This window comes from Citrobacter amalonaticus Y19, assembly GCF_000981805.1.
Classification (GTDB): Bacteria; Pseudomonadota; Gammaproteobacteria; order Enterobacterales; family Enterobacteriaceae; genus Citrobacter_A; species Citrobacter_A amalonaticus_C.
In genome coordinates, this window is sequence record NZ_CP011132.1 from 1,667,950 (window position 1) to 1,725,620 (window position 57,671).

Below are 57,671 nucleotides of genomic sequence, written 5' to 3' on the forward strand. Positions count from 1 at the left end.
TGCCCAGGAGATCCAGAAACGCTACGGCATGGTCGGCGATCCGGTCATTATCGGCGTGGTGCTCGGTCTTATCTTTGGTCTCGCAGCGGGTGAAGGCTTTAAAGGCTGCGCCAGCCTGATGATTACCGTCGCGGCGATTATGGTGTTGTTCCCGCGCATGATCCGCCTGATTGTTGAAGGGTTACTGCCCATCTCCGACGGCGCACGGAAATTTTTCCAGAAGCATTTCAAGGGGCGCGAGGTGTACATCGGTCTGGATACCGCCGTTACGCTGGGTCACCCCACCACCATTGCGGTGGGTCTGCTGCTGATCCCCATCATGTTAATTCTCGCCAGCATTTTACCTGGCAACAAAGTGCTGCCGCTTGCCGATCTGCCCGTTGCACCGTTCTTTATCTGTATGGCGACGGTTATCCATCGCGGCGACCTGATTCGCACCTTAATCAGCGGTGTGATTGTGATGGTCACCGTCCTGCTGATCGCCACCCAGTTTGCCCCCTACTTCACCGAAATGGCGCTTAAGGGCGGTTTCAGCTTTGCCGGTGAAAACGCGCAAATCTCTGCGTTGTCCGTGGGCAACATGTTTGGCTGGTCAATCTCGGAGCTGATGTCGCTTGGCATCATTGGCGTCGTCGTGGCGGTGGGTATCGTCGCCAGCGTCGTGCTGTTCTTACGTAAACGTGAACTATCGGAATAAGGAGTACCTTCAATGAGTTGGCTGAAAGAGGTTATTGGTACGGAAAAAGCCGTCATTGCCATGTGCCATTTGCGCGCATTGCCCGGCGACCCGAGCTTTGATGCGCAGAAAGGGATGAACTGGGTGATTGACCGCGCCCGGGACGATCTGCTGGCGCTACAGAATGGCGGCGTGGATGCCGTGATGTTCTCCAACGAGTTTAGCCTTCCCTATCTCACGAAGGTTCGCCCGGAAACCACCGCGGCAATGGCGAGGATTATTGGGCAGTTGATGAGCGAAGTTCGCATCCCGTTTGGCGTCAATGTGTTGTGGGATCCGGTCGCGTCGTTCGATCTGGCCATGGCGACGGGCGCAAAATTCATTCGCGAGATTTTTACCGGTGCCTACGCCAGCGACTTTGGCGTCTGGGACACCAACGTCGGCGAGACCATTCGTCATCAGCATCGCATCGGCGCGGGTGAGGTCAAAACCCTGTTCAATATTGTGCCTGAAGCGGCGGTTTATCTGGGCAATCGCGATATTTGTTCCATTGCGAAATCCACCGTCTTTAACAACCATCCGGACGCCCTCTGCGTCTCTGGCCTGACGGCGGGCGCGCGCACCGACAGTGCTGTGCTTAAGCGAGTTAAAGAGACGGTGCCTGATACCGTGGTGCTGGCGAATACCGGCGTGTGTCTGGAAAACGTTGAGGAACAGCTCAGTATTGCCGACGGTTGCGTAACGGCCACCACCTTTAAAAAGGACGGCGTTTTCGCCAACTTTGTCGATCAGGCACGGGTCAGTCGGTTTATGGAAAAAGTGCATCACATACGGCAATAAAAAAGGGGATAAGCAGAGCGCTTACCCCCGGTAGAACAGCGATCCCTGCCGCCTTCGTCAAAAGTCTCGACGGGGATCGCTATCAGAGTAACCCTAACCGGCAAGGAGTCAACGACTGATGATAAACGATGTTAAGTGGGTACAGGCGCAGCGCAAGGCCAAAGACTGGCGTCAGGCCGTCGAAATCGCCGCTCGCCCGCTGATTACCTTTGGCGCGGCGCAACCGGAGTACGTAGATGGCATTATCGACAACACGCTGAACTGGGGCCCATACTATTTAATTGCCCCTGGTATCGCCTTACCCCATGCGCGCCCCGAACAAGGCGCTTGCCATAATCAGGTCAGCATCACGACGCTTAAAACGCCCGTCGCGTTTGGTCATGAGGAGTGCGATCCGGTCTGGCTGCTGCTGTGCGTCAGCGCGACGGATGCCAATGCGCATATCCTCACCATCCAGCGCATCAGTCAGTTTATTGATTCACCCGAACGACTCGCGGCGGTCCGGGATGCGCAAACCGACGCCGCGCTGTTCGCGCAGATTTGCGGATAACGGAGGCGATGATGATTCTGCACCCTTCTCTTGCGTCGGCAGATCCGCTGCACTACGGGACAACGCTGGCTGCACTCGCCGATGCCGATATTGGCTCCCTGCATCTGGATATCGAAGACAGCAGCTTTATTAACAACATCACTTTTGGCCTCAAAACCGTGCAGGCCGTCGCCCGACAGACGGCGCATCCCCTCTCGTTTCATTTTATGATTTCCCGTCCGCAGACCTGGTTTGCCGCACTGGCCGCGCTCAAACCGGCGTGGATCTTTGTTCATGCCGAGACGCTGGCATACCCTTCTGAAACGTTGGCCGAAATACGGCTTATCGGCGCGAAAGCCGGGCTGGCGTTTAATCCAGCCACGCCCATTGACGCGTATCGCTATCTGGCACCCCACCTGGATGCGGTGATGGTCATGACCAGCGAACCCGATGGAGCAGATCAACAGTTCATTCCCGCCCTGTGTGAGAAGGTCCGTCACGTACGCGAATATTTCCCACAAGCGGCGTGCTGGGCCGACGGGGGTATTACGTTTACCGCTGCACAACATCTGGCGACAGCGGGCGCACAGCATCTTGTCGTGGGACGCGCCCTGTTCTCATCAAATAATTATCACGCCACGTTATCCCGGTTTGCCGGACTGTAAGAGGAGATTGCTTCGATGAGCCAACAGCGCCCTGACCGTATCAAACAGATGCTGCACTATCTGTGGCAACATCGCCATCTCTCTACCCAGCAGGCTATGGAACTGTTTGGTTATGCGGAGGCTACCGTGCGTCGTGATTTCCAGTATATCGCCAGCCAGTATCCCGGCATGATTCGCGGTCACGGCAGCCTGGATTTTGACGACAGCATGGATGACAAAGAGTATGTTTTTGACGTTAAACGGACATTGCAGGCGGAGGCAAAAAAAGAGATTGCCGCCCTTGCCCGCACGATGATCAAAGACGGCGACTGTTTCTTTCTCGATTCCGGCTCTACCTGCCTGGAACTGGCGAAGTGTCTGGCCGATGCGCGGGTGAAAGTCATCTGCAACGACATCAAAATCGCCAACGAGCTGGGCTGTTTTCCGCACGTCGAGAGCTATATCATCGGCGGGCTTATTCGTCCGGGTTATTTTTCGGTGGGTGAGAGCCTGGCGCTGGAGATGATCAATGCGTTTTCAGTAGAACGGGCCTTTATCTCTTGCGATGCGCTGTCGCTGGCGACGGGGATCACCAACGCCACGATGTTCGAAGTCGGCGTTAAAACGCGGATTATTCAACGCGCCCGCGACGTGGTACTGATGGCCGATCATTCAAAGTTTGATGCCGTCGAACCTCACGCGGTGGCCACGCTCTCTTGCATTAAAACGATTATCAGCGACAGTGCGCTCGCGGATGACATTGTGCAGCGATACACCCACGCGGGATGCCACCTGGTATTGCCACATCGCTGAATGACAGGCACAAAAAAGCCGCCAGGACTGGCGGCTCTTAAACGCGGGTTACCCCGCATCAACACTTTCTTTCTGCAGTATTTTGAGCATATCGTCCTTAAGCTGGAGTTTCTGTTTTTTCAGACGAACGACTTCGAGATTGTATCCCCGACCATCGGAACCTTCCAGCCTGGCAATTTCATGATCAAGGTTGTTGTGCTTTTCGAAAAGAGACGAAAAACGAGGATTCTCGGATTTCAGTCGGGAAATCAGATCTCTGTATTCTGGAAACATACGCTCTCCCTGTTAGTGGTAAACCATGTGTATAAGAAATACACACCTTCAGCTTACCCATTTGACTTAGGGAAAAATGCGAACGGGATCGTGTTTAATTCCTGTACAGATATTTCACACGCCTCTCTGTTGACGCCCTTCGCATGACGAAGGGCGTTGGCGCAGATTAACGCATCACGCGATCGTCGACGTAGGTGCGTTTATCCGGTGCAGGCGGGAAATACTGATACAGCCAGGTTTCACTGATCGCTTCTCCCTGGCAGCGCAGGAACATGCGCATATCCACCGGATCGGTCGAGTCAGATGTCGGATACCAGTCAAACTGGATGCGATAGCCGTCAAATGGTTCAACGTAGAGGATCTCAATCTGTTTCGCTTCACCGCTGGAGAGCGTAATCACCGGCTCAATGCCTTTCGGTGCGGCCGCTTTCAGATCGCCACCGACGAAATCAACCGCAAAACGTCGCGCCCATTTCTCCGGAAAGTGCTCACCCGGTGCCCAGCCTTCCGGGAATCCTCCCATACCGGTGCGGGTCGCCATCACGCGCGCCAGCGGCGAACGGACTGGCGGCTGCGCGCTCCAGTACAGACGGTATTTGTATTCCAGCTCATCACCCGCTTTGATGGCTTTTTCCGGCTGCCAGAAACAGACCACGTTATCCAGCGTTTCGCCAGTCGTCGGGATCTCCATCAGGCCGATAGTGCCTTTGCCCCACCGGTTACGCGGTTCAACCCACAGGCTTGGACGTTTGTTGTACCAGCCCATGATGTCCTGATAGTGGGTAAAATCGCGATCCAGTTGCAGCAGGCCGAACCCTTTCGGGTTGTTATCGGTATAGGCGTTGAATTGCAGCTTCTGCGGATTGTTCAGCGGGCGGCAGATCCACTCGCCGTTACCCCGCCACATCGCCAGACGATCGGAGTCGTGGATCTGCGGGTGGATGGTGTCGCACATGCGGCGTTCGTTATTGCCGCAGCTGAACATACTGGTCATCGGCGCGATGCCCAACTGTTTGATGTCTTTGCGGGCATAGAGACGGTTTTCGACATCCATGATCACCTGGCTCTTTTCGCAGTGAATCACGAACTTATAGGCACCGGTGATGCTCGGACTGTCCAGCAGCGCGTACACGGTAAACGTGGTGGCACCGGGTTTCACCGTATCGAACCAGAAGGCGGTGAAGTCCGGGAACTCTTCTTTGGTGTCGGCGTAAGTGTCTATCGCCAGACCGCGCGCGGAGAGCCCGTACTGGTAGGTATCATCAACCGCGCGGAAATAGCTTGCGCCGAGGAAGGAGACGACGTCGCGACGCGCCAGTTCAGGCGCTTTGAAGACGCGAAAACCGGCAAAGCCGAGATCGGTTTGTCCTTCCAGTTGCCGGGTATCAACACCGGCATCATTGTATTTAAACAGTTCCGGGCGGAAGTGGATCTCACGCGCCAGATGGGTGCTGGAATCCACGGAGAACATGCGCACGCGGCGACGAAAGCCCATCCCGACGTGGAAGAACTGCGCATCCAGTTGGCGGTCTTCGACGTTGTTCCACAGCGATTGCGCGGCATCGTACTGAATGCTGTTGTAGGCCTGCGGCGTCAGATTCGCCAGCGTATTGGGCAACGCGCGCGGCGCACCGCCCCACGGCTTCTGCGCGAGATCGTGCGCCATGGATTGCAGTACGGAAAAATCAAAGCGGACGGTTTGCCCGTCCGCAATGTCGGATTCCGCCGCATAAGCTGCGCGGGTGAAGAGTGAAGCAAACCCGCTGGTACCGCACACGGCGGCCATTGCCATTGAACCTTTAATAAATCGTCTGCGATTCATACCTGAAAGTAAATCCTTCTGGTCTCATGTGAAGGGTCCCGCGCTGGCGCTCGACAGCGGCAAGAAGATGCATAATTCTGACCGCTCACTCTAGACAAAATTCATTAAGAATCCAATTGTTGGCCGCTGATTATCGCCACAAAACGGAAAATATTTCGTGTCGATGGGAACAGACTGATTCCCACGTAAATTTTCCCGCCCCCTCTTTCAACGTATGCAAAGCTAGTCGAGACTGACGTGATGGGCCATCACTCGTTTAAAGAGCGAAAGCCGCGCCCGCATAAACCGGTTCTCAACTTTAAACCCGGCGAACTTATTCAGCCCAATGCGTAACAGACGATCGCGGCCCTGAATACAGGCAGGCCAGCGAACCGGTCCGTGAAGCACATCGCAGGTCCGGCTGGCATGACGGGCGAAATTGACCCAGTAATCTGCAACGTGGGCGGCAAAGTCGAGATCGTTAGCATTCACGTAATTGCGCGAGGGTTCAGCGAGCATCAAGGTATCAAAAACATAGGGCACTTCATTGCCATGCCAGGCGCCGTTGGCGTAAGTGTGATGCTCCGATTCCGCGACGTAATCGAACCAGTAACGCCAGCACGGCTCGCCGACCCGCTGCTGCGCCTGCATCACCACATAACCCAGTGCCGTAAACGCCATATCCCGACACACCTGCCGCCCCAGTTCCTCATCGCCCTTCACACCCGGATACAGCAGTTTAATCAGGCCGAGCCCCAGTCGACGTTCACGGCGCAGTTTCTGAATTTGCCCGGCAAGGTCAACGCCGAAGACCGCCATCACGCTGGCTTCATCGCTGTTAGAACCAATCATGATGGGCATCGGGTGTTGTCTGGCGGCAAAAAAGACGTCAAGCATCGGTTCCGGCAGGATTGCATCGCCGGAAATGGGCGTCGGCGCAATTTTATACGGCGCACCCAGCGGCCAGAATACCTCCGCCGGAATAGCGCGAAGCTGTTCCGCCGTCGCGTTCTGCAAGCCAAAGTGCTCTGCCAGCGCAACGCCGTTTTCCAGGGCAATTTCGCGAGGCGTGTCCGGCAGCGTATAACCACTCTGCACAATCGCTTTATGAAACAGCCCTTTTCCGCGCGGCGAAGCGAGCAGCGAGAGTACGCTGCGCGCCCCGGCTGACTCACCAAACAGAGTAACATTTTGCGGATCGCCGCCGAACGCGGCAATGTTTTCCTGTACCCAGCGCAGCGCGGCAATCTGGTCGAGCAGCGCAAAGTTATTGAGGCGCTCGCCCTCTTCGCCTTCCAGCGCCGGATGGGCGAAAAAGCCGAGATGACCGAGGCGATAGTTGACGGTAACGATAACCACGCCACGCCTCGCCAGCGCAGCGCCGTCATAAGGCGGCAGATTACCGGCACCAATGGTGTAACCGCCGCCGTGCAGCCAGACCATCACCGGAAGCGGCTGATGACGTTCCGCCGGGGACCAGACGTTAAGATAGAGACAATCTTCAGAAAAAGCGCCGGGATCGCCGCCGCCCAACTCTTTGCAGTACTCAATGTCCTGCCAGCTTGCGCTGGAGAAGGTACTGGCGTCACGAATCCCGGACCAGGGGCTGACCGGTTGAGGGGCCCGCCAGCGTCGTTCGCCCGTCGGCGGCGCGGCGTAAGGAATACCGCGCCAGAGGTGGATGTCATCCTGTACGACACCCATCAACTGGCCCTGCACCGTTTCAATCAGTGGAATAGTGGGATTGACCATGTCCATGTTTACCCGTTAATCGCAGATCCCTACAGGATACCTGGATTAAAGCAGGCCGCAACGCCGTTTGCTGCGTTCTTCCGCCTCCTGATACAGCACAAACTCGTCAAAGACCGGACAACCCAGCGCCTGCTCAAAGGCCTCGCGACTGGCATTGCCATGGCTGCGCGCCTGAGTTTCATTGCCCAGATTTGACTGGAAAATCCCCGCCGCGCTGACCGGCAGGAAATCTTCATAGGTAATGGGCTGCGCCTGTACCCAGCCGCGTTCAATGTGCGGTTGCGGATCGTCGCCGGGATGAATCGCCTTGCGGTGCGCTTCGCCTGACGGTGTCAGACGATAGCGGAACCAGGCCAGTCCCTGCTGGCGTAACAGAAATTCGCTGTCCGGAAACGTGCGAAACACCTCCTGCAGGTGCAACTGGTGCGTCAGATTATCTTTACCTGTACCGGCGTTACGTAATAATTCATCGTACAGCTGACGCCCTTTCACCGTCAGCGCCACGCCGCGCTGTTCTATCTCACCGAAGCGGGCTGTGTGCGTCCCCTGCATTTCGCCGGCAAACAGCACTGGTTCTTCCAGCGCTTTGAAGCTGGTCTGGCGCAGCAGAATGGGCACGTCGCGGCGCGGTGGACCTTCGATAAGAATTTTCGGTTCAATGCCGCATTCCGGCATCATCGATTGCACCCGATCGATATCCAGCGTTCTGGGCGTCAGATGGTTAATGTGGCAGCCGGGGAAACAGACCACATCGGCGATCAGCCGATGTTCGTTATGTAACGCATGATAGGTTTGTTCATCCACGGTGGCATGGCGATGCCAGCGGAAGGTTTCCAGCGCTTCTTTCACAAACTCGCGCGTCTGTGCCGCGTTAAACCCATTCTGACTGTCCCAGACGTCGAGCAGTTCACGACAGCGTGGCGTAAAGATATCGCGTTGCGCGAGGATCGCCGCCGCGCGCTGGCGTAGCGCAGCATTTTCAATCAGTTCAAGACGCAGCAACGAGGTAAAGACGCGAAACGGATTTCGCGACAGCGAAGCATCGTCAACGGGACGAAATGCCGTTGAGTGCACCGGCACCCCGGCCTGAGAGAGATCGTAATAGCTGACCGGGAACATCCCCATGATGGCAAACATGCGGCGCAGCGTGGACAGTTCCTCTGGGGTACCAACGCGAATAGCGCCATGACGTTCCACATTGAGGCGCGCCAGTTCATCCGCATTGGCCAGTTTTTCATGCAGCGTAGGGTTATTTTCGAGGACCGCCAGATTCACATCCGCCACCAGTTCCAGCAGCGTGCCGTACTGCGGAACTTCCTGCTGGTACATGGCTGACATTGCCTGCGAAAAGTGTTCCCGAATCTCATCTGCCGTGATGGTGTTCGCCATAATGTCATGCCTCCAGTGAATGTTACCTGGAGTGTAGGAAACACCATTCACTCTGGGGGGAAGAATTTACAAAGTGTGATCTCACCTGAATTCGCTCTGCGTCAGTCTCCGCGCCCTTATATAGCCTTTCGTTATGTAATAAACGGCATAAATTCACTTTTAATTAACAATGCATTTACACACACTGCGTCTGGCGACCAAAAAAACAATCATTCTCTTCCCTGTACCGGAGTCCGCTATGCGTGAAAAAGTAACCTCTCGCGAGGTGATCCATCGCGACTATAACAGCCATCCGCCGGCCTTTGCCCCCGGCTATAAGACCAGCGTTCTGCGTTCGCCGCGTAACGCGCTGATCTCCTTGCAAAACTCATTGTCTGAAATCACCGGACCGGTATTCAGCGATAACGATCTTGGTCCGCTGGATAATGACCTGATCATGAATTACGCCAAAGACGGCCTGCCGATTGGCGAGCGGATTATCGTCCACGGCTATGTGCGCGATGGCTTTGGCCGCCCGTTGAAAAATACGCTGGTCGAAGTCTGGCAGGCCAATGCCGGTGGACGTTATCGTCACAAGAAGGACCAGTATCTTGCGCCAATCGATCCTAACTTTGGCGGCTGTGGACGGGTGTTAACCGATGAGAACGGCTATTACTTTTTCCGTACCATCAAGCCCGGTCCCTACCCGTGGCGCAATCAGGTTAGCGACTGGCGTCCTTCGCACATTCACTTTTCACTCTCCGGTGAGGCCTTTGCCCAGCGTTTAATTACGCAAATGTATTTTGAAGGCGATCCGCTGATCAAACAGTGTCCGATTGTGAAAACCATCAATAACGATGACGCCATCCGCACGCTGATTGCCGAACTGGATACCCACGCCGCCGTGCCGCTCGACTGCCTGGCGTATCGTTTTGACCTCGTGCTCCGTGGACAGCGCGCCACCTTATTTGAAAACCGCACTCAGGGAGGCTCGCGATGAAAGACTATTTACAGGAAACCGCCTCGCAAACGGCGGGACCGTATGTGCACATTGGTCTTGCACCTGACGCCGCCGGGTTTCACATCTTCGAGAAGAATTTCAGCTCCACGCTGACCAACAGCCATACCGAAGGCGAGCGTATCGTGATTGAAGGCCGGGTGATTGACGGTTCCGGCACGCCGCTGCGCGATGTGCTGCTGGAGATTTGGCAGGCTAACGCCCACGGACGCTATAACCATCCGGCTGACCGTCAGGAAGAAAAGCCTCTCGACGCGGATTTTCGCGGCTGGGGACGCACCTGTTCAGACTTCGACAGCGGCGTGTGGCGTTTCGACACCATCAAACCGGGCTGCGTGGTGGGACGCGATGGCCGCACGATGGCGCCGCACGTCAATCTGTGGATTGTTGCGCGCGGCATCAACATTGGCCTGAATACGCGCCTCTATTTTGCGGATGAGCAAGAAGCCAATCAGCGCGATCCGGTGCTCAATCTGATCGAATGGGAAGTTCGCCGTCAGACCCTGATTGCCCGCCGCGAGCAGCGCGGTAGCGAAACTGTCTATATCTTCGATATTCACCTGCAGGGCGAAAACGAAACCGTCTTTTTTGACGTCTGATACACAAAAGAGAACGGGCTGAATCTGTCAGCCCGTTTTGTCTAGTTTATCTGCGCGACATGACTTTCCAGCCACGGCAACATCTGCTTCTTACGGCTCAACATCCCTTCCACCGTCACCGGCTGCGCCAGTTCAGGCTGATGCGGACCGGCAAACCAGAGCTGTGAATTGCCCGCGTTGATATCGGTCAGCATCAGCACAACCAGATCCGCTCCGCTACGGGCCGCATAATCGGTCATCTCCTCACGCAGGGCATCCATCACGTCGGCGACCTGACTCAGCGCGTACAGCTCAATCTGTGCAACGCTCACCTGCTGACCGTTGATGGTGAAACGCTTGATATCCTTTTGCAGCAACTCACTGACGCGCAATCCTTCGACGCTGGTTTTCGCACTCAGCAAGTCGGCGCTGAACGTGGTCAGATCAATCCCGGCACGCGTGGTCAGCTCTTCGACGGCCAGGCGGTCATCCGCCGTGGTGGTGGGTGAACGAAGCGTGACAGTGTCACTCAGCACCGCACCCAACAGCAATAGCGCCTGCGCAGGCGTTATCTGCGCCCTGTTTTCCGGACTCATTAGCTGCCACAACAGCGTGGCACTGCTGCCAACCGGCTTTATCCACACCTCTGGCGGCAGGCGGGTAACCAGCCCGCCCAGGCGATGATGATCGATAATACCGACGATATTGCTCGCCTGAAGGGTTTCCGGCCCCTGCGTCGGCTCAGTGAAATCCACCAGCCAGACGTCGAGGTCCGTCAGCGGCATCGCCAGCAACGGCGGCATATCCAGCCCGGCGCGCTCGAACAGAAACCGGGTTTCGCGATTGGGTTCGCCCAACCGCCAGGAGGTGGCCTGAAGTCCGCGCATATTCAACCAGCGCGCAGCCATAAACGCGGTGCAAATGGCGTCGCTGTCCGGATTAAGGTGACCTGTGACATGGATCATTATCGCCTCCGAAGAGAAAGTGCTGTTACTTAAATAAGTTAAATGTTAATAATATTTTGCAATCAAGTTATCAAAAACAAACAACTTTACTTGTCACCGGCACCGCTCTGTCCTTAACATCGCTTATGGAAAAAAATAGTCTGTTCAGTCAGCGCATCCGATTGCGCCATCTTCATACATTTGTCGCTGTCGCTCAACAAGGAACCCTGGGGCGCGCAGCCGAAACCCTTAACCTTAGCCAGCCTGCGCTTTCCAAGACGCTTAACGAACTGGAGCAACTGACCGGGACTCGCCTCTTCGAGCGCGGACGGCTTGGCGCGCAACTGACGCTACCTGGCGAGCAGTTCTTAACACACGCGGTGAAAGTGCTTGATGCGCTCAACACCGCCGGACAGGCGCTGAATCGTAAAGAAGGTCTTAACAATGATATTGTAAGAATAGGCGCTCTGCCGACCGCCGCGCTGGGTATTCTTCCGTCAGTCATCGGGCAGTTTCATCAGCAGCAAAAGGAGACCACGCTGCAGGTGGCGACGATGAACAACACCATGCTGCTGGCGGGTTTGAAATCCGGCGAGATCGATATCGGCATTGGCCGGATGTCCGACCCGGAATTGATGAGCGGCCTTAATTATGAGCTGCTGTTTCTCGAGTCGTTAAAGCTGGTCGTGCGCCCCAACCACCCGTTATTACAGGAAAATGTGACACTGAGCCGGGTGATGGACTGGCCCGTGGTTGTCTCGCCAAAAGGCACGGTACCGCGGCAGAATGCCGAGACTCTGTTGCAAAGTCAGGGCTGTAAGATGCCAACCGGCTGCATTGAAACGCTCTCCGCGTCGCTGTCGCGCCAGTTAACGGTTGATTATAACTACGTCTGGTTTGTGCCGTCAGGCGCGGTAAAAGAGGATTTGCGCCAGGCGACGCTGGTTTCGCTGCCGGTGCCGACGCAGGGCGCAGGCGAACCCATCGGCATTCTCACCCGCGTGGATTCCCCGCTCTCACCTGGCGCGCAAAGATTAATTGCCGCCATCCGTAAATCAATGCCGTTATAACCTGCCAGACAAGCCGGATGAGGCGCCTTTGCGCCATCACCCGGCAATGGCGATTAGAAGGTTTCCCAGTTATCCCCGTTCCCGGTAATCGGCTGCGCTAAAGGTTGAGCGGGCGTGTTTGTTGTCGACACGCGTTTACTCGACCGTCCGCCCTGCAGACGAAACGTACCCACCGCCTCCGTCAGATGCGCGGCCTGTTCTTCGAGCGAGGCGGCCGCCGCAGAGGCCTCTTCCACCAGCGAGGCGTTCTGCTGCGTCACTTTATCCATCTCAGAGATGGCCTGACTGACCTGGACTATCCCACGACTCTGTTCGTCCGACGCCGCCGCGATTTCCAGCATGATATCGGTGACGCGTTTAACCGCCTCTACGATGTCGGTCATGGTATTACCCGCCGCGACCACCTCACCGGACCCCTGGTCGATCAGGCGGACAGACTCGCTGATTAGCCCTTCAATCTCTTTCGCCGCCTGGGCGCTGCGACTGGCCAGCGTACGGACCTCACTGGCGACCACGGCGAATCCACGCCCTTGCTCACCGGCGCGTGCGGCTTCTACTGCGGCGTTCAGCGCCAGAATATTGGTCTGGAAGGCGATGCTGTTAATCACCGCCGTGATCTCAGAGATTTTCTTCGAACTACTCGAAATGTTGCCCATTGTCTGGACGACGCCGGAGACCATCTGTCCACCACGACTGGCCTTACCGGACGCGTCTTCCGCCAGTTTGCTGGCGTGGTGCGCGTTATCGGCATTTTGCTTCACCGTCGCGGTCAACTCTTCCATGCTGGCCGCCGTCTGTTCGATCGCCGCCGCCTGCTCTTCGGTGCGTGAAGACAAATCGGTATTACCCGCCGAGATTTCGCTGGTGCCACGATAAATCTCTTCAGCTCCCTGACGCACCGATCCGACCGTTTGCACCAGCGAACGCTGCATCTGTTGCAGATGGCGACTCAGACGCCCAATCTCGCTGCGCCCGGTCGGTTCATCTTGCATGGTGAGGTCACCGGCGGCAATTTGCTCAATGCGCTGCGCGGCATGCTGCAAAGGTTGAATGACGGTACGCCGCAAAACAATAAAGGTCATCAGCGTCAGCAGCAGCGCCAGGCCAAAGGCGCCAATCATAAACATCACCCCCAGCTGCGTGCGTTGATGCGCCTGCTCACTTAACTGGTTAGCACGCGCCATGCGCAGTTCGATAGCCTTCAGCAGGACGTTGTTGTAACTGTCATCCAGCTGTCTTGCATGTTCGCTTTCGTGGTTGATGATCGCTTCAAACATGCCGTTTTTGGCGTACTTGAGCATCGGTTGCATTCCCGCAATATAGGCTTTGAAACTGCTCTCCAGTTCGCCATCCAGCGCCTCATCCGCAGGGGTTTTCACCTTGCGCGCCATATAAACGTTAAACCCTTCCTCAGACTGCTTGATACGCTTTTCCGCTGCGGCAATGTTGGCCTTCATGTCATCCATTTCGGCAATCCGACTGGCAGCGCCGGCATGAATCATGTTTATTCGCGCCGTACGCAGGTGGTTCGAACTGTTCGATAATCCCATGCGCACCTGAATCTCATCCGTGACGTCCCGCTGATCGCGGTCAGCCTGCATGAGAAAATAGCCCGCCAGACCTGAGCTCAGCGCGAACAGTAAAAGGATGCCACCGAGAATGGAGGAAAACAGCGGAACCAGCCTGATGTGATGCAAAAAGCCCAGCTTATGTGGTGCTTGCATCGATGATGTGTTGTCCATGACCGTCGACTCTCTTGTAGGATTAATGCGTAATACGCGCCCGTTAGATAGTCATCGGCATTTCGCGAGGTTTACTTACCTGGAAAAGCGCCGTTTTCGTCACAGTTTGACAACATTTATGTTAAAAAAAGGAGAGCGCCAGCGGAGATTTCCGCTGGCGGATGAATCAGTTATCGCCGAAATGGATAACGGTGCGGATGGATTTACCTTCGTGCATCAGGTCAAACGCGTCGTTGATTTGATCCAGCGGCAGGCGGTGGGTAATGAACGGATCCAACTGGATTTTCCCGGCCATTGCATCTTCCACCATCCCCGGCAACTGGGTACGCCCTTTTACGCCGCCAAATGCAGAACCCCGCCAGACGCGACCGGTCACCAACTGGAACGGACGGGTTTTAATCTCCTGCCCCGCGCCGGCAACGCCAATGATGATGCTCTCGCCCCACCCTTTGTGGCAACATTCCAGCGCCGCACGCATTACGTTCACATTACCAATACATTCGAAGCTAAAGTCGACGCCGCCGTCGGTGAGTTCAACTATCACCTCCTGGATCGGTTTGTCATAGTCTTTCGGGTTGATGAAGTCGGTTGCCCCCATTTCACCCGCCAGTTTGAATTTTTCCGGGTTGGTATCAACGGCGATAATACGTCCGGCTTTCGCCTGCGCTGCGCCCTGAATTACCGCCAGACCAATTCCGCCAAGGCCAAACACGGCAACGGTATCGCCCGCTTTGACTTTTGCGGTGTTATGCACGGCGCCAATGCCCGTGGTGACACCACAACCCAGCAGACAAACCTTGTCCAGTGGCGCTTGCGGGTTGACTTTCGCCAGTGAAATTTCCGCACATACGGTGTATTCACTGAAAGTGCTGGTGCCCATGTAGTGATAGATCGGTTCACCGTTATAAGAAAAACGGGTGGTGCCATCCGGCATCAGTCCTTTCCCCTGAGTCGCGCGTACGGCCTGACAGAGGTTGGTCTTCCCAGATTTACAGAATTTGCACTCGCCGCATTCGGCGGTATACAGCGGGATGACATGGTCACCCGGTTTCAGGCTGGTAACGCCTTCGCCGACTTCAACCACCACACCGCCGCCTTCATGTCCCAGAACTGCCGGGAATACCCCTTCCGGATCGTCGCCTGAAAGCGTAAACGCGTCAGTGTGGCATACACCGGTGTGGGTGATCCTGACCAGAACTTCGCCTTTTTTCGGCGGTGCGACGTCAATCTCAACAATTTTAAGCGGTTGGCCGGGGCCAAATGCGACTGCTGCACGTGATTTCATCTGTCTCTTCCCTTTATTGCGAGGTGATAGGTTTATTTTAGATAAGCGCGAAGAAGGTGGCCGATTTCAGCCATGCGCACAGCGCGCTGGTCAGACGTGGTTTCACCACTCACCAGTTCATCTTTCAGGTGGATCTCAACCATTTCGCCCATTAAGCCATTGGACGCGCCGCGAACCGCAGCAATTTGTTGCAGGATAGCCAGGCAAGGTTCGCCGGACTCCAGTGCACGCTCCAGGGCATCCACCTGGCCCCGGATGCGCCGCACGCGAGTCAGAATACGTTTTTTATCTGCGGGTGAATGTGGCATGCGCCCTCCTTTATACTATAGGGGGGTATACTATCAGAGATTTTAATTAACTGTAAAATATAATATTTGCGAATCCATGAAAGGCAATGACCAGAGATGACACTCCAGGCGTGTCCGGCAATACTCTCTTTATCGGGCTTACATTTAGCCGTTAGCCTGGATGGTGCAGTGTATAATTGAAAGGAAACAGACGATAAATGTGAAAAGAACGGTGATTCCCGGGGCCTGAAATAAAATCCCTCTGCGTGAATATTTCAGATACGTGGCATTTAACCTTATAAAGATGAGATATTTTTTGTTAACTGGTGTATTATTGATGTCCATTCATACAGGAAAAGCCTATGTCAGAACGTAAAGACTCAAAATCACGTCGTAATTATCTTGTCAACTGCTCCTGCCCAAATTGCGCCAAAGAATCCCAACACAGTTTTTCAAGAGTACAAAAAGGCGCTCTTTTGATCTGCCCTCACTGCAATAAAGTATTCCAGACAAATCTTAAAGCCGTTGCCTGAGTTTTTTTGAGAAATCCCTGAGTACATGTACCAGAAAAATATATATCATGGCCCGATTGATATAATAAAAAACCCGCAATAGCGGGTTTGATGTGCTCAATTTAAATGGTGATGCTTTTGGGGAGAGCCAGCCCCTTACGTACTTAGTTTTACTAAGCCAGCAGTGAGATTCTGCTGCCAGGCTACTTGTCGACATGTCTACTCAGGCAAATGCCTTCTTCGTTATCGCATACCGACAAAGAGCGGGGTTTTACTCTGTAGTCACGACATTCGCTGCCGCAGGACCTTTAGCGCCATTCTCAATTGAGAATGTCACCTTCTGTCCTTCAAACAGGGTACGGTAATTATCATTCTGAATAGCCGAAAAATGCACGAAAACATCTTTGCTGCCATCAGTCGGAGTAATGAAACCGAAACCTTTATCAGCGTTAAACCATTTTACTAAACCAGTCATTTTATTTGACATTTTATATTCCTTAATTTGAGCCTTTCGGCCTGGATGGCTTTTATTACAGAAATTACTTAGTACTTTTGGAGAGACTCAAAGAAGGAATAAATGAATAACACCTGAAATGAGAACTGCTTTAGTAAACTACTTTGTATATCGTCTGTTCTTCAAACCGACGTCGCCATTAACGCATGGTCATACCAATTAATCAATGTTTATTTTAGCCATCCAGCCTCCTTTATCCCCATCAGAAAACGCTGGTTTTCTTTCAAAGCATCGGTATAGTGCACCGGGTTATCAGCATTAAGGAATTTGTTTGTCCCGTAAAATGACAGGAATTGTCAAAACCTTTGACTACAAAAGTGGCAAAGGTCTTATCACCCCCTCCGATGGCCGCATCGATGTTCAGCTTCACATTTCAGCACTCAACCTCCGCGATTCAGAAAAACTGACCCCAGGGCTACGCGTTGAGTTTTGTCGGATAAATGGTCTGCGTGGGCCATCCGCTGCAAATGTTTATTTTTCATGACCTGTAACGGCACCAAATCCAGTTCTTCTTGTAATGACTCTTCCTCTGTCGTGACGGATAGTCAATAATTGCTCGATTTTGAATCACCAGACAGCCATGATGGTGTGCATTCTTAAATGAGAGGGACTTCCCAATGAGCGTGCCGGAAACCAAAGCTGAACTTCTTTTAGCTATAGATAAAAATTTCAGTAAATTAGTCCGTTACCTTCATTCAATCCCGCACGAACTGGCGTCTACTCACTCAATGGATGGACACGCCAAAGGGACTAAGATGAGTGTCCGTGACCTTGTTTCGTATCTACTAGGATGGAATGCTCTGGTGGTAAAGTGGATAACTTCTGATGCTAAAGGTCAGTCTGTCGATTTTCCGGAAACGGGCTATAAGTGGAACCAGCTTGGTCTTCTTGCTCAAAAATTTTACCAGGATTACAGCGAGCTAAGTTATGACGCCCTGCTCACTGAACTGCAGACTGTAAAAAATGAAATTGTGAAGCTTATTGATGAACGTACTGATGACGTTTTGTATGGAAAACCATGGTACACAAAATGGACGATGGGGCGAATGATTTCCTTTAACACATCTTCGCCTTACGCCAATGCTAATGGAAGATTAAGAAAGTGGGCGAAAAATAATAATGTCAGTTTAATGTAAGCATCTGAGCAAGATTATATGGTTGAACACTCCCTGTAATCTCGCGTCTGGCGACGTCACGTCAACGGAGGCATGTTTTCAATGATGTCGTGAGGCGAAGAAAAACAGGATTAGATTGAGCCTTCCTTTTCAATGACAAGGACTCGGGCGACACCCTGTGGATGAGCGATGTGTTCTGTTCCTTCACTTGCATAAAAAATATCACCGGTACGAAGTAACTTACTTTTAACCTCACCCTCTTCTTTATATCGCATTTCAACACAACCATCCATGACGGCAAAAACCTCCTGCCCATCGTTGATATGCCATTTGTAGGGTTGATCGGTCCAGTGAAGTTTTACGCTGACGTTATCAAAGCTGGCAATATGCTGAGAGTCCCAGGCTTTAGAAGCGGTAAATTCCTTACTGCAATAAAAAGTCATATTTTCTCCAAACGCAGATTTGCTTTAACTGCATCAGTAATAAATGAAATAACATTATCTCTCGGCGGTTCCAGTTGCTCGCCAAAGTCACCCACAACCGGGGGACCATCCTCATATTCTGCCCAACCTGATGGCTATACGCAACGGATCAGGACTAAAGCGGACAAACCCAACAAACCACGCAACTTTTTCTTCATGTCATCGCCTTTTCTTGCCGCAGATGACGACGATTCTCAAAAATGTACAGGGATCTTTTTAATCTCTTTTAGATATCCATTTTCCATACAAATGTATCCCCCCTCTCTTAAGGCTGAAAGTGTTTTCATGATTGCAGAACGTGAAAGGCGCGTTTTACTGCGAATGTAACTTTCTGCCGTAATAGACTCTCTGACCGTCAGTGGCTTACTCATCAATTCACAGAGTTGATAACGAACTCTCTCAAAGACGGTCGGCGCCATGTGTTTGAACAACACTTCAGCCCCCACTCCCAGCATCAGTTGCAAATGCATAGCATACGGTTGCCACAAGTCATGCTGGGTCAGCAGCGAATACCATTCTTCTTTATCTACGATGGCGATTTTAGCCGGTTCAAGTACCCGCATAATATGCTGAGAGTCAGAGGTTTCATGGACAGGGATGATCCCGCGTAGCGTTGGACCTTCGAAAATATCCAGGAGGATATCGTCGGGTTGCCGGATAAGAGAAATAACACCTCTGCGAACAACATAACATTTCGACTGCCGGGTTGCGTTGAAGCTGAATCTCTTCCCTACAGGACAGATGTTGTAGGTTAAATACGGCTCGAGCGTATCCAGCAGAATCGTCAAGTAAGAGGAATCTACACGGGTATACAGGGATCCAGACATCGCTGTAATATCTAAATGATGACTCATATTTATTGTCGACAGGAAACAGAAACTTTAGTCAGAGTAACAGAATTTCTTGAAGACCGTTACTGTAATATCCTGATGAGCGTGCACAATTTTTTGATCCGCATTCCACAATGCCTTCACCGGGATAAACATATTGTTTCTGAACGCTGCAGTAGTGGTATTTCTGCCACTATGGTAGATGATTTATTACGTAGCAGTATAAATGATTTATTCTTATTCTCCATTTGATATGATTGGCTATTTATCTCTAACTGATAAAAATTCATTATCAAGCACATAGCGTTACGTTAATGAAATTTTTGTTTTGTAAATTAAATTAACAACAGTGCTCTCTGTGAATACGACTCTGACATTAAACCCGGTAGCAATTAATACAATTACCTTTAACAGCAATTATTATTACTTTACAGAAATTCAGGGAAATCACGTTCGTTCCTTTTCCCTGAATGCGGTTTTAATATTGGTAAATGATATTTCCGCCATCATGGTTTCGGTAACCAGATTCAGGATGGCGGAAGGTAAATAATGCAGCTCAGTGCGGGGAAGGATCCCCGCAATGACATTACTCTCCCTGGCGCTTACGTGGCATCATGCGCAGCAGCGTATTGTCCTTCCAGAAATAATGGTGCATCAGCGCGGCGGCGGCATGTAGCGCAATGACAAAGTAGCCGAGATTCGCGAGCGTGATATGCCAGGATTTCAGCGTATCCACCAGGTCAAAGTTCCCTTCTGCCGCATACGGCATCACCAGACCAAAGGCCATCCATGGATTCCCGCGGTTGTACATCATCACCAGGCCAATCAATGGTAGTGCAATGAACAGCAGATAAATCACCAGGTGCCCCAGATGCGCCAGTCCGGTGATCATCGGTTTTGGTTTCGGTACGATGGCTGGAGCCGGATATTTCAGCCTGATCAGCAAACGCGCCACCATCAGCACCAGAATAGAGATGCCACAAGACACATGAATCATATTAATGACGGGACGGTCGCTGCGCGGGAAAAAGCCCCGGAATTCCATCGCGCAGTAGGCGACAATCACCAGTAAGAAGACCAGCCAGTGGATGCCAATTTGCAGGCTTGAGTACTTATTGCCCATAACACTTCCTGAGTAAAAACAATAAAGCGACAACATAGCGAGCTTTTGTTAAAAATTCATTAACTTTTCTTCACGGCTTATCAGTCGGTTAGGCTTAACGGCAAGAAGTGCGATTGCTCCCCCCGCCATACTGGACTATGCCTGGTAGGGAAAAAGAATGTCCGCTACAACCTGACAGGAGTTAATCATGAGTAAAATTGGCATTAATGGTTTTGGTCGTATTGGTCGCCTGGTGTTGCGTCGGTTACTGGAAGTCAAAAGCGATGTTGACGTGGTCGCGATCAACGATCTCACGTCTCCTAAAATTCTCGCCTATCTGCTTAAGCATGACTCAAACTACGGCCCGTTCCCCTGGAGCGTTGACTTTACGGAAGACGCGCTGATTGTTGACGGGAAAACGATCGCGGTTTATGCAGAGAAAGACGCTAAAAATATCCCGTGGAAAGCCAAAGGTGCGGAAGTCATCATTGAATGTACCGGCTTCTATACCTCCACCGAAAAATCGCAGGCGCACATCAATGCAGGCGCGAAAAAAGTGCTGATCTCCGCGCCTGCAGGCGACATGAAGACCATCGTCTTCAACGTGAACGATGACACGCTGAATGCCAGTGATGTGATTGTCTCGGTGGCCTCCTGCACCACCAACTGCCTGGCGCCGATGGCCAAAGCACTGCACGACAACTTTGGGATTAAAGTGGGCACCATGACCACGATTCACGCCTACACCGGCACACAGTCGCTGGTCGATGGTCCGCGTGGCAAGGATTTGCGCGCCTCGCGTGCAGCAGCCGAGAACATCATTCCGCATACCACGGGGGCGGCGAAAGCGATTGGTCTCGTTATTCCGGATCTCAGCGGCAAGCTGAAAGGCCATGCTCAGCGCGTTCCGGTGAAAACCGGCTCCGTCACCGAACTGGTGTCGATTCTGGCGAAGAAAGTGACGGCGGAAGAGGTTAACAACGCACTGAAGAAAGCGACGCATAACAATGAGTCGTTTGGCTATACCGATGAAGAAATCGTCTCCTCTGACGTCATCGGTTCTCATTTTGGTTCCGTGTTTGATGCCACCCAGACCGAAATCACCGAGGTCGGCGATCTGCAACTGGTGAAAACCGTGGCCTGGTACGACAACGAATACGGCTTTGTGACGCAACTGATCCGTACTCTTGATAAGTTTATTAAGCTCTGAGCATGAAGGCGGAGGAAAACCTCCGCCCTTCTTCGCCGATCAGGACTGCAAATAGACCACCTGGGTTTGCAGGTACTCGTTCAGCCCGTGTTTGCCGTCAGCGCCGCCAATCCCCGACTTACGCCAGCCCGCGTGGAAGCCCTGCATTGCTTCAAAGTTTTCGCGATTAATATACGTCTCGCCAAACTTCAGCCCTTTAATCGCTTTCATCGCCACATTGAGATTCTGCGTATAGATAGACGACGTTAGACCGTAGTCGCTGTCATTCGCCATCGCGATGGCCTCCTCCAGTGTGTTGAAGACCACCACGGGCAGCACCGGACCAAAGGTCTCTTCGTGCATGATGGCCATCTCCTGACGGACATCCAGCAGCAGCGTGGGTGGATAATAGTACCCTTTGCCCTCAACCGCTTTGCCACCGAGCGCCACCCGCGCGCCCTCCTGTACCGCACGCGCCACTTTCTGCTCCACGCGTTGCAGGGCGGCGGCATTGATCAGCGGCCCCATGGCGATGTCGTCACGTTCGCCCGGATTGCCGAACTGCACCGCTTTCAGGGCTTCACCCAGGCGATTCACGAACGAGTCATAAATCCCTTTTTGCACGTACACACGCTCAGCGCAGTTACAGACCTGCCCGGTATTGATGACGCGGGAATCCACAATCGCTTTGACCGCCAGCTCAAGATCGGCATCATCCATCACAATGGCCGGTGCCTTGCCGCCCAGTTCCAGGCACACTTTGGTGATATTCTTCGCCGCCGTCGCCATAATCTTCTCACCCGCCGCCACGCTGCCGGTCATGCTGACCATCGCCACTTTCGGGTTACCCGCCAGTTCCTGGCCGACGGTTTCACCACGCCCCAGCACCAGGTTAAACACACCGCGCGGCAGGCCAATGTCATCGACGATTTTGGCAAATGCAATGGCGTTATTGGGCGTAAATTCGCTGGGTTTAATCACGATGGTATTCCCGGTCAGCAGTGCCGGAGCCAGCTTACGGGCGATAAGGAAGAACGGGAAGTTCCACGGCAGGATCCCGGTGGTAACTCCCAGCGCGCGCTTAAACAGCAAAATATTTTCGCCAGGACGGTCGCTTTGCAGAATTTCGCCTTCGTAACGGCGCGCCCACTCTGCCATATAGTCGAGGTAATCGGCGGTAAAGGAGACTTCCACCTCCGCCAGTTGCTGAATTTTGCCTCCTTCAGCGACGATTAAGGCGCTGATTTCACTGGCACGCTCGCGGATCCCGGCGGCAATTTTGCGCAGCCATCCCGCACGAGCGATTGCCGGTAGCGCTTCCCACTCCGCCTGCGCGCGGTCGGCGGCGTCAATGGCTTTACGCGCATCTTCGGCGCGACCATCAGGAATACGCGAGATCACCTCTTCGGTCGCCGGGTTGACGACATCAATCCAGGCATTTTCGTGCCAGGTCACAAACTGTCCATCGATATACATAGGATGTTGTACGGGTACTGACATGCGCTGCTCCTGTGATTGAATTGTTTTTAACAAGTAAAACTATTGTTAATAAATATCAATCATGCCTCAGCGATCCCGACCGGCGTCGTGATTCTGTGAACTGCTTCATAAAAGAGGGGGATCGGGCTCGGGAGAACGAAAAGGCAGGCCTTCGTATTTTGCCCGTTTGGGAGAAAACTCGCCCAAACGGACAGCCGTTAGCGAAGCGAACGGTTGTTCATCGCGTCATTCAGCGCCGAATCCTGTTGCAGTGTCTGCCACGCGGCTTCGACCTCTGGCGGGAGATCCACATGCACGATGAAGTCACGCCCGCGAGGGCCATAGCCGGTTTCATCATTGCGTAAGCGCGGGATTTCCCCCACTACCAGCGCTAAATAGCGATCAACTGTCCACAGGCCGTCAGGGTCGTTGGCGAATGCGACGCCCTCTTCCTGCTGACGCAATACGGGCGTAAACCCCGGATGGCTCAACCAGCGCGGCGCATCCGGATCGTCACGGGTCACCCGACGAAAGGTCGCTACCGTGCGCCGCTGCATGGTGGGATCCTGTACCACGATGGCGGTGTTAATCGGTTCTGCGGCCTGCGCAATGATCTGCGCGCTAAAACGGGCGTTTTCTCCGCAGTTGGTTGACCTGTCTTCCAGCCAGATGTTGTCTGCGGGAATATGCCAGAACTGCCGGGCTATATCCGCCAGAATGGCGGCTTCGGCGCGACCGGTGGTCTGGATCGTGTTGTAGCGCGGATGTTGGGCAACGGCGGCATACAGGAAGGTCGTGGAGTGACCAATCCCGCCGGTGATCAGCAGCGGGACCTCTTGCTGTCTGGCAATCTGGCAGGCCGCGTCAATTGTCGGGATGACGGCATTGCCCGCCAGTACCACACAGTCTGCCGGGTAAGCGGGCCCCCCGCAGAAGTCATCCTGCGCCAGCCACTGCCCCACCGTATTGACAGCCTCAAGGGTGGTGGCGGAAAGTTTCGGGAACGGTTGCATCATTAGGCTCCTCCTCTCATTCCAGCAGAGTACCGCACCGGCGCTGAATAAACAGCAGATCTCTCTGAAAGGTTGATGATTGATATTTCGACGCTTTTTTTGTCATCTTCGTGAAATAACACAAAACGTCTAAAAACCGGGCGGTTGCACCTGCATGTTATCCTGTTTAACTGACATTTTATAAATGATTAGCGTTATATATTCTGTTTTTACAGAAAATCACACTGGCAAGTTACTCTCTTTTCAGCCCATTCCCGCGTGACACCCCTTGTTAAATGTTAATAACGCACCTAGTTTGATTAACAATTTTTCAACCATTTAACGTAACAGGTTGCACCTGCCGCACTGCCAGGTGACACCTTCTTTGTTCTCTGGCGGAGGTTTTAAGGTAATGACAACCCATGAAAGCAGTACGGCTATTCTGAAGAAAAATAAGAAGGTACTTGTTGCCAGTCTGACCGGCAGTGCGATTGAGTGGTTCGACTACTTCCTGTACGGCACCGCGGCAGCACTGGTGTTCAACAAGATTTTCTTCCCGATGGTCGACCCGGTGATTGGTCTGATCCTCTCGTATCTCTCCTTCTCACTGACCTTTTTTGTTCGCCCGATTGGCGGGGTGATTTTCGCCCACATCGGCGATCGTATCGGACGTAAAAAGACGCTGGTACTGACGCTTTCCCTGATGGGCGGCGCAACGGTGATGATCGGCCTGTTGCCCACGTATGAGATGATCGGTATCTGGGCACCCATCCTGCTTATCCTGATGCGCATCATCCAGGGAATGGGCATTGGCGGCGAATGGGGCGGCGCGCTGCTGCTGGCCTACGAATACGCGCCGGAAAAACGCAAAGGCTTCTTTGGCAGCATTCCGCAGGCGGGCGTGACCATTGGGATGCTGATGGCGACGTTTATCGTCTCGCTGATGACCCTGTTTAGCGAAGAGGATTTTCTCTCCTGGGGCTGGCGCATTCCGTTCCTGCTAAGCTCCGTGCTGGTGCTGTTAGGGCTGTGGATCCGTCGGGATATCGACGAAACGCCGGACTTTAAGAAAGTGAAGGCGTCTGGTCAGGTCGCCAAAGCGCCGCTGCGCGATACGCTGACCCACCACTGGCGCGAAGTGCTGATTGCCGCTGGCCTGAAGGTGGTGGAAACCGCACCGTTCTATATTTTCTCCACCTTTGTGGTCAGCTATGCCACGAGTACCCTCAGCTATCAGAAGTCCCAGGTGCTGGAAGCCGTCACCGTTGGCGCGCTGATCGCCACCGTGATGATCCCGCTAATGGGGCTGCTGTCGGATAAAATCGGTCGTAAACGGATGTATGCCATCAGCGTCTCCCTGCTTGGCCTGTTTATCGTGCCGTGGTTCCTGCTGCTGAATACCGGCACCACCTGGGGCATTATGCTGGCGACCGTCGTGATGTTCGGCGTGTTGTGGGCTCCGGTAACGGCGGTACTGGGAACACTGTGTTCCGAAATCTTCAGCGCCAACGTTCGCTACACCGGCATCACCCTTGGCTACCAGATTGGCGCGGCGCTGGCCGGCGGCACCGCTCCTCTTATCGCCACCGGTCTGTTGGCGAAATATGACGGTGACTGGGTGCCGGTGGCGTGGTACCTGTTCACTACCGTGGCGATTTCACTGGTGGCTATTTTCTTTGCCAGTCGGGTGAAACGTAGCCCGGCGATCAACGCCCAGCCCGACACGTTGTAATCCCTTCGCGGCCAGATCTTCTGGCCGCTTTGATGTAATACCCGCACGGAACATTTGATTTACCAGGCGTTTTCCTATTCACTTGACTTATAATTTACGTAACATACATTACCATTAGCCTGCTAATAAATAGATTCAATGAAGGTAAAAAATCTTATGCGCCTGCCCCAACGCGATCCTTACGCACCTCGCGACTGGCAGCCTCATGAAAAACCAGCCCTGTTAGGTTCACCCTCAACGCCGGTTCACAACACGCCTAAACGCATCGCTTACGGCGTCGTTGGCCTGCTGGTGTGCCTGACGGGTGCGCTGGGCAACGCGATGGTTTCCGCTAACCTGCAAAATTTGCAGGGAACTTTTGCGGCGTGGTCAACCGAGATCGCCTGGCTACCCGCGGTCTACGTGATGACCAACGTCTCAATCAACCTGCTGCTGGTGAAATTTCGCCAGCAATACGGATTACGGGCGTTCACCGAAGGGTTTCTGGTGCTGTACGTGCTGGTCACCTTCTTCCACCTGTTTGTTAACGACCTCAGTTCTGCCCTGATGGTGCGTGCCGCGCACGGCATGGTCGCCGCCGCGCTCAGTTCGCTGGGGATTTATTATCAGATTCAGGCATGGCCGGCGAAACATCGTCTCAAGGCGCTGACGATAGGCATTACCGGTTCGTCGCTGGCGATCCCGATAGCCCGCCTGTTTTCGACCGAACTGCTTCAGCTTGATGAATGGCGCGGCCTGTACTTTTTTGAGCTGGGTCTGGCATTGATCTCACTGGGCTGCGTCATCGCCCTGAAGTTGCCGCCGGGCGATCGCAAAAAGGTGTTTGAAAAGAAAGACTTCATCACGTTTATTTTACTGGCGCCGGGGATGGCATTACTCTGCGCCGTGCTGTCGCTGGGACGCCTGGACTGGTGGTTTGAAGCACCGTGGATAGGCTGGTCGCTGGCGCTGGCAACGGTGCTCATCATCGCCGCCATCACGTTTGAACATAACCGCAGCAATCCTCTGCTCAACACCCGCTGGTTGTCGAGCGGCAGTATCTTACGTCTCGGGCTGATTATGCTGCTGATCCGCATTGTCCTGGCGGAGCAAAATACCGGCGTGATTGGCTGGCTGCAGTACGCCGGGCTACAGAATGAGCAGATGACCTGGCTTGCGTGGTCGATCTTTGCCGGGATTGTCTGCGGCATTGTCGCCAGTTGTCTGACGATAAAACCGACGCGGCTTGCCTGGCCCATCGTCACTTCGCTGGTACTGATGATCGTTGCCTCGCTGCTGGACAGCCAGTCGAACAACCTGACGCGTGCGGATCAACTGATGATTAGCCAGTTTCTGCTCGGTTTTGGCAGTGCGTTCTTTCTCGCCCCGGCGATGCTGGCCGGGATCGGTGGCGTTGTCGCCGATCCGCGAAATCTGGTTAGCTTTTCAGTGCTGTTTGGGATGAGCCAGAACATCGGCGGCCTGTTAGGGTCAGCGATCCTCGGCACCTTTCAGACCTGGCGCGAAAAATATCACTCCAGCCTGCTGGCTGACCAGCTCACCACGCTTAATCCGCTGGTGAATGAGCGGCTACAGCTTTATACGCAGATGTACAAAGGCCTGATTGGCGACAACGCGCTACTGGACACCCAGGCCGTTCTGCAACTGCAGAACGTGAGCACCCTTGAGGCCAACATTCTTGCATACAACGATACCTACCTGCTGACGGCCAGCATTGCCACCGCCACACTGGTGTGGATTTTCTGGCGTCTGCTGCGTCTGCGCGTGACGGCGCATCTGGCGCTGAAGAAAGCCACGGGTACCAAATAACGGAACATCATGATGTCGAAAGCGTTTTTTCAGGAGCAGTTATGAGTCAGCAGGATGCCGCCAAAGAGCAGGCACACACCCGCAATAATTTGCGTATTGTCTCCATTTTCGCCGCGGCCGCGATTGGCATCGTCGGCGTGCTGGTGATCCTCTATGCGTGGCAGTTGCCGCCGTTTACCCGCCATACGCAGTTTACCGATAACGCTTACGTGCGCGGGCAAACGACATTTATCAGCCCGCAGGTGAACGGCTACATCACCCAGGTGAACGTACAGGATTTCGTGCAGGTTAAAAAAGGCGACCTGCTGTTACAGATAGATGACCGTATCTATCGCCAGCGAGTGCATCAGGCCCAGGCGCAACTGGCGATGAAAATTGCCGCGCTCAACAATAACCAGCAACAGCGTAAAAGCGCGGAAGCCGTGATTGTGCGCAACGACGCCATTCTGAAAAATGCCAAAGCGCAAAACCTGAAAACCCAGGCCGACCTGAAGCGGGTCAAAGATCTGACGGCTGATGGCTCACTGTCGATTCGCGAACGTGATGCCGCACTCGCCAGCGCCGCCCAGGGCAGCGCGGATATCGAGCAGGCGAAAGCGACGCTGGACATGTCGCGCCAGGATTTGCAGACCGTGATTGTTAACCGCGACGCGTTGCAGGCGGATGTGGAAAACGCCAGGGCCGCGCTGGAACTGGCGGAAATTGATCTGCAAAACACGCGGATCACCGCCCCGCGCGACGGTCAGCTTGGACAAATCGCCGTACGGCTTGGCGCATACGTCACTGCCGGTACGCATCTCACCACCCTGGTCCCGCCTCAGCACTGGGTCATCGCCAACATCAAAGAGACGCAACTGGCCGATCTCCGCGTCGGACAGCCGGTGAAATTCAGCGTCGATGCGTTAAACGATAAACAGTATGAAGGCCGCGTTGAGAGCATTTCACCGGCGACGGGCGTGGAATTTAGCGCCATCACGCCGGATAACGCGACGGGTAACTTTGTGAAGATTGCCCAGCGCATCCCGGTTCGGGTGGAAGTGCTTGGCAAGCCGGAGGATATTGCGCTGCTGCGCCCCGGCATGTCGGTGCAGGTACATATTGACACCCGGGAGGCAAAGCCATGACCTTCCGTCCCCTGTCGGGCGTGGCGGTCGCCCTGCTGCTGGTTAGCTGTCAGTCTGTCGATGTTCAGCCCGCAACGCCATCTCTGGTCATTCCCGCCGCCTGGCGCGCCACCAGCGGCCCCACCAGTCCTGCTGAGCAGGTGTGGTGGCGGAATTTTCATGACCGTTATCTGAACCAGTATGTCGATCAGGCGCTGGAGAATAACAGCGATGTGCTGATCGCCCGCGAGCGCATCAATGAGTATCAGGCGCAGGTCTATGCCGCCGAAGGCAGCCTGTTTCCCTCGCTGGATGCCAGCCTCGGCGGCACCCGCGCCCGTACGCAGTCCGCGGCCACCGGACTGCCTGTTTACAGCACGCTGTATAAAGGGAGCCTGACCGCCAGCTATGACGTCGATATCTGGGGTGTCAATCGCAGTACCGCACGTGCGGCGCAGGCTTCGCTGGAGGCACAAAAAGCGGCCGCCGCCGCGGCAGATTTGACCGTCGCGTCATCGGTGGCCGCCGGGTATGTCACGCTGCTGGCGCTTGATGAACAACTGGAAGTGACCCAGGCGACGGTGAAATCCCGCGAGGAGGCGCTGAATCTGGCCAAACGTCAGTATGAAACGGGCTACAGTTCGCGTCTGGAGCTGATGCAGTCCGACTCTGAACTGCGCTCCACGCGTGCGCAAATCCCGCTCTTGCAGCATCAGATTGCCCTGCAGGAGAACGCGTTACGGATTTTGCTCGGTGCGAACCCGCAACGCGTCGAGCGCAGCGCGGATTTCGACGCGCTGACGCCGCTGAAGATCCCCTCGCAGCTACCGTCAACCTTGCTTAATCGCCGTCCGGATATTGTCCAGGCCGAACGTCAGTTGATTGCCGCCGATGCCTCGCTGGCAGCATCCCGCGCCAGCCTGCTGCCGTCATTCAACCTCACCGCAGGCGGATCGATACAGGACCGTACCCTGCCCGCTCTTCTCGATAATCCCCTGCAACTGTGGAGTCTTGGCGGCAGCATTCTTGCGCCGCTGCTGAACCGCCAGGCGCTGAACGCACAGGTGGATATTTCGCAGTCGCAGCGCAATCAGGCGCTGTACGGCTACGAGAAAACCGTGCGCAACGCCTTCAGAGAAGTAAACGACAGTCTGGATGCCATCACCCGTTATCAGGAACAATTACAGGAGTTGCAGGCGCAACAGGCGGTCGCGCAGGAGACGTTGCGTATCGCGCAAAACCGCTATCGCAACGGCTATTCCTCGTATCTCGACGTACTGGACGCGCAGCGCACGCTGTTCTCCGTACAGACCAGCGTGGTGCAGGTGAAAAATAACCTGCTGCTGGCGCAGATTGATTTGTATAAAGCGCTGGGTGGGGGCTGGAACGCCTAATCCGCGCCCGATGACGCTGCGCTTATCGGGCCTACGGACAATACATTGCCATCCGGCGCTCGCTGGAGCGCATCATCCACGCCCGATGGCGCTGCGCTTATCGGGCCTACGGACAATGCATTGCCATCCGGCGCTCGCTGGAACGCCTAATCCGCGCCCGATGACGCTGCGCTTATCGGGCCTACGGACAATGCATTACCATCCGGCGCTCGCTGGAACGCGTCATCCACGCCCGATGACGCTGCGCTTATCGGGCCTACGGACAATGCATTACCATCCGGCGCTCGCTGGAACGCGTAATCCACGCCCGATGACGCTGCGCTTATCGGGCCTACGGACTTTGGTGAAAAACGCTTTTTACGGCAGAACGTGTAGGCCGGATAAGGCGAAGCCGCCATCCGGCACTGAATTACCCGCTAATCTGCTCCATCGCCTGCAGAATACGCTTATCCGAAATCGGATACGGCGTCCCCAGCTGTTGGGCAAAGTAGCTGACCCGCAGTTCTTCAATCATCCAGCGGATCGCTTTCACGTCCTCGTCTTCGCGCCGCGCCGGCGGCAGTTTGTTAAACCACTGCTGCCAGGCCTGCTGGACGCTTTCGACTTTCAGCATCTGCGCGCGATCGCGGTGGGGATCAATCGCCAGCTTCTCGAGACGTTTTTCAATCGCCTGCAAATAACGCAGCGTGTCGCCAAGACGTTTGTAACCATTGCCGGTGACAAACCCGCGATACACCAGCCCGCCCATCTGCGCTTTGATATCAGAAAGCCCCAGCGCCATCGTCATATCCACGCGCCCTTTCAGCCGCTTGTTGATCGTAAAGACAGCGGTCAGAATCTGTTCGACCTGCTGCGCAATCTCCACCACCGTCTCGTTCAGCTCGGCACGAACCTTCTCGTGCAGCGCGGCAAAGCCTTCTTCCGTCCAGACCGGACCGCCGTTGGCGTCAATCAGCTTATCCACGCCGCAGGAAATACAGTCGTCAATCAGCTCCAGCACCTTGCCGTACGGGTTGAAATAGAGGCCCAGTTTGGCTTTGTTCGGCAACTTCTCGTGCAGGTATTTGATCGGCGACGGAATGTTCAACAACAGCAAACGGCGCAAACCTGACCACATCGCCTGCTGTTGCTCCAGCGGATTATCAAACAGCTTGATCGCCACGCTGTCGCGCTCATCCACTAGGGCGGGCCACGCTTTGACTTTGTAGTTGCCGCGTTTCTGCTCATAACTTTCCGGCAGTTGCCCGAAGCTCCAGATGTGCAGCCCGCTCTGTTCGATACCGTCATCGGCCACCGCCGAGAGCGTCTCCTGCACTTTCCCTTTCAGCCGCTCTTTCAGTTCCTGCAATGAGCGCCCTTCTTCCAGCTTCTTGTTTTTATCATCCACCACCCGGAAGGTGATTTTCAGATGATCGGGCACCTGATCCCAGTGCCAGTCTTCGCGGTCAACCGTCACGCCCGTCATCCGTCGCAGCTCACGCTCCAGCGCGTCCAGCAACGGCAGCTCCAGCGGCGTCACGCGGCCTAAAAACGCGTCGGCATAGTTCGGGGCTGGTACAAAGTTGCGCCGCACTGGCTTCGGCATTGATTTGATCAGCGCAATCACCAGTTCGCGGCGCAGGCCCGGTATCTGCCATTCAAAACCACTTTCATCGACCTGATTGAGCAGCGGCAGCGGAATATGGACGGTCACGCCGTCCGCATCCGCGCCCGGTTCAAACTGATAGCTCAACCGCAGCTTCAGATTGCCCTGATGCCAGAAGTTCGGATAGTCCAGCTTACTGATGTTGTCCGCGCCCTCTTTGATCAGCATGCTCTTTTCAAAGTTGAGCAGATCCGGCGTGTCGCGGCTGACCTTCTTCCACCAGTTATCAAAGTGCCGGGCGGAAATCACGTCATGGCTGATGCGCTGGTCGTAAAACTCAAACAGCGTTTCGTCGTCCACCAGAATGTCGCGACGGCGCGATTTGTGTTCCAGTTCTTCCACTTCGGCGCGCAGCTTGAGGTTTTCGCGGAAAAAGGCATGGCGCGTCTGCCAGTCGCCTTCCACCAGCGCATGGCGGATAAACAGTTCGCGGCACAGCGCCGGGTCAATCTGGCTGTAGTTCACCTTCCGCGCGGCGACAATCGGCAGACCGTAAACGGTCACCTTTTCCGTTGCCATGACCGCACCCTGCGCTCGCTCCCAGTGCGGTTCGCTATACGATCGCTTAATCAGATGCTGAGCGACCGGTTCGACCCACTCGGGATCGATCCGCGCCGCAATGCGCCCCCACAGACGACTGGTTTCCACCAGTTCCGCCACCATCGCCCACTTCGGCGGCTTTTTGAACAAGCCGGAACCGGGGAAAATCGAAAAGCGCGCGTTACGCGCACCGGTATATTCCTGCTTATCGGCATCCTTCATGCCGATGTGCGATAACAGCCCGGTCAGCAGCGCAATATGGATCTCGCGGTACTCTGCCGGTTCACTGTTCACCGGAATACCCAGCTCTTTCACCACCTGACGCAGTTGGGTGTAGATATCCTGCCACTCACGCACGCGCAGATAGTTCAGATAGTCAGTCCGGCACAGTCGGCGAAACGCGTTTGACGACAGCGCTTTTTGCTGTTCGCCGAGATAATTCCACAGATTCACAAACGCGAGGAAATCGGACTCTTTGTCGTGAAAGCGACGGTGTTTCTCATCGGACGCCTGCTGCTTGTCCATTGGACGCTCGCGCGGATCCTGAATCGACAGCGCCGAGGTGATGATCATTGCCTCGCGCACGCAGCCGTGTTTTTGCGCTTCCAGCACCATTCGCGCCAGACGCGGATCCACCGGCAGCTGGCTCAGTTGGCGCCCCAGCGGCGTCAGTTTATAAGCTGTTGCCTGTTCATCGGTGCTGATCGCACCCAGTTCTTCCAGCAGACGCACGCCGTCCTGGATGTTGCGCCTATCCGGCGCTTCAACAAACGGAAACGCGGCGATGTCGCCCAGCCCCAGCGCGGTCATCTGCAATATGACCGACGCCAGGTTGGTGCGCAGAATTTCCGGATCGGTAAACTCCGGGCGCGACAGGAAGTCGTCTTCGGAATAGAGACGAATACAGATGCCTTCGGAAACGCGCCCGCAGCGGCCTTTACGCTGGTTGGCTGAAGCCTGCGATACCGGTTCAATTGGCAGCCGCTGGACTTTGGTACGGAAACTGTAGCGGCTGATACGCGCCGTACCGGGATCGATCACATATTTGATCCCCGGCACCGTCAGCGAGGTTTCCGCCACGTTGGTCGCCAGCACAATACGCCGTCCACTGTGCGACTGGAAGACGCGGTTTTGCTCGCTATTCGACAGTCGCGCATACAGCGGCAGCACTTCCGTATGGCGCAGATTCAGTTTATTCAGCGCGTCGGCGGTATCGCGGATCTCGCGCTCACCGCTCATGAAGATCAGGATGTCGCCAGGACTTTCGCGTCCCAGTTCGTCTACCGCATCGAAAATGGCCTGCAACTGGTCACGTTCGGTGTCATCCGCCTCTTCGACGATCGGCCGATAGCGAACTTCCACCGGATAGGTGCGTCCGGAGACTTCAATGATTGGCGCATTGTTGAAATGGCGCGAAAAACGCTCCGGGTCGATGGTGGCGGAGGTGATGATAATTTTCAGATCCGGACGACGCGGCAACAGTTCTTTCAGATAGCCAAGCAGGAAATCGATGTTCAGGCTACGTTCGTGCGCTTCATCGATAATGATCGTGTCGTACTGCATCAGCAGACGGTCCTGCTGAATCTCCGCCAGCAGGATACCGTCAGTCATCAGCTTGACCATGGTGTTATCGCTGACGTGATCGCTAAAGCGCACCTTATAGCCGATGCACCCGCCCGACTCCGTCTGCAACTCTTCGGCGATACGGTTAGCTACCGTACGCGCCGCCAGACGACGCGGCTGGGTGTGGCCGATCAGCCCTTTCACCCCGCGCCCCAGTTCCATGCAGATTTTCGGGAGCTGTGTGGTTTTACCTGAACCGGTTTCCCCGGCAACGATCACCACCTGATGGTCGCGAACGGCCTCGAGGATCGCCTGTTTCTTCTGGCTAACGGGCAGGTTTTCCGGGTAGGTAATCAACGGTCGCGCCGCTTCGCGTAGCACAACTTTACCTGCCGCCTGTTCAATCTCTTTCGCCATCTCCTGGTAAATGGCCTGTTGTGCATCAGGATTTTTAACCTTCTTCACGCCGTGCAGGCGACGCGAAAAGCGCTGGCGGTCGCGCAGCATCAGTGAATCCAGCTGTTGTTGTAATGCGTGGAAGGTTAATTTTTGTTGTTCTGTCATAGCGTTAAAAGGCAGTGCTCTGCCTGGTTAAATCTCTTCTAAATGATTGGAATAGAGTACCACATCAGCGCATTTTGTGTGTTGTTCAATAAATTCGAACATAGGATTCGATATATTGCGCTTTCTCTGCGACAGGATTGTGAATAAAGTGTCAACAAGCAACGGGGCGTAGCCCCTTCAAACACCTATAAGGAAACACCCATGAGCAAGGTATTAGTTCTCAAATCCAGTATTCTGGCAGGGTACTCTCAGTCTGGTCAGTTGTCTGATTATTTTGTTGAACAGTGGCGTGAAAAGCACTCTGCTGACGAAATCACCGTGCGTGACCTGGCTGCCAATCCTGTCCCGGTACTGGATGGCGAACTGGTGGGTGCTCTGCGCCCGAGCGACGCGCCGCTGACGCCTCGTCAACAGGACGCGCTGGCGCTGTCTGATGAACTGATCGCTGAACTGAAAGCGCACGATGTGATTGTTATCGCCGCGCCGATGTACAACTTCAACATCCCGACGCAGCTGAAAAACTACTTCGACCTGATTGCTCGTGCTGGCGTAACGTTCCGCTACACCGAGAAAGGTCCGGAAGGTCTGGTCACTGGCAAACGTGCGGTGATCCTCTCCAGCCGTGGCGGTATCCACAAAGATACCCCGACCGACCTGATTGCGCCGTACCTGAAAGTCTTCCTCGGCTTTATCGGCATCACCGACGTGAACTTCGTGTTCGCAGAAGGGATTGCCTACGGTCCGGAAGTGGCGACTAAAGCGCAGTCTGACGCAAAAGCCGCCATCGATAGCGTGGTTGCCGCATAAGTTCTTCCCCTCCCGCTCCGGCGGGAGGTTTTTTTATCACTTCGCCTGATAACGTAAATATCCTACCACTCCCTGACTCACACCATCACTCGGATGATTCACTCCGTCTGTAACGTCTACACAGGGAAAATCAAACGGCGACACATTCTCAATGCATGCCACGTTAACGCCATACTGATCCGGACTGGAGCGTCGCTGATGGAAAGTGTAAATCCCACACACTGAGCAAAAAAAATGCCTTGCCGTGCCAGTATTGAAACGATACTCCGTCAGTTTATCCTGACCCGCGAGGATCCTGATTCCCATAAGCGGTGCGGAAACGACGACCGCCCCACGCATCCGACAAAATGAACAGTTGCACCGCCGGATAGTATTGAATCCATCGCTGAGTTGAACGGTAAATTTGACGGCACCACAGTGACACTGCGCAGTCAGTTGTTCAGTCATTATCAACCTCCGCCTTATGCCTTTTGCGCAATATTTCCCAGCGTCTCCAGCACGTCCGTTGACAGAACCAGATCCCCTGCGGCCATATTTTCATGCAAATGCGTCACCGACGACGTACCCGGTATCAGTAAAATATTCGGTGAACGATGTAGCAACCATGCCAGCGCGACCTGCATCGGCGTCGCATTGAGGCTCGCGGCGACATCTGAGAGCGTTGAGGACTGTAGCGGCGTGAACCCGCCCAGCGGGAAAAAGGGAACGTAAGCAATACCGTCTTCTGCCAGCGAGTCGATTAACGCATCATCCTGACGATGGGCGATATTGTACTCATTCTGCACACAGACGACGTCTGCGATGCTGCGCGCTTGCACCACCTGGTTTGCGGTCACATTGCTAAGACCAATGTGTTTGACCAGACCCTGCTGCTGAAGCTCAGCCAGCACGCTGAAACTCTCTTCAATGGATCCTTCATGAGGGCCGTGACCGTCGCCCAGCATAATGCGTAAGTTAACGACATCCAGCACATCCAGACCGAGGTTACGCAGGTTATCGTGAACCGCCTGCCTGAGTTCCTCTGGCGAAAACGCCGGTAACCAGGACGCATCGTCTCCACGACGGGCGCCGATTTTAGTGACAATCACCAGATCGTCCGGATAGGGATGCAGCGCTTCGCGAATAATTTGATTGGTGACGTGCGGACCGTAAAAATCGCTGGTATCGATATGGTTGACCCCCAGCGCGATCGCTTCCCGAAGCACCGTCAATGCAACATGACGATCGCGCGGTGGACCAAAAACCCCTGGCCCCGCCAGTTGCATCGCCCCATACCCTAAACGTTTGACCTGCCGGGAACCGAGAGAGAACGTGCCAGATGTACCGTGACTTGCCATAACTGTCCCTTCTGTTGAATAGTGCGTAAGAAAGAGAGTATAGAAACTTACCCTGCAAATTATTACGCGCAACGCAACAAAACGGAAAAGCTGCCGTTCGCGGTTTGCGACGGATTACTTACGCAGCCACTTCCCGTTGATGCCCTGAACGTATTCTCCCGGCTTCGCACGCGCTACCAGTTTTTGTCCGGCCATTTTCGCCACTTCATCAACGGGAAGATTGTGGCTTTGTGCGAGCTGCTGATAACTTACGCTGCGCGCGTTGTTGATTTCACTGACCAGCGCCTGCGTTTGCGCATCCTGTTTCAGCGCCACCAGATAGCCATTGTACGTCTCACCGACCCGGCCCTGGGTTCTGGCCTCATTTAGCGTCAGCGCGAAGGCGTTTCCAGTCAGCAAACTCAGCATGAGCGTCGCCAGGATAAAGGTTCTTTTCATCATTACCTCAGAACAAGTCGCTGCGGGATTTGAGCAGGCTTTCCACGTCCTTATCCACTTTGATATGAATTTCATGCTCAATTTTGACGTTCATATTGATGGTGATGGGCTCTTTTGGCGCCGCGACTTCAATGCGCGGCGTACAGCCGGTCACTAACCACAGCGGGAGAAGCGCCAGCATGGCTATCAGTGTTTTCATTGGGGTTCCTCACATTCCTTGCCTTGCGGACAGTTTTTTTCTGGCAGCGCCGCGTTTTGTTCAAGCCATGCCTGTAGATTGTCGCCAAAGCGCAGACTGCGCCACAGCGTAAAAACATTCTCTTCGTGGGTGTAGTTGAGATTCACCGTGCCAACCTTGCCATCCACATGGCTGTTGCCACGAATTTGCGCCTGCATCGTCAATACCCCCAGATTGTCTAAATTGATTTTGGTCCATGAGTGGGCAATCTCCATATAGCGCAACCAGTTGATAGCCGCCCCCGCCGCCATGTTATCTTTCACCACCGCATCGGCGGTGTCTTTGTCGATACGCAGCGTCATCGGACCGGGATTGGTTAACCAGCCGTCTTTGATAATCCATTTTTCATTGTTCAACCACAGAGGGAGCGCGCCGCTCACCGGCCCGGACATCGCAAACTGTTTCGGATTAACCGCGCTGATAAGTTCGCTCGACGAGATGTTTTGCACCCGCACCAGTGCCGGATCGTGCTGCGGCATGCGCAGTTGTTGCATAGAAACTTTACCGCCAAGCACATCCACACTCACATCCGTGAGCAGCAGCGGATCGGCTTCACTCCACGGGTAAGTCCCTTCCAGGAAGGCGGTGATATTGGTGGCGGTCACCTGATTGACCACTTCAGCAATGCGCAATGAAACCGGTCCGCGCGTCCCCAGTTGCCATGTGCCCGCGCTAAAGCGAAACGGCAAGACGAAATCGACACCGTTGATCTGGTTATCCGGCATCCAGGCGCTGCCGCCTTTTAAGACGCCGTGACCGCCAGCCTCGAATCCCTGCTCTGCCGCCGCCGAAAACGCCACCTGGGCATACAGTTCACCCTCACGCAATTTCATTTTCCACTCAGGCGGCACCAGCGGCTGGAAGACCTCCAGCGACTGCTTCGGCCACCAGGCCTGGCCGCGTAAACGCAGGCCATCCCAGCGACCGTTGAGCCTCACCGGGCCGATCGCCCCGGCATGTAAATCGCCTTTGAACAGGAAGAATGTCGGATCTCGTCCCTCCACGCTGAACTTGAGGGTTGAGGGGGGTAAGACGCTGCCACCGGAAAAATGGGTTTCCCCTGCATCGAACGAAAGCGCCCCGCTGAAGCGGGGGTGCGCCGCATCACGCACCCATTCGACCGGCTTATCCATAATCAGACGGGGCGTCTCAACCGTCATGGTGCCGTACTGAAGCTGGTCAAATCCCGTGGACAAATCGGTCAGCCTGATGGTGTCGTCATGCCACTCGCCTTTGCCTGCCACGTCCCATTTCGCGTGCATCGGGGTAAAACTGCCCTCGCCCCAGTAGCGCCACTGCCAGCGCCCCGCATCGGGCAGAAAATCATTCGCCAGGCCATCCAGATGCAGGACAAAATCGCCCATCTGATTCTCATGGGCGCGCAGAATCGCCTGCAATCGTCCATCCACCCCGCGCTGAGTCACCTTTACGCCCGCCAGCGGCCAGCGGATTTCGTCAATATTCAGCGAGTCGATGACCCGCCCGTGCGAACGCAGCAGCGCGCCAGGGCCAAACGCCAGTTGCGGATCGGTCAGGCTGCCGGTCAACTGGGCGGGTAATCTGGCATAGAAAATCAAATCATCCTGCTTGGCTTCACCGGTCAGTTGCAGCGGCATCGCGCTGTTGTCCATGCTCAGTTTTCCTGGACCAAACGAAAGCACCGCGTTGCCTTTCCCCGCTTCCCCTTGAGTCAGTACATTAAACCGGCCGCTGATCACCGCTTTCTCTGTGCCCTCCTGCCAGTTATCCACCTTCACGCCCAGACGCCCGCTGAGGGGAAAGCCCTGATAAGGCCACGACCAGCGCCCGTCGCTGATGGTTAACTGCTGGCGCGTAAGTTCCCACGGCAGGTCGAGCAGCGGATCGGCATTATCCCGCGCCATCACGATCAGCTGTCCGGCATTCTCACGCCATTCCAGTTCTGCATCGACCAGCGACGGCTCCTGCGGCAGGCTGAGCGTGGCGACGGTATGCCCGCTCACCGGCAGTCCATCCGGCACCAGCGGCATCGTAAATTCACCGACCAGTTTGACCGGCGGCTGTCCTTCAAACGCCATGACATCAAGCTCACTTACCGTCAGCGTCTGACCGCGCAATTGACCTTGAAATTTCACCTTGTCGCCCTGATAACGAAGTTGCTGGACCTTAGATGTCAGCGAAACGTTCAGTTTGCCCTGCCACACCTGCCAGGGCGACAGAATGACGTTGTCGATAGTAATCCAGGTGTTGGGCAGCATGGCCTGCCATTCGGCAAGCGTACGCGGTGCGGCGGGAGACTGTTCCGCCTGCGGCAGTTTTGCCAGACAGGCGGAATCGAGTTCAAGCGTGCCGATGTCCAGTTGCCAGCGACTGGGATGCGACAACCGGGCCTGACTGACACGCGCTAACTGGCAATCATCAACCAGATAGCGGAGTTCAGGAATCTGCAAACCGTGGCGCGTGAATCGCGGGCTCTCATCCAGCGCAATGCGCGTTCCGACCGGCAGCCAGATGCCCGCCAGCGTGGGAACCCACAGCCCCAGCGTCATCACCAGCGTCAGCGGCACAAGGATCACGAGTAACAGAAGCGCCAGAACGGCTTTATATTTACCCTTCATGGGCAGTTAATATCCTGATTTAGCGAAAAATTAAGCCGAATTAGGCCGCTATTGTGTCATGTTTAGTGAAACATGCCCAGATTAAGAATAGTTGCTCTAGAATTATTCATTATAAGTATCACTTTCAATAATATTTTATGTTTTGTAAAATAATTTGAATTAGATAACTGTGATTCAACATCACTGGAGAAAGTCTTATGAAACTCGCCGTCTACAGTACAAAGCAGTACGACAAGAAGTACCTGCAACAGGTTAACGAGGCTTTTGGCTTTGAGCTTGAATTCTTTGATTTTCTGTTGACGGAGAAAACGGCAAAAACCGCACATGGTTGCGAAGCCGTTTGTATCTTCGTGAACGATGATGGCAGCCGTGCGGTACTCGAAGAGCTGAAAAATCATGGCGTTAAGTATATTGCGCTGCGCTGCGCGGGTTTCAATAACGTCGATCTGGATGCCGCAAAAGAACTCGGTCTGCAGGTCGTTCGCGTCCCGGCCTATTCTCCGGAAGCCGTCGCAGAACACGCGGTGGGCATGATGATGACTCTCAACCGCCGCATTCACCGCGCTTACCAGCGTACCCGCGACGCCAACTTCTCTCTTGAAGGGTTAACGGGTTTCACCATGCACGGTAAAACGGCGGGCGTCATTGGCACTGGGAAGATCGGCATCGCCGCCCTGCGTATTCTGAAAGGCTTTGGCATGCGTCTGCTGGCGTTTGACCCATACCCCAGCGCCGCGGCGCTCGAACTCGGCGTGGAATATGTTGACCTGTCGACACTGTTCGCCGAATCCGATGTGATTTCACTGCACTGCCCGTTAACACCGGAAAACTATCACCTGTTAAACCACGCCGCGTTTGATCAGATGAAGAACGGCGTGATGGTCATTAACACCAGTCGCGGTGCGTTGATTGATTCCCAGGCTGCAATTGAGGCGCTGAAAAATCAGAAAATTGGATCCCTCGGGATGGATGTTTACGAAAACGAGCGCGATCTGTTCTTCGAAGATAAGTCGAATGACGTCATCCAGGACGATGTCTTCCGTCGCCTGTCAGCTTGTCATAACGTGTTGTTCACCGGGCATCAGGCTTTCCTGACCGCTGAAGCGCTGACCAGCATTTCTGAGACCACGCTAGAGAATTTGCGGCAGTTAGCGAGCGGAGAAACCTGTCCTAACGCCCTGTTCTGATCCGATCGCCCTCCGGTTTCCGGAGGGCATTTCAGAATTTCCCCAAAGCCACTGGCGATAAGATCGGTATGCTGTCGGTGGCAATTACGTTTTAATGCAGAGAGTTAACATGAAAAAGGTCATAGCGCTGGTTGCGCTGAGCCTGCTGGTAGCAGGTTGTGTAAGCAATGGAAAAGTATCGGTTAGCCGTGAGCAATTGCAGCATCACCGTTTTGTTCTGGAGAGCGTAGACGGTAAACCGGTCAATGCGGCGGGCCATCCGCTTGAGTTGAGCTTTGGCGAAAAAATGACGATTTCCGGCAATATGTGCAATCGCTTCAACGGTCAGGCATCACTCTCTGACGGCGCATTGAAAGTAAAAGAGATGGCGATGACCCGGATGATGTGCGCCGATCCCAAACTCAGCGAGCTGGACAACACCCTCAGCACCATGCTGAAACAGGGCGCACAGGTCGACCTGACCGCGAACCAGCTCACTCTGGCGACGGCGGAACACACGTTAAGCTATAAACTTGCCGATTTAATGTAGTAACGGGGGCTTAATAGCTACCACAGCTTCCTGCGGCGAGGGATTGCTCACTGCAACGTTTGCCGTTGGGAAGCGCGCACATGCCGATTGCCGATCCATCCAGTTGACGAGCAACGGAAAGCGAACCGCCAATCATGGCGCAATTGGCCTCACCGGAACTGGTCATTGATGCTTTTAAACCCGGTGCGACATGTGCTGCTGTCGCCTGTTGAACAGGTTCGTTGTCACTGCTGCAAGCCGACAATAATAACGCGGCACATCCTACCCAAAACGCTGCGCGCATTTGACTCCCCTTATATTCTGTAAGCATAAACAAGCCGCACTAATAATAGGCATCCGAATCCGTCGCGTCGAGAGCCAAAACGCGCATTTATGCGGCCCCGCCGCATTTTATTGCGCTTTTTCACCTGCTTTTTGATCCCAAAGACCTGTTCTGTCGTTATGCGCTTACCCGACGCGCGGTCAGATAGTGCGCCTGCCAGTACTGATTCGACAAATGTGACAGCGTCACACCTTGCGAACTGGACGCATGAATAAAGGAATCATTGCCGATATAGACGCCAACATGATGTACGTTCGGCTCCGTTTTAAAGAACACCAGATCGCCAACTTTTAGTTCACGCTGACTGACTCTCTGCCCCATGTGACTTTGCTCCTGCGCGGTCCGCGGCAAGCGTCTATGGATAACCGAGGCAATAATTCTGCGCGTAAACGCCGAGCAATCAATACCGTTGCGGCTGTCACCCCCCCAACGGTAATCAGTTCCTCTCCACACCGCAAATTCACTCATAATGCGACGCTTCAGTTGCGCTTTCTTATTCGGAACAGGCGCTTGTGAAAAGTACCCTTCAGAATAAGAGAGTGGCGAATACGTATTGAACCCCCAGTCTTTGGCCTGGTTTTTCACAAAGGCAAATGACGATGACGAGACGGAAATAAGTAAAGTAAGCAGTAATATTCGAAACATAACCTAATCAAAACAATTAAATACATGAACACATCCCTACTTTTGGCGCACGAAAAGATTTATCGATAGCGATAAATAAAAGAGTCATTTTTGTTATAACGCGTAGTCGCGATTAATAGAAATTATCGACATTCGTTAACGCGACGATTTACAGGCGCTTTTTGTCCTTAACAGCGCTCAGTATAGGCGCGAGGAGCCTGATACCGAACTTAAAAAGCCTTATTAAGAAATTTACGTCGTGACGATAACCACGAAGACAATAAATTGATTAAGGAAATTCTCAAAGAAAATCAAAATCCATTTTTGGACAATACGTTTTATCGTGTTGCACCTGCGAGAATATTGTCGCGATGAATAAAGAAAAATTCATCTCTCTTCCCACATTCAATAACCAGCTCGTAACAAAAAATCACAATAAAATATATAGCCAGGTGTTTATCGTCGCGGAATAAAATGGTCGCTATTTTTGCGATCCTTGTGTCAATTTGTGCACTCGAAAGCAGCACAACTTCAAGGGAATACAGGAAAGTCCTATACTAAGAGAATAACTATCAGGGCGCTACGTTGTTTCCTGCGTCCCTCTTTTTTGCGCAATGTAAGGGTGTCACATGCAAACAATTGACGGTAATGGTGCAGTCGCCTCGGTGGCGTTTCGTACCAGTGAAGTTATCGCCATCTACCCCATTACGCCCAGTTCAACGATGGCCGAACAGGCAGATGCCTGGGCAGGCAACGGGCTTAAAAATGTCTGGGGAGATACGCCGCGCGTCGTCGAAATGCAGTCGGAAGGCGGCGCGATCGCGACCGTGCACGGTGCGCTGCAAACCGGCGCGCTTGCCACCTCCTTTACCTCTTCACAGGGATTACTGCTGATGATCCCCACGCTGTACAAACTGGCGGGACAACTGACCCCCTTTGTACTGCATGTCGCCGCACGAACGGTGGCTACCCACGCGCTGTCTATTTTTGGCGATCATTCTGACGTCATGGCCGTCCGCCAGACCGGCTGCGCCATGCTGTGCGCGGCGAGCGTACAGGAGGCACAGGACTTCGCGCTGATCTCGCAAATCGCCACCCTGAAAAGCCGGGTTCCCTTTATTCACTTCTTTGATGGTTTCCGCACCTCGCATGAAATCAACAAAATCATCCCGCTGGCCGATGACACCCTTCGCGGCCTGATGCCGCAGGCTGAAATTGATGCGCACCGGGCGCGGGCGCTCAATCCGGAACATCCGGTGATCCGCGGCGCCTCCGCGAATCCGGACACTTACTTCCAGTCCCGCGAGGCAACCAATCCGTGGTACGACGCCGTCTATGACCATGTCGAACAGGCGATGAATGACTTCGCGGCGGCTACCGGTCGTCAGTATCAGCCGTTTGAATACTACGGTCACCCGCAGGCCGAACGGGTCATCATTCTGATGGGCTCCGCCATTGGTACCAGCGAAGAAGTGGTCGATGAACTGTTGACGCGCGGCGAGAAAGTCGGGGTACTGAAAGTCCGTCTGTTCCGCCCCTTCTCGGCTAAGCATCTGCTGCGAGCCTTGCCTGAATCCGTCCGCGCGGTTGCCGTGCTCGATCGAACCAAAGAACCGGGGTCGCAGGCCGAACCGTTATATCTGGACGTGATGACCGCGCTGGCGGAAGCCTTCAACTGCGGCGAACGCGAAACGTTGCCGCGCGTGATTGGCGGCCGCTATGGCCTTTCGTCAAAAGAGTTTGGTCCGGACTGTGTGCTGGCAGTCTTTACTGAACTGAGCCAGGCTAAACCCAAACCGCGCTTTACCGTCGGCATCTACGATGATGTGACTAACCTGTCGCTGCCGCTGCCTGAGAACACCCTGCCTGCGACCGCCAAACTGGAGGCGCTGTTTTACGGTCTCGGCAGTGACGGCAGCGTTTCGGCGACCAAGAACAACATCAAGATCATCGGTAATTCGACGCCGTGGTATGCCCAGGGCTACTTCGTGTACGATTCCAAAAAGGCCGGTGGTCTGACGGTGTCTCACCTGCGCGTGAGTGAACAACCGATCCGCTCCGCTTACCTGGTCTCTCAGGCCGATTTTGTCGGCTGCCACCAGTTACAGTTTATCGACAAGTACCAGATGGCTGAGCGGCTGAAGCCCGGTGGGATTTTCCTGCTGAATACGCCGTATCCCGCCGATGAAGTCTGGTCGCGGTTGCCGCAGGAAGTACAGGCGGTGCTTAACCAGAAGAAAGCGCGTTTTTACGTCATTAATGCGGTGAAAATCGCCCGTGAATGTGGACTGGCGGCGCGTATTAACACCGTCATGCAGATGGCGTTTTTCCATCTGACGCAAATCCTGCCAGGCGACAGCGCGCTGGCGGAGCTTCAGGGCGCGATTGCCAAAAGTTACAGTAGCAAAGGTCAGGACCTGGTGGAACGTAACTGGCAGGCACTGGCGCTGGCGCGAGAATCCGTTGCTGAAGTGCCGCTGCAGGCGGTTGATCCACACAGCGCCAACCGTCCTCCGGTGGTGTCTGACGCCGCGCCTGATTTTGTCAAAACGGTCACCGCCGCCATGCTCGCGGGCCTCGGCGACGCCCTTCCCGTTTCGGCGCTACCGCCCGACGGCACCTGGCCGATGGGCACCACGCGCTGGGAAAAACGCAACATCGCCGAAGAGATCCCCATCTGGAAAGAAGAGCTTTGCACCCAGTGTAACCACTGCGTTGCCGCCTGCCCGCACTCGGCCATTCGTGCCAAGGTGGTTTCGCCGGACGCGATGGAAAACGCCCCTGCCAGCCTGCATTCGCTGGATGTGAAATCACGCGACATGCGCGGGCAGAAATACGTGCTGCAGGTCGCGCCGGAAGACTGCACCGGCTGTAATCTGTGCGTGGAAGTCTGTCCGGCGAAAGACCGTCAGGATCCGGATATCAAGGCCATCAACATGATGTCCCGCCTTGAACACGTCGAAGAAGAAAAAGTGAATTATGACTTCTTCCTCAGTCTGCCGGAAATTGATCGCAGCAAACTTGAACGCATCGATATCCGTACGTCGCAGTTGATTACGCCGCTGTTTGAGTATTCCGGCGCCTGTTCCGGCTGTGGCGAAACGCCGTATATCAAGTTACTGACGCAACTCTACGGCGACAGAATGCTGATCGCCAACGCCACCGGGTGTTCGTCTATTTACGGCGGAAACCTGCCTTCCACACCCTACACGACCGATGCCAATGGTCGCGGCCCGGCGTGGGCGAACTCGCTGTTTGAGGATAACGCAGAATTTGGTCTGGGCTTTCGTCTGACGGTCGATCAGCATCGGGTACGCGTTCTGCGCCTGCTTGAACAATTTGCCGATCGGATCCCGGCCGAACTGCACGAGGCGTTGCATACAGAAGCGACACCTGACGTGCGTCGCGAGCAGGTTGCCGCGCTGCGACAGCATCTGAAGGATGTCGACGGCGCACGTGAACTGCTCACCGACGCCGATGCGCTGGTAGAAAAATCCATCTGGCTGATTGGCGGTGACGGTTGGGCCTACGATATTGGCTTTGGCGGGTTGGATCATGTGCTGAGCCTGACGGAAAACGTCAATATTCTGGTGCTGGATACGCAGTGCTACTCCAACACGGGCGGTCAGGCATCAAAAGCCACGCCGCTCGGTGCCGTGACGAAATTTGGCGAGCACGGTAAGCGTAAGGCGCGTAAAGATCTGGGCGTCAGCATGATGATGTACGGTCATGTTTATGTGGCGCAGATTTCGCTCGGCGCGCAACTCAACCAGACCGTGAAGGCGATTCAGGAAGCGGAAGCGTATCCTGGTCCGTCGCTGATCATCGCCTACAGCCCGTGTGAAGAACACGGCTATGACCTCGCGCTGAGTCACGATCAGATGCGTCAGTTGACGGCAACCGGCTTCTGGCCGCTGTACCGCTTTGACCCACGCCGCGCGGACGAAGGCAAATTGCCACTGGCGCTGGACTCTCGCCCACCGTCAGATGCGCTGGCGGAGACATTGCTCAACGAGCAACGCTTCCGTCGCCTGAATGCACAGCAACCGGACGTGGCCGAGCAATTATGGAAAGACGCCGCGGCAGATCTGCAAAAACGTTATGACTTCCTGGCGCAGTTGGCAGGTAAAGCAGAGAAGACCAGTACCGACTGACCTGGTTGCTGGAATCTTTGTCTGAACGCAAAAAAAAGCCCGAACATCTGTTCGGGCTTGTCAATTTCTTTGTCGGCTAATCAGTACGTTTCGCAATGGACCAACAAAAAAGCAGTATGTGACAATAAAGGCATATAACAGGCGCAGAATATCGCACTGGATTTATTTTGTATAATTTTTATTTTGTATGCTTTTTGAAATTATATTCACGCCAATTATTATCATTTCTGTGGAATTAATTATTTAAGGTTTTACTTAAGACGTAACAATTGATGCTTATCTCTTTACGGAACTTCTCCTTTAGCATGATTTCACTCCCCAACAGAGGGAGTTACAGGTAAATAAAAAACTAAAGGATGACTTCGATGAAAAGAAAAGTACTGGCTCTTGTTATCCCAGCCCTGTTAACCGCAGGCGCAGCGCATGCCGCTGAAGTTTATAATAAGGACGGCAACAAATTAGATCTCTATGGCAAAGTTGATGGCCTGCATTATTTTTCTGATGATGCCAACAGTGATGGCGATCAAACTTATGTCCGTATGGGTTTTAAAGGTGAAACGCAGATCAATGACCAACTGACCGGTTATGGCCAGTGGGAATATCAGGTTAACGCCAACACCACCGAAAGCGATCATGGCAACAGTTTTACTCGTCTTGCTTTTGCTGGCCTGAAATTTGGCGATTACGGTTCATTCGACTACGGTCGTAACTACGGCGTCATGTATGACGTGGAAGGCTGGACCGATATGCTGCCTGAATTTGGCGGCGACTCCTACACCCGTTCTGACAACTTTATGACTGGCCGTGCAAATGGTGTCGCGACTTATCGTAATACTGATTTCTTCGGCATGGTCAACGGCCTGAATGTCGCCCTTCAGTATCAGGGCACCAACGAAGATCAAATCACCAATGAACAGGAAGGCACCGGCAACGGCGGCGATCGTACCGCCCAGAACTCAAACGGCGACGGTTTTGGTATCTCGTCTACCTATGACTTCGGGATGGGCGTGAGCTTCGGCGCAGCCTACACCACATCCGATCGTACCAACGAGCAGGTTAATACCGGTGGTCGCGTCGCGGGTGGCGATAAGGCGGATGCATGGACAGCGGGTCTGAAATATGACGCCAACAACATTTATCTGGCTACTATGTATTCTGAAACCCGTAACATGACCCCGTACGGTGATGATGGCGTAGCAAACAAAACCCAGAACTTTGAAGTGACTGCGCAATACCAGTTCGACTTCGGTCTGCGTCCGGCGGTGTCCTTCCTGATGTCAAAAGGTAAAGATCTGACCGGTCAGGGCAATGACGACAGTAAAGATCTGGTGAAATACGCGGATGTTGGCGCGACTTACTACTTCAACAAAAACATGTCCACCTACGTTGATTATAAAATCAACCTGCTGGATAACGACGACAACTTCTATTCTCGTAACAATATTAATACCGATGATGTCGTCGCACTCGGTATGGTCTACCAGTTCTAAGACCCTCAGCCCGCGGCTAACCGCGGGCTGTTATCACTTTCACCCGGTTATAACCCATCCGTTTTATCTATAACAAAACGCGATATCTTGTAGACTAAAATCCCCTTCGGTTAGATGATATATTCACTGTATGACCTGCCGTCGAGGATGCCCGCCATGAACCACCAACCCGTAAAATCATCACGAATCGCATCCGTTGGCTATGACGAGAAATCTTCTACCCTGGAAATCCGTTTCTACCAGACGGGTGTTCTGCAATATCGCGGCGTTCCGGCGCATATATACCGAAATTTTCTTTCCGTGGTCTCAAAGGGCCGGTTTTATGACGGGGTTATTAAGGGTAAATACCCGGAAATTAAAAACAAATAATGTTGAAATGTGATCATTGTCATTGTACTGAATCTGCGATAAGACGTTACACTTTCTATGGATACTCAAACAGGAGGTTTAATGAACAGAACAATTCTTGTCCCCATCGATATTTCAGACTCAGAATTAACGCAACGCGTGATTAATCATGTCGAAGCCGAGGCGAAAATTGACGATGCGCAGGTTCATTTCCTGACCGTCATCCCATCTCTGCCTTACTATTCTGCACTGGGCCTGGCCTACTCTGCGGAGTTGCCGGCCATGGACGATCTGAAAGCCGAAGCGAAATCTCAACTGGAAGAGGTCATCAAGAAGTTCACTATCCCGTCGGACAGAGTACAGATCCATATCGCTGAAGGGTCGCCGAAAGACAAGATTCTGGAAATGGCGAAAAAACTCGCGGTGGATATGGTGATTATTGCGTCACACCGTCCGGACATTACCACATATCTGTTAGGGTCGAACGCTGCTGCCGTAGTACGCCATGCAGAGTGCTCCGTACTGGTCGTACGCTAACCTTTTCAGCCCGCACATCGCTGCGGGCTTTTTGCCTCTCCCTCTGACATCACGCCTGATGCGTTCTATAAATGTGCTGACATTTTTCTCACTTATTCGTACCATACGGGCCACTATTTTTAAATCAGACAGCTTTGCCGGTCTCTCCACCGCGACGCCTGCTCTTCTGATGCCACACAATGAATTGAGCCTCTATTAAATGTCGCAAAATCAAGATATTACTAAGAAAGAACAGTACAACCTGAACAAACTGCAAAAACGTCTGCGTCGTAACGTGGGCGAAGCGATTGCCGATTTCAATATGATTGAAGATGGCGACCGCATCATGGTCTGCCTGTCCGGCGGTAAAGACAGCTACACCATGCTGGAAATTTTGCGCAATTTGCAGCAAAGCGCCCCCATTAGCTTTTCGCTGGTCGCCGTTAACCTCGACCAGAAACAACCCGGTTTTCCGGAGCACATTCTGCCGGAATATCTGGAGCAACTTGGCGTTGAGTACAAGATTGTTGAAGAGAACACGTATGGGATCGTAAAAGATAAGATCCCGGAAGGTAAAACCACCTGCTCTCTGTGTTCACGCCTGCGTCGCGGTATTCTCTATCGCACGGCGACAGAGCTGGGTGCCACCAAAATCGCCCTGGGACACCATCGCGACGACATTCTGCAAACCCTGTTCCTGAATATGTTCTATGGCGGGAAAATGAAAGGTATGCCGCCGAAGCTGATGAGCGATGATGGTAAACATATCGTGATCCGCCCGCTGGCTTACTGCCGTGAAAAGGATATTGAACGCTTTGCCGAAGCCAAAGGTTACCCGATTATCCCTTGTAACCTGTGCGGGTCGCAGCCGAACCTGCAACGTCAGGTGATTGCCGACATGCTGCGTGACTGGGATAAACGCTATCCGGGCCGTATTGAAACCATGTTCAGCGCCATGCAGAACGTGGTGCCTTCACACCTGAGCGACATTAACCTGTTCGACTTCAAAGGCATTAAGCACGGTTCTGACGTTGTCGATGGCGGCGATCTGGCGTTTGATCGTGAAGAGATCCCGCTTCAGCCTGCGGGCTGGCAACCGGAAGAAGACGACAATCAGCTTGATGCGCTGCGCCTGAACGTCGTTGAAGTGAAGTAATGTGAAACGGGCCGGACACGTTGTCTCCGGCCCAACACGGGTTATTTCAGCAGGCGAACCCGACAGGTTTTGCCTTTGATCTTCCCATTCTGCAGTTGTTTCCACGCCTTATGCGCCACCGACTGACGGACCGCCACATAGACATGCGCCGGATGAACGGCAATCTTGCCAATATCCGCGCCATCCAGACCAATATCGCCGGTTAACGCGCCCAGCACATCGCCCGGACGCATTTTGGCTTTCTTGCCGCCGTCGATACACAACGTCGCCATTTCAGCGACCAGCGGTGCTACCGTGCGTTGAGCCGGAGCGGAGACCCAGTTAAGGGGTATCTGTAGCATTTCAGAGAGAATATTCGCCCGCTGTGCCTCTTCCGGTGCGCAAAAACTGATAGCCAGACCGCTGTTCCCGGCACGTGCGGTACGTCCAATGCGATGAACATGGACTTCCGGATCCCACGCCAGTTCGAAGTTCACCACCAGTTCCAGCGATTTGATATCGAGTCCGCGCGCCGCAACGTCAGTCGCCACCAGCACCCGCGCACTGCCGTTGGCAAAGCGCACCAGCGTCTGATCGCGGTCGCGTTGTTCCAGGTCGCCATGAAGCGCAAGCGCACTTTGTCCGGCCTCATTCAGCGCGTCACACACCGCCTGGCAATCTTTTTTGGTATTACAGAACACCACGCAGGAGGCTGGCTGATGCTGGCTGAGCAACGTTTGCAGCAGCGGGATTTTACCGTGTACAGAGGTTTCAAAGAACTGCTGGTCGATGGCGGGAAGCGCATCCACCGAATCAATTTCAATAGAGAGCGGATTTCGCTGCACCCGACCGCTGATTGCCGCGATCGCTTCCGGCCAGGTGGCCGAAAACAGCAGCGTCTGACGCGATGCGGGCGCGAAGCGGATTACCTCGTCTATCGCCTCACTGAATCCCATATCCAGCATCCGGTCCGCTTCGTCCATCACCAGAGTGGTCAGCGCGTCCAGCGAAACGGTACCCTTTTGCAGATGGTCGAGCAAACGACCGGGCGTGGCGACAATAATATGCGGCGCATGCTGAAGAGAATCACGCTGTGCGCCGAAAGGTTGTCCGCCGCAGAGCGTCAGGATTTTAGTATTCGGTAAGAAACGCGCCAGGCGACGCAGTTCACCCGCCACCTGATCCGCCAGTTCGCGCGTCGGACACAGCACCAGCGACTGCGTCTGAAACAGAGTGACATCAATATGCTGTAACAACCCGAGACCAAATGCTGCCGTCTTACCGCTGCCGGTTTTCGCCTGCACCCGGACATCCTGGCCGGCAAGGATCGCAGGCAGCGCCTCCGCCTGGACGGGCGTCATGGACAGATATCCCAACTCATTCAGATTCTCAAGCTGGGCGGCGGGTAACACATTCAGGGTAGCAAAAGCAGTCACAATTTCATCTCACGGTAAACGACTCACAGTCAGCAGGCGCGTATCCTCGCAGATCTACGCGTGCGATGCGACATTTTAATCGGTTCTTCATCTGGCGGTGGATCCGGCATCGGCTGCGGACGGGGAATCGGGTCAGGGATAGGAATGGGGTCGGTTGGCACGGAATCAGAGAAATGAATCGCCCGATCGTGCAGGGTTAACACAGGTAACATCGTTGCCTCCGGTCTGTCATTGACTCCCTTTTAGGGTAGTCGCTGAAAACGCGCAGACAAAAAAAAGCCGACTTATTTAAGTCGGCGTCGTACGAATCAATTGTGCTATGCAGTAATTCAAAAAAGGAAGTAAGACAATATGGAGCGCAACGCCCATCGCTTGACGTTGCATTCACCTGCAAGAGAGATATTGCCCCGAACAGGCGTCGCATTTATTGACTTCGCTCAATCTTAAAGCCGTTTTTAGGCGCAGAATTCTCTTAAAACACCCGTTTTTACAACCATTTACTACGATGCAACCATAAAGTAACACCGCCAATCAGAACCACTAACAGAATACAAAACAGTGAAAAGCCAAATTGCCACCCACCGCCAGGTATGCCGCCAAGATTGACGCCGAACAGTCCGGTCAGAAACGTACTGGGAAGGAAAACCATCGCCATCAATGACATGGTATAGGTCCGTCTTGCCAGAGACTCCTGCATCACCTGAGCAATCTCATCGGCCATAACGCCGGTACGGGCGATACAGGCATCAATTTCATCCAGTCCTCTTCCCAGTCGGTCGGCAATGTCCTGCATCCGGCGTCGCTGATCGTCCGTCATCCACGGCAGACGCTCGCTGGCCAGCCGCGAGTACACATCGCGCTGTGGAGCCATATAGCGGCGCATGACGATCAGCTGTTTTCGCAGCAGCGCAAGAAATCCGCGCGGCGGGATTTGTTGATCGAGCAGGTTGTCTTCGAGATCGATGATTTTATCGTGCAACTCTTCGATAAATTCGCTGGCGTGATCCGTCAGCGCATCGCAGACGTCAACCAACCAGCCGCCGCAGTCGGCAGGCCCGGTGCCTTCCTGGAGATCGCTGACCACATCGTCGAGCGCCAGCACTTTACGCTGTCGCGTGGAGACAATCAGCCGTTCATCCATATACAGACGCATTGCGACCAACTGGTCGGGGCGTTCATCGGTGCTGCCATTAATACAACGCAGCGTAATGAGCGTCCCTTCCCCCAGACGGCTAACGCGCGGACGAAGACTTTCGCCAGCCAGCGCATCCCGGACGTTATTTGGCAGTAACGGCGTCGTTGCCAGCCATTGCGCGCTGTCCGGATGCGTGTAGTTCAGGTGCAGCCAGCACGGATGTTCGCTGCTGATCACATCATCATCTTCCAGCGGTTTCACGCCGCCTTTGCCGTCCAGCAACCAGGCAAACACCGCATCCGGCACACTGGCTTCAGACCCTTTGATGGCTTCCATTTCGCCTCCCATACCTCGCGCTTTTCTGGTTAGTCTAGCCGTCGACGTATGTTAAGCAACCACTCATTCTCCCATTGTGCTGAAATGGCTCATGAAAACCCGCGAGCATAGCGCTTGTGCACAGAGGAGGAAATGTCTTCTGTTGACTCACTTAAACGGAATTGATGTGTTTTCGACTGGAGATCGACCACCTGTGATTTCAGGACATCTGACGCCCCGGATAATTCGTCCACCATCAGGGCATTACTTTGCGTCACTTTTTCCAGTTCGTTCATCGCCTGGGTTATCTGATTAATCCCTTTTTCCTGTTCAGCCGTGGTGGCCGATATTTCACTCATTAGTTGGCTTAACTGCCCTGCGCCCTGAACAATTTCCTGCATATTTTTTTCTGTTTCGCCCACAACCGTTGCGCCTTGCTGCACATTTTGATGCGTAACGTCGATGAGCCCACGTATATTTTTCGCGGCCTCTGCGCTTCTGTGCGCCAGATTTCGCACCTCCGTCGCCACAACAGAAAACCCTTTTCCGTGCTCCCCTGCGCGCGCCGCTTCGACGGCGGCATTCAGCGCCAGAATATTGGTCTGGAACGCAATATCATCAATCAGGGTAATTATTTCTGTCATTTGCTGCGCGCACGCTGTAATCGAATGCATATTACTGGCGACCTGAACCATTAATTCGCTGCCCTTATATGCACATTGCATCGCGCTATCGGCCTGTTGATTAGCGAGTCGTGTGTGGTCGGCGTTGTTGCGCGTGTTGGCTGCCATCTGCTCCATACTGGCGGCGGTCTGGATTAATGAGGCGGACTGCTGTTCAGTTTTTACGGATAATTCAGCACTGCGGGCGGCCAACTGCTCTGACAGCAAAAGCGCCGTTTTCGAAGAATGCCGTATCTCCAGCACCAGCGTCGCGATACTGCCGGATAAACTGTTGATGCCCGGAATGAGTCTCCCGGCACAGTTATTACCAAATTCAGGAATATGAACGGTAAGATTTCCCGCGGTCACCGCCTCAATACTTTTTTTCACGGTATTGATGGGGGTGACAAGATAAAGAGTCATGTAGCACCATAATGACAGTAACGCCAGCAGAAAAATGGCGTTCATTGAGATAAATAATGACAACCTCACCGGGTACAGTAATTGCACAATATTAATCAGGCAAAAGATAAACAGCAGAAATACGATAATAAATGTTCTGACGCTAATGTGTTTTAACATTTTAAACCTGTTAACGGTTAATATGGCAGGTCATATTTATATAGCATCAGAAAAGCATATATTCTTCCCGTTTAACCCTCCTTTCAATCTTCACGCTGAGATCCATCAAATTTACCTTAAAGAAGGATAATAATGATTAAGTTTGCTTTATGCTTTCTGTTAATCATGTCATGAGATCGCTTTCCCTCCAGACTCATGAGATTCCACTTCTGAACAGTTAAGTGACGCGACACTCTCTGTGACGCACGTTAACTCCAGCTTAACTGATTAGATTTCATAACGTTTAAATAAGCACCTTCGCGCTTTTGCCGCTTTCCACCTCAGAACGCTAATGAAGAAGGTGAAAATTTCGGGATGCGTCATTTTTTTTCTCATGCGAAAGGATGAATCCCTGCTAAATTTAACTGCACGACAGACTCTCGATGGAAAGCCAGATGTTGCACGTATCATGGGATCCGGTATTAATCGGCATCTCGTTTCTTGTTGCGTTCATAGCTGCATTTGTCTCCCTTGATAGCGCGGGTAAAGTGGCTATTTCTGTGCGGCGGGAATCGACATTCTGGCGCTTATCGGGAGGGATTACGCTCGGTATGGGGATCTGGTCGATGCACTTCATCGGGATGCTGGCGATGAAAATGAGCATGCCCCTGAACTATCATCTCCCGTTGACCTTCCTTTCCTTTGCGATCGCCCTGCTCGCGGCGTCGTTTGCGATTCACATTGTGATTTCCGCTACACCGCTCTCACGCATCAGACTGATCGCCGCAACCGTTGTTCTGAGCATGGGAATGGTCGCCATGCATTATGTCGGGATGGCCGCCGTCGTCGGACATGGCGCCATCGTCTGGAACCCTGGGCTGGTTGGCCTGTCCGTTATCATTGCCGTTGTGACCACCGGTCTCGGGCTGCGACTGGCTTTTTCACCGCATCAGACGACGCGCCAGACCTTATTGAACCGGCTGGCGGCGTCACTGGTTGTCGCTCTGGCGATTTTCGCCATGCACTACACCGGCATGAGCGCAGCGACATTCAGTCATCACAGCCACGCACTCCACACGGGTCTCAGTCAGGTCGAACTCGCCATCTGCGTTGCGAGTATCACGCTGGTGACGCTGGGCGTAATGCAGGTTATCTCGTTGCTTGACTCGCACGTGCGGGCGTCGCAACTGACTGAAAACCTCTCCCATCTCAACAAGAAGCTGACGCGGCATAGTCATTTCGATGCCTTGACCGGGTTGCCCAACCGCGCACAAATCGACACCTGTTTACTGGCCTGCATGGAAGACTCGGCGCTCAATCAGCGGCGGTTCGCCCTCGCGTTTATCGATCTTGATCGCTTTAAAGTCGTCAATGATACCTGGGGTCATCATATTGGCGACCAGTTGTTGGTCGCCAGTAGCCAGCGGATCCTCGCCTGTCTTGATGACACCATGACGCTTGCCCGCCTGGGGGGTGATGAATTTATCCTGTTGATGCCGGAGAACAATACCGAAGCCATATCCTCGCGGATGGACCGCATTACCAATGCTCTGCGAATGCCTTTCTCTCTGTCCGGTCATGTTATTCGTGTTTCACTCAGCGCCGGACTCAGTTTCTATCCCGAACATGGCACCACTCCCCATGAGCTACGCGTGAAGTCGGATGTCGCTATGTATCATGTAAAGCAACAGGGTCGCGATGGCTGGGCCATCTACCAACCGGAAATGGAAGCTCTTGTCACCACCGCGCCAGCCTTTTTGCAGGGTCTGTCGCAGGCGCTGGCACGTAATGAATTTGAGCTGTGGTATCAGCCAAAATATACTGCTGGTGACCACACGCTGACCGGGTTTGAAGCCCTGTTGCGCTGGCGGCATCCTGAGCAAGGGCTGCTGCTTCCAGGCGCGTTTCTCCCCACGCTTGAAGATACGGGCCTCATGCTTTCGGTCGGTAAATGGGTGATTAAGCAGGCCTGCTCACAGCTTTCTCAATGGAACCAACAGGGGCATCCTGACTGGTCGCTTGCGATTAACCTCTCTGCGACGCAATTCGAGCAACATAATATCGTCGATATCGTCTGTAACGCGCTTGCCTGCTACCAGATCCCGCCGTCCCGGTTGACACTGGAAATAACGGAAAGCGCTGTGCTAAAAAATCTCGGGCGGAACATTGAGATCCTTAATACCTTTTCGGCTGCCGGGATCACGGTTTCTATTGATGATTTCGGAACCGGATATTCAAATATGCTGATGTTGAAATCACTCCCGGCACGGGAATTGAAGATTGATCGACTCTTTATTAAAGATATCAATGAGAACAACAAGAACAGCAAAATTGTCTCGACGATTATTGATATCGCCCACTCGATGAATTTACGCGTTGTCGCAAAAGGGATCGAAACGCCAGAGCAAGAGCGACTCCTGACGCAAATGGGCTGTGGTGTTCTGCAAGGTTTTTTATATTCTCCCCCCTTACCAGCACAGCAAATACCGACACTATTACAAAGGGATAGTCTCACTAAACCGCTAAATGTTGTTTCCTGTTTACCGCAACAGCGCTCTGTCTCACTATAAAAAAATTTTCGCATGGTCATAAAATAATTAATAAAAATAACGGGATTATTGATGATTGCACACAACCTGAATGCACTGGATTTATTATCACTTCCGGTCTGGATCGTCTCTCCGGACACCGAAGAATTACTCTTTGCCAATCGTATCGCCAGAGAGGTGATGCAGGGATACACTTTCAGTCAACTGCGTAAGGGAGTGTATTCCACCCACGCGCAGAATACCTTACCGAACTATATTACGGATCTTCGCAACCAGCGGGATATTGTCGAAATTCTGACCGTGCCGCGTGAAAATAATCAGGCTGCGCTCACCTGCCGGTTGTCGGTAAAAGACCTGCCGGGCGCCGGTGAAGTGATCCTCTTCGAAGGTATTGATATCCCGGCGGCGCGCGGGTTGAAGGCCAGTCGGTCTGCAGCCTATCAGCGTAAAAAGCAGGGATTTTACGCCCGATTTTTTCTCACTAACTCCGCCCCCATGCTGCTGATAGACCCTTCCAGAGATGGCCTGATCGTCGATGCCAACCTGGCGGCGCTCAATTTCTACGGCTACAGTCTGGAAGCGATGTGCCAGAAGCATACCTGGGAAATCAATATGTTGGGTCGGCAGGTTCTGCCAGTGATGCATGAGATTGCGCGACTTCCTGGCGGGCATAAACCGTTAAATTTTGTCCATAAAATTGCCGATGGCACCACCCGCCATGTGCAAACCTATGCCGGGCCGATTGAAATCTACGGCGACAGACTGATGCTGTGCATCATTCACGACATCACTGAGCAGAAACGTCTCGAACAAGAGCTGGAGCTCGCCGCCCTGCACGATGCGCTGACCGGATTGCTCAACCGTCGTCAGTTGTATCAACTGACTGAACAGGGACAGACGCAACATCTCTCTCTTTCCCAGGATTACAGCCTGCTGCTCATTGATACCGACCGGTTTAAAAGCATTAATGACCTGTATGGCCACCAGAAAGGCGATGAGGTTCTTTGCGAGCTGGCGCGAAACCTGGAGTCCTGCGCGCGCAAAGGCGATTTAGTATTCCGCTGGGGCGGCGAAGAGTTTGTTCTGCTGTTGCCCCGCACCCCGCT

Annotated in this window: 52 protein-coding genes (2 of these 52 only partly in view); 26 read left to right on the forward strand and 26 right to left on the reverse strand. The window is 53.8% G+C overall.

Annotation, left to right across the window (positions count from 1 at the left end; genetic code table 11):
- The 5 genes from sgcC to F384_RS07500 all read left to right on the forward strand — a co-directional run.
- Positions 1–697, forward strand: partial view of a PTS sugar transporter subunit IIC SgcC gene (gene sgcC, locus F384_RS07480; protein WP_042318918.1) — the 3' portion only. The gene continues 617 nt to the left of window position 1, outside the view; the window shows 697 of its 1,314 coding nt (coding positions 618–1,314); the start codon falls outside the window, past its left edge; its stop codon occupies positions 695–697.
- A gap of 12 nt (positions 698–709) precedes the next feature.
- A complete protein-coding gene (gene sgcQ / locus F384_RS07485) occupies positions 710–1,516 on the forward strand; it encodes a BtpA family protein SgcQ (protein ID WP_046480928.1) in 807 nt (268 codons plus the stop codon).
- Between the two features lie 118 nt (positions 1,517–1,634).
- Complete coding sequence (gene sgcA / locus F384_RS07490; RefSeq protein ID WP_046480929.1) at positions 1,635–2,066, forward strand: SgcA family PTS sugar transporter subunit IIA; 432 nt, start codon at positions 1,635–1,637, stop codon at positions 2,064–2,066.
- Positions 2,067–2,077: 11 nt separating this feature from the next.
- A complete protein-coding gene (locus F384_RS07495; RefSeq protein ID WP_046480930.1) occupies positions 2,078–2,710 on the forward strand; it encodes a ribulose-phosphate 3 epimerase family protein in 633 nt (210 codons plus the stop codon).
- A gap of 15 nt (positions 2,711–2,725) precedes the next feature.
- A complete protein-coding gene (locus tag F384_RS07500) occupies positions 2,726–3,502 on the forward strand; it encodes a DeoR/GlpR family DNA-binding transcription regulator (protein ID WP_046480931.1) in 777 nt (258 codons plus the stop codon).
- A gap of 48 nt (positions 3,503–3,550) precedes the next feature.
- On the opposite strand, the gene F384_RS07505 is transcribed toward F384_RS07500, so the two are convergent.
- From F384_RS07505 to F384_RS07520, 4 genes are all read right to left on the reverse strand, one after another.
- A complete protein-coding gene (locus F384_RS07505; RefSeq protein WP_046480932.1) occupies positions 3,551–3,775 on the reverse strand; it encodes a YdcH family protein in 225 nt (74 codons plus the stop codon).
- Positions 3,776–3,941: 166 nt separating this feature from the next.
- Entirely contained in the window at positions 3,942–5,597 is a 1,656-nt protein-coding gene (locus F384_RS07510) for a glucan biosynthesis protein D (RefSeq protein WP_046480933.1), read from the reverse strand.
- A gap of 222 nt (positions 5,598–5,819) precedes the next feature.
- On the reverse strand, positions 5,820–7,328 hold the full coding sequence (locus tag F384_RS07515; RefSeq protein ID WP_046497879.1) for a carboxylesterase/lipase family protein: 1,509 nt from the start codon (positions 7,326–7,328) through the stop codon (positions 5,820–5,822).
- Between the two features lie 45 nt (positions 7,329–7,373).
- Complete coding sequence (locus F384_RS07520; protein ID WP_046480934.1) at positions 7,374–8,717, reverse strand: VOC family protein; 1,344 nt, start codon at positions 8,715–8,717, stop codon at positions 7,374–7,376.
- A gap of 238 nt (positions 8,718–8,955) precedes the next feature.
- Between F384_RS07520 and pcaH the strand changes: the two genes are divergently transcribed.
- The gene (gene pcaH / locus F384_RS07525; RefSeq protein ID WP_046480935.1) at positions 8,956–9,696 is read left to right on the forward strand and encodes a protocatechuate 3,4-dioxygenase subunit beta; all 741 of its coding nucleotides are present in this window, start codon (positions 8,956–8,958) and stop codon (positions 9,694–9,696) included.
- Entirely contained in the window at positions 9,693–10,313 is a 621-nt protein-coding gene (pcaG, locus tag F384_RS07530; RefSeq protein WP_046480936.1) for a protocatechuate 3,4-dioxygenase subunit alpha, read from the forward strand. The genes pcaH and pcaG overlap by 4 nt, the downstream gene beginning before the upstream one ends.
- A 41-nt stretch (positions 10,314–10,354) precedes the next feature.
- Here the strand turns inward: pcaG and F384_RS07535 are convergent, their stop codons facing one another.
- The gene (locus F384_RS07535; protein ID WP_046480937.1) at positions 10,355–11,257 is read right to left on the reverse strand and encodes a manganese-dependent inorganic pyrophosphatase; all 903 of its coding nucleotides are present in this window, start codon (positions 11,255–11,257) and stop codon (positions 10,355–10,357) included.
- Between the two features lie 125 nt (positions 11,258–11,382).
- Here F384_RS07535 and F384_RS07540 point away from each other — a divergent pair, with 125 nt between their 5' ends.
- Positions 11,383–12,306: a LysR substrate-binding domain-containing protein gene (locus F384_RS07540; RefSeq protein ID WP_046480938.1), complete on the forward strand. Its 924-nt coding sequence runs from the start codon at positions 11,383–11,385 to the stop codon at positions 12,304–12,306.
- 53 nt (positions 12,307–12,359) lie between these two features.
- Here F384_RS07540 and F384_RS07545 read toward each other — a convergent pair whose 3' ends face one another.
- The 3 genes from F384_RS07545 to F384_RS07555 form a co-directional block, all read right to left on the reverse strand.
- Positions 12,360–14,048 (reverse strand): methyl-accepting chemotaxis protein, encoded by a 1,689-nt coding sequence (locus F384_RS07545; protein ID WP_046480939.1) that lies wholly within the window; start codon positions 14,046–14,048, stop codon positions 12,360–12,362.
- Between the two features lie 166 nt (positions 14,049–14,214).
- Positions 14,215–15,333, reverse strand: coding sequence for an S-(hydroxymethyl)glutathione dehydrogenase/class III alcohol dehydrogenase (locus tag F384_RS07550; RefSeq protein ID WP_046480940.1), 1,119 nt, complete (start codon positions 15,331–15,333; stop codon positions 14,215–14,217).
- 32 nt (positions 15,334–15,365) lie between these two features.
- The gene (locus tag F384_RS07555; protein WP_046480941.1) at positions 15,366–15,641 is read right to left on the reverse strand and encodes a metal/formaldehyde-sensitive transcriptional repressor; all 276 of its coding nucleotides are present in this window, start codon (positions 15,639–15,641) and stop codon (positions 15,366–15,368) included.
- A gap of 341 nt (positions 15,642–15,982) precedes the next feature.
- Here F384_RS07555 and F384_RS30155 point away from each other — a divergent pair, with 341 nt between their 5' ends.
- Entirely contained in the window at positions 15,983–16,153 is a 171-nt protein-coding gene (locus F384_RS30155; protein ID WP_167337380.1) for a YnfU family zinc-binding protein, read from the forward strand.
- A gap of 250 nt (positions 16,154–16,403) precedes the next feature.
- On the opposite strand, the gene cspA is transcribed toward F384_RS30155, so the two are convergent.
- Complete coding sequence (gene cspA, locus F384_RS07560) at positions 16,404–16,619, reverse strand: RNA chaperone/antiterminator CspA (RefSeq protein ID WP_046480942.1); 216 nt, start codon at positions 16,617–16,619, stop codon at positions 16,404–16,406.
- A gap of 298 nt (positions 16,620–16,917) precedes the next feature.
- Here cspA and cspF point away from each other — a divergent pair, with 298 nt between their 5' ends.
- Both cspF and F384_RS07565 read left to right on the forward strand, forming a co-directional pair.
- Complete coding sequence (gene cspF / locus F384_RS28600) at positions 16,918–17,130, forward strand: cold shock-like protein CspF (RefSeq protein ID WP_052746894.1); 213 nt, start codon at positions 16,918–16,920, stop codon at positions 17,128–17,130.
- Positions 17,131–17,263: 133 nt separating this feature from the next.
- The gene (locus tag F384_RS07565) at positions 17,264–17,782 is read left to right on the forward strand and encodes a ClbS/DfsB family four-helix bundle protein (RefSeq protein ID WP_046480943.1); all 519 of its coding nucleotides are present in this window, start codon (positions 17,264–17,266) and stop codon (positions 17,780–17,782) included.
- 110 nt (positions 17,783–17,892) lie between these two features.
- Here F384_RS07565 and F384_RS07570 read toward each other — a convergent pair whose 3' ends face one another.
- From F384_RS07570 to cybB, 3 genes are all read right to left on the reverse strand, one after another.
- A complete protein-coding gene (locus F384_RS07570) occupies positions 17,893–18,204 on the reverse strand; it encodes a cupin (protein WP_046480944.1) in 312 nt (103 codons plus the stop codon).
- Between the two features lie 233 nt (positions 18,205–18,437).
- Positions 18,438–19,097, reverse strand: coding sequence for a helix-turn-helix domain-containing protein (locus tag F384_RS27860; RefSeq protein ID WP_080949900.1), 660 nt, complete (start codon positions 19,095–19,097; stop codon positions 18,438–18,440).
- Between the two features lie 562 nt (positions 19,098–19,659).
- Positions 19,660–20,196 (reverse strand): cytochrome b561, encoded by a 537-nt coding sequence (cybB, locus tag F384_RS07580; RefSeq protein ID WP_046480945.1) that lies wholly within the window; start codon positions 20,194–20,196, stop codon positions 19,660–19,662.
- Between the two features lie 187 nt (positions 20,197–20,383).
- Between cybB and gap the strand changes: the two genes are divergently transcribed.
- On the forward strand, positions 20,384–21,385 hold the full coding sequence (gap, locus tag F384_RS07585; protein WP_046480946.1) for a type I glyceraldehyde-3-phosphate dehydrogenase: 1,002 nt from the start codon (positions 20,384–20,386) through the stop codon (positions 21,383–21,385).
- A gap of 39 nt (positions 21,386–21,424) precedes the next feature.
- On the opposite strand, the gene aldA is transcribed toward gap, so the two are convergent.
- Positions 21,425–22,864: an aldehyde dehydrogenase gene (gene aldA, locus F384_RS07590; RefSeq protein ID WP_046480947.1), complete on the reverse strand. Its 1,440-nt coding sequence runs from the start codon at positions 22,862–22,864 to the stop codon at positions 21,425–21,427.
- A 197-nt stretch (positions 22,865–23,061) separates the two neighbouring features.
- On the reverse strand, positions 23,062–23,856 hold the full coding sequence (locus F384_RS07595; RefSeq protein WP_046497887.1) for a YdcF family protein: 795 nt from the start codon (positions 23,854–23,856) through the stop codon (positions 23,062–23,064).
- 391 nt (positions 23,857–24,247) lie between these two features.
- On the opposite strand from F384_RS07595, the gene F384_RS07600 reads away from it, so the two are divergent.
- From F384_RS07600 to F384_RS07615, 4 genes are all read left to right on the forward strand, one after another.
- Positions 24,248–25,567 (forward strand): MFS transporter, encoded by a 1,320-nt coding sequence (locus tag F384_RS07600; protein WP_046480948.1) that lies wholly within the window; start codon positions 24,248–24,250, stop codon positions 25,565–25,567.
- Positions 25,568–25,723: 156 nt separating this feature from the next.
- Positions 25,724–27,376: an MFS transporter gene (locus tag F384_RS07605; RefSeq protein WP_046480949.1), complete on the forward strand. Its 1,653-nt coding sequence runs from the start codon at positions 25,724–25,726 to the stop codon at positions 27,374–27,376.
- A 41-nt stretch (positions 27,377–27,417) separates the two neighbouring features.
- On the forward strand, positions 27,418–28,500 hold the full coding sequence (locus F384_RS07610) for an HlyD family secretion protein (protein ID WP_046480950.1): 1,083 nt from the start codon (positions 27,418–27,420) through the stop codon (positions 28,498–28,500).
- Positions 28,497–29,873 carry an efflux transporter outer membrane subunit gene (locus F384_RS07615; RefSeq protein ID WP_046480951.1) on the forward strand — a complete coding sequence of 459 codons (1,377 nt, stop codon included), beginning with the start codon at positions 28,497–28,499 and terminating at the stop codon, positions 29,871–29,873. The genes F384_RS07610 and F384_RS07615 overlap by 4 nt, the downstream gene beginning before the upstream one ends.
- A gap of 409 nt (positions 29,874–30,282) precedes the next feature.
- On the opposite strand, the gene hrpA is transcribed toward F384_RS07615, so the two are convergent.
- Positions 30,283–34,185: an ATP-dependent RNA helicase HrpA gene (hrpA, locus tag F384_RS07620; protein ID WP_046480952.1), complete on the reverse strand. Its 3,903-nt coding sequence runs from the start codon at positions 34,183–34,185 to the stop codon at positions 30,283–30,285.
- Between the two features lie 201 nt (positions 34,186–34,386).
- Here hrpA and azoR point away from each other — a divergent pair, with 201 nt between their 5' ends.
- Entirely contained in the window at positions 34,387–34,992 is a 606-nt protein-coding gene (gene azoR / locus F384_RS07625; RefSeq protein ID WP_046480953.1) for an FMN-dependent NADH-azoreductase, read from the forward strand.
- 36 nt (positions 34,993–35,028) lie between these two features.
- Here the strand turns inward: azoR and F384_RS28605 are convergent, their stop codons facing one another.
- The 5 genes from F384_RS28605 to F384_RS07645 form a co-directional block, all read right to left on the reverse strand.
- On the reverse strand, positions 35,029–35,439 hold the full coding sequence (locus F384_RS28605; RefSeq protein WP_052746896.1) for a GFA family protein: 411 nt from the start codon (positions 35,437–35,439) through the stop codon (positions 35,029–35,031).
- A 14-nt stretch (positions 35,440–35,453) separates the two neighbouring features.
- Positions 35,454–36,329: an aldo/keto reductase family oxidoreductase gene (locus F384_RS07630; protein ID WP_046480954.1), complete on the reverse strand. Its 876-nt coding sequence runs from the start codon at positions 36,327–36,329 to the stop codon at positions 35,454–35,456.
- 114 nt (positions 36,330–36,443) lie between these two features.
- Positions 36,444–36,767, reverse strand: a complete 324-nt coding sequence (locus F384_RS07635) for a YdbL family protein (protein WP_046480955.1) — start codon at positions 36,765–36,767, stop codon at positions 36,444–36,446.
- A 7-nt stretch (positions 36,768–36,774) separates the two neighbouring features.
- On the reverse strand, positions 36,775–36,966 hold the full coding sequence (locus F384_RS07640) for a YnbE family lipoprotein (protein ID WP_046480956.1): 192 nt from the start codon (positions 36,964–36,966) through the stop codon (positions 36,775–36,777).
- Positions 36,963–39,602: a YdbH family protein gene (locus F384_RS07645; protein WP_046480957.1), complete on the reverse strand. Its 2,640-nt coding sequence runs from the start codon at positions 39,600–39,602 to the stop codon at positions 36,963–36,965. Before F384_RS07645 ends, F384_RS07640 begins: the two co-directional genes overlap by 4 nt.
- Positions 39,603–39,799: 197 nt before the next feature.
- Between F384_RS07645 and F384_RS07650 the strand changes: the two genes are divergently transcribed.
- Positions 39,800–40,789 carry a 2-hydroxyacid dehydrogenase gene (locus F384_RS07650; protein ID WP_046480958.1) on the forward strand — a complete coding sequence of 330 codons (990 nt, stop codon included), beginning with the start codon at positions 39,800–39,802 and terminating at the stop codon, positions 40,787–40,789.
- Positions 40,790–40,898: 109 nt separating this feature from the next.
- Positions 40,899–41,318 (forward strand): heat shock protein HslJ, encoded by a 420-nt coding sequence (hslJ, locus tag F384_RS07655; RefSeq protein WP_046480959.1) that lies wholly within the window; start codon positions 40,899–40,901, stop codon positions 41,316–41,318.
- A gap of 10 nt (positions 41,319–41,328) precedes the next feature.
- Here the strand turns inward: hslJ and F384_RS28610 are convergent, their stop codons facing one another.
- Both F384_RS28610 and F384_RS07660 read right to left on the reverse strand, forming a co-directional pair.
- Complete coding sequence (locus F384_RS28610) at positions 41,329–41,601, reverse strand: DUF333 domain-containing protein (RefSeq protein ID WP_043000605.1); 273 nt, start codon at positions 41,599–41,601, stop codon at positions 41,329–41,331.
- Between the two features lie 156 nt (positions 41,602–41,757).
- Entirely contained in the window at positions 41,758–42,285 is a 528-nt protein-coding gene (locus tag F384_RS07660; RefSeq protein WP_046480960.1) for a C40 family peptidase, read from the reverse strand.
- A 608-nt stretch (positions 42,286–42,893) separates the two neighbouring features.
- On the opposite strand from F384_RS07660, the gene nifJ reads away from it, so the two are divergent.
- The 5 genes from nifJ (at position 42,894) to ttcA (ending at position 49,928) form a co-directional block, all read left to right on the forward strand.
- On the forward strand, positions 42,894–46,418 hold the full coding sequence (gene nifJ / locus F384_RS07665) for a pyruvate:ferredoxin (flavodoxin) oxidoreductase (protein WP_046480961.1): 3,525 nt from the start codon (positions 42,894–42,896) through the stop codon (positions 46,416–46,418).
- A gap of 365 nt (positions 46,419–46,783) precedes the next feature.
- Positions 46,784–47,908, forward strand: coding sequence for a porin OmpC (gene ompC / locus F384_RS07670; RefSeq protein ID WP_046480962.1), 1,125 nt, complete (start codon positions 46,784–46,786; stop codon positions 47,906–47,908).
- 156 nt (positions 47,909–48,064) lie between these two features.
- Complete coding sequence (locus F384_RS07675) at positions 48,065–48,277, forward strand: KTSC domain-containing protein (protein WP_046480963.1); 213 nt, start codon at positions 48,065–48,067, stop codon at positions 48,275–48,277.
- Positions 48,278–48,358: 81 nt separating this feature from the next.
- Positions 48,359–48,793 carry a universal stress protein UspF gene (uspF, locus tag F384_RS07680; RefSeq protein WP_046480964.1) on the forward strand — a complete coding sequence of 145 codons (435 nt, stop codon included), beginning with the start codon at positions 48,359–48,361 and terminating at the stop codon, positions 48,791–48,793.
- A gap of 199 nt (positions 48,794–48,992) precedes the next feature.
- Positions 48,993–49,928 (forward strand): tRNA 2-thiocytidine(32) synthetase TtcA, encoded by a 936-nt coding sequence (gene ttcA, locus F384_RS07685; RefSeq protein WP_046480965.1) that lies wholly within the window; start codon positions 48,993–48,995, stop codon positions 49,926–49,928.
- A gap of 41 nt (positions 49,929–49,969) precedes the next feature.
- Here ttcA and dbpA read toward each other — a convergent pair whose 3' ends face one another.
- The 4 genes from dbpA to F384_RS07700 all read right to left on the reverse strand — a co-directional run bounded on the left by dbpA (position 49,970) and on the right by F384_RS07700 (position 54,037).
- Positions 49,970–51,343: an ATP-dependent RNA helicase DbpA gene (dbpA, locus tag F384_RS07690; protein ID WP_046480966.1), complete on the reverse strand. Its 1,374-nt coding sequence runs from the start codon at positions 51,341–51,343 to the stop codon at positions 49,970–49,972.
- Positions 51,344–51,372: 29 nt separating this feature from the next.
- Positions 51,373–51,546 carry a hypothetical protein gene (locus tag F384_RS30305; RefSeq protein WP_413541468.1) on the reverse strand — a complete coding sequence of 58 codons (174 nt, stop codon included), beginning with the start codon at positions 51,544–51,546 and terminating at the stop codon, positions 51,373–51,375.
- Positions 51,547–51,830: 284 nt separating this feature from the next.
- Entirely contained in the window at positions 51,831–52,814 is a 984-nt protein-coding gene (gene zntB / locus F384_RS07695) for a zinc transporter ZntB (protein WP_046497890.1), read from the reverse strand.
- An 89-nt stretch (positions 52,815–52,903) separates the two neighbouring features.
- The gene (locus F384_RS07700; RefSeq protein WP_046480967.1) at positions 52,904–54,037 is read right to left on the reverse strand and encodes a methyl-accepting chemotaxis protein; all 1,134 of its coding nucleotides are present in this window, start codon (positions 54,035–54,037) and stop codon (positions 52,904–52,906) included.
- Between the two features lie 434 nt (positions 54,038–54,471).
- On the opposite strand from F384_RS07700, the gene F384_RS07705 reads away from it, so the two are divergent.
- Together F384_RS07705 and F384_RS07710 are read left to right on the forward strand one after the other, a co-directional pair.
- Positions 54,472–56,586: a putative bifunctional diguanylate cyclase/phosphodiesterase gene (locus F384_RS07705; protein ID WP_046480968.1), complete on the forward strand. Its 2,115-nt coding sequence runs from the start codon at positions 54,472–54,474 to the stop codon at positions 56,584–56,586.
- Between the two features lie 51 nt (positions 56,587–56,637).
- Positions 56,638–57,671 carry the 5' portion of a GGDEF domain-containing protein gene (locus F384_RS07710; protein WP_046480969.1) on the forward strand. Its footprint extends 199 nt past the window's final position, so the window shows 1,034 of its 1,233 coding nt (coding positions 1–1,034); its start codon is at positions 56,638–56,640; the stop codon falls past the right edge of the window.

What these genes read in the sequence shown, in the direction of transcription:
- sgcQ (WP_046480928.1), top strand. Translation starts at nt 710, where the DNA reads ATGAGTTGGCTGAAAGAGGTTATTGGTACGGAAAAAGCCGTCATTGCC.
- sgcA (WP_046480929.1), top strand. Translation starts at nt 1,635, where the DNA reads ATGATAAACGATGTTAAGTGGGTACAGGCGCAGCGCAAGGCCAAAGAC.
- F384_RS07495 (WP_046480930.1), top strand. Translation starts at nt 2,078, where the DNA reads ATGATTCTGCACCCTTCTCTTGCGTCGGCAGATCCGCTGCACTACGGG.
- F384_RS07500 (WP_046480931.1), top strand. Translation starts at nt 2,726, where the DNA reads ATGAGCCAACAGCGCCCTGACCGTATCAAACAGATGCTGCACTATCTG.
- F384_RS07505 (WP_046480932.1), bottom strand. Translation starts at nt 3,775, where the DNA reads ATGTTTCCAGAATACAGAGATCTGATTTCCCGACTGAAATCCGAGAAT.
- F384_RS07510 (WP_046480933.1), bottom strand. Translation starts at nt 5,597, where the DNA reads ATGAATCGCAGACGATTTATTAAAGGTTCAATGGCAATGGCCGCCGTG.
- F384_RS07515 (WP_046497879.1), bottom strand. Translation starts at nt 7,328, where the DNA reads ATGGTCAATCCCACTATTCCACTGATTGAAACGGTGCAGGGCCAGTTG.
- F384_RS07520 (WP_046480934.1), bottom strand. Translation starts at nt 8,717, where the DNA reads ATGGCGAACACCATCACGGCAGATGAGATTCGGGAACACTTTTCGCAG.
- pcaH (WP_046480935.1), top strand. Translation starts at nt 8,956, where the DNA reads ATGCGTGAAAAAGTAACCTCTCGCGAGGTGATCCATCGCGACTATAAC.
- pcaG (WP_046480936.1), top strand. Translation starts at nt 9,693, where the DNA reads ATGAAAGACTATTTACAGGAAACCGCCTCGCAAACGGCGGGACCGTAT.
- F384_RS07535 (WP_046480937.1), bottom strand. Translation starts at nt 11,257, where the DNA reads ATGATCCATGTCACAGGTCACCTTAATCCGGACAGCGACGCCATTTGC.
- F384_RS07540 (WP_046480938.1), top strand. Translation starts at nt 11,383, where the DNA reads ATGGAAAAAAATAGTCTGTTCAGTCAGCGCATCCGATTGCGCCATCTT.
- F384_RS07545 (WP_046480939.1), bottom strand. Translation starts at nt 14,048, where the DNA reads ATGGACAACACATCATCGATGCAAGCACCACATAAGCTGGGCTTTTTG.
- F384_RS07550 (WP_046480940.1), bottom strand. Translation starts at nt 15,333, where the DNA reads ATGAAATCACGTGCAGCAGTCGCATTTGGCCCCGGCCAACCGCTTAAA.
- F384_RS07555 (WP_046480941.1), bottom strand. Translation starts at nt 15,641, where the DNA reads ATGCCACATTCACCCGCAGATAAAAAACGTATTCTGACTCGCGTGCGG.
- F384_RS30155 (WP_167337380.1), top strand. Translation starts at nt 15,983, where the DNA reads ATGTCAGAACGTAAAGACTCAAAATCACGTCGTAATTATCTTGTCAAC.
- cspA (WP_046480942.1), bottom strand. Translation starts at nt 16,619, where the DNA reads ATGTCAAATAAAATGACTGGTTTAGTAAAATGGTTTAACGCTGATAAA.
- F384_RS07565 (WP_046480943.1), top strand. Translation starts at nt 17,264, where the DNA reads ATGAGCGTGCCGGAAACCAAAGCTGAACTTCTTTTAGCTATAGATAAA.
- F384_RS07570 (WP_046480944.1), bottom strand. Translation starts at nt 18,204, where the DNA reads ATGACTTTTTATTGCAGTAAGGAATTTACCGCTTCTAAAGCCTGGGAC.
- F384_RS27860 (WP_080949900.1), bottom strand. Translation starts at nt 19,097, where the DNA reads ATGAGTCATCATTTAGATATTACAGCGATGTCTGGATCCCTGTATACC.
- cybB (WP_046480945.1), bottom strand. Translation starts at nt 20,196, where the DNA reads ATGGGCAATAAGTACTCAAGCCTGCAAATTGGCATCCACTGGCTGGTC.
- gap (WP_046480946.1), top strand. Translation starts at nt 20,384, where the DNA reads ATGAGTAAAATTGGCATTAATGGTTTTGGTCGTATTGGTCGCCTGGTG.
- aldA (WP_046480947.1), bottom strand. Translation starts at nt 22,864, where the DNA reads ATGTCAGTACCCGTACAACATCCTATGTATATCGATGGACAGTTTGTG.
- F384_RS07595 (WP_046497887.1), bottom strand. Translation starts at nt 23,856, where the DNA reads ATGCAACCGTTCCCGAAACTTTCCGCCACCACCCTTGAGGCTGTCAAT.
- F384_RS07600 (WP_046480948.1), top strand. Translation starts at nt 24,248, where the DNA reads ATGACAACCCATGAAAGCAGTACGGCTATTCTGAAGAAAAATAAGAAG.
- F384_RS07605 (WP_046480949.1), top strand. Translation starts at nt 25,724, where the DNA reads ATGCGCCTGCCCCAACGCGATCCTTACGCACCTCGCGACTGGCAGCCT.
- F384_RS07610 (WP_046480950.1), top strand. Translation starts at nt 27,418, where the DNA reads ATGAGTCAGCAGGATGCCGCCAAAGAGCAGGCACACACCCGCAATAAT.
- F384_RS07615 (WP_046480951.1), top strand. Translation starts at nt 28,497, where the DNA reads ATGACCTTCCGTCCCCTGTCGGGCGTGGCGGTCGCCCTGCTGCTGGTT.
- hrpA (WP_046480952.1), bottom strand. Translation starts at nt 34,185, where the DNA reads ATGACAGAACAACAAAAATTAACCTTCCACGCATTACAACAACAGCTG.
- azoR (WP_046480953.1), top strand. Translation starts at nt 34,387, where the DNA reads ATGAGCAAGGTATTAGTTCTCAAATCCAGTATTCTGGCAGGGTACTCT.
- F384_RS28605 (WP_052746896.1), bottom strand. Translation starts at nt 35,439, where the DNA reads ATGACTGAACAACTGACTGCGCAGTGTCACTGTGGTGCCGTCAAATTT.
- F384_RS07630 (WP_046480954.1), bottom strand. Translation starts at nt 36,329, where the DNA reads ATGGCAAGTCACGGTACATCTGGCACGTTCTCTCTCGGTTCCCGGCAG.
- F384_RS07635 (WP_046480955.1), bottom strand. Translation starts at nt 36,767, where the DNA reads ATGAAAAGAACCTTTATCCTGGCGACGCTCATGCTGAGTTTGCTGACT.
- F384_RS07640 (WP_046480956.1), bottom strand. Translation starts at nt 36,966, where the DNA reads ATGAAAACACTGATAGCCATGCTGGCGCTTCTCCCGCTGTGGTTAGTG.
- F384_RS07645 (WP_046480957.1), bottom strand. Translation starts at nt 39,602, where the DNA reads ATGAAGGGTAAATATAAAGCCGTTCTGGCGCTTCTGTTACTCGTGATC.
- F384_RS07650 (WP_046480958.1), top strand. Translation starts at nt 39,800, where the DNA reads ATGAAACTCGCCGTCTACAGTACAAAGCAGTACGACAAGAAGTACCTG.
- hslJ (WP_046480959.1), top strand. Translation starts at nt 40,899, where the DNA reads ATGAAAAAGGTCATAGCGCTGGTTGCGCTGAGCCTGCTGGTAGCAGGT.
- F384_RS28610 (WP_043000605.1), bottom strand. Translation starts at nt 41,601, where the DNA reads ATGCGCGCAGCGTTTTGGGTAGGATGTGCCGCGTTATTATTGTCGGCT.
- F384_RS07660 (WP_046480960.1), bottom strand. Translation starts at nt 42,285, where the DNA reads ATGTTTCGAATATTACTGCTTACTTTACTTATTTCCGTCTCGTCATCG.
- nifJ (WP_046480961.1), top strand. Translation starts at nt 42,894, where the DNA reads ATGCAAACAATTGACGGTAATGGTGCAGTCGCCTCGGTGGCGTTTCGT.
- ompC (WP_046480962.1), top strand. Translation starts at nt 46,784, where the DNA reads ATGAAAAGAAAAGTACTGGCTCTTGTTATCCCAGCCCTGTTAACCGCA.
- F384_RS07675 (WP_046480963.1), top strand. Translation starts at nt 48,065, where the DNA reads ATGAACCACCAACCCGTAAAATCATCACGAATCGCATCCGTTGGCTAT.
- uspF (WP_046480964.1), top strand. Translation starts at nt 48,359, where the DNA reads ATGAACAGAACAATTCTTGTCCCCATCGATATTTCAGACTCAGAATTA.
- ttcA (WP_046480965.1), top strand. Translation starts at nt 48,993, where the DNA reads ATGTCGCAAAATCAAGATATTACTAAGAAAGAACAGTACAACCTGAAC.
- zntB (WP_046497890.1), bottom strand. Translation starts at nt 52,814, where the DNA reads ATGGAAGCCATCAAAGGGTCTGAAGCCAGTGTGCCGGATGCGGTGTTT.
- F384_RS07700 (WP_046480967.1), bottom strand. Translation starts at nt 54,037, where the DNA reads ATGTTAAAACACATTAGCGTCAGAACATTTATTATCGTATTTCTGCTG.
- F384_RS07705 (WP_046480968.1), top strand. Translation starts at nt 54,472, where the DNA reads ATGTTGCACGTATCATGGGATCCGGTATTAATCGGCATCTCGTTTCTT.